Origin of the sequence: Neoactinobaculum massilliense (genome assembly GCF_900604955.1) — a bacterium.
Lineage (GTDB): Bacteria > Actinomycetota > Actinomycetes > Actinomycetales > Actinomycetaceae > Neoactinobaculum > Neoactinobaculum massilliense.
Map to the genome: position 1 here is coordinate 115,343 of NZ_UWPE01000001.1, position 57,671 is coordinate 173,013.

Below are 57,671 nucleotides of genomic sequence, written 5' to 3' on the forward strand. Positions count from 1 at the left end.
CCGTCCTCGTCGGTCCCCTCAAAACCGGAGTAGGCGGCCGCAAACTGGCCCTTCTTCACGTGCGCGTCCGCGTCCAGTGCCTCAATGGCCGGGTGTAGCTCGGCCTCGTCGGTGCCTGCCACCCCGTGCGGCGGCCAGGTGTTCACAAAATCCGGGTGGTCGGAAAAATGCGCACCCGGGTCAATATGCCAATCCTGCGTGGTGACGATGAAGCTGTATTCGTCTTCGTGGTCGGTGACGAAGTCCGCAATCTTCTCCGCGACGGCGTTGCCGCCTTTCACCGGCAGGGCGCCACCCTCACAAAAGGTGGGCTGCACGTCAACAATGATGAGTGCCCGCGGTTCCATGGTTGCTCCATTCTGTTACGGGGATGCGACCAGTATGCCCCGATCCGCGCCCGAAAGGCGAACAATGCGTCCAGGCCGCCGCGGCGGTGTGTGGCTTACGACGGCGGGGCGGCCGGCGCGGACTTTGTCGGAGTGGATGGGTAGGCTGAACCCATGACCCATGTTCTATCTGCTGTTGCCTGGCCGTACGCGAACGGCCCGCGCCATATCGGCCACGTGGCCGGATTCGGTGTGCCCTCTGACGTGTTTTCTCGCTACATGCGAATGGCTGGCAATGAGGTGCTGATGGTGTCCGGTACCGATGAACATGGCACCCCCATTCTGGTGGCCGCGGATGAATCCGGCGTCACGCCGCAGGAGCTGGCGGATAAAAATAACCGCATCATCGCCGAGGATCTCACTGCTCTCGGCCTCTCCTATGACCTCTTTACCCGTACCACCACGCAGAACCACATCGACGTCGTACAAAGAATGTTCGAAGTGTGCCGGGACAACGGGTACATGGTGACCAAGCGGATGCCCGTAGCCATTGATCCGGACACCGGCAATACGCTCCCGGACCGCTACATCGAAGGCACCTGCCCCATCTGCGGGGCCGCCGGTGCGCGCGGTGACCAGTGCGATAACTGCGGGAACCAGCTGGATCCGAAGGACCTCATTGACCCGGTGTCCAAGGTGTCCGGCAAGGCGCCGATTTTCCGCGATTCGGAACACTACTTCCTGGACCTGCCCGCGCTCGCGGAGCGTCTCGGACAGTGGCTGGACCAGGTGGATCACACCGGGGAGTGGCGTCCCAACGTCATTTCCTTCGCCAAGCATCTGCTCAAAGACGTCCAGCCGCGCGCCATGAGCCGTGACATTTCCTGGGGCATTCCCGTGCCGGGATGGGAGGACAAGCCGGATAAGCGCCTCTACGTGTGGTTCGACGCCGTGATCGGCTACCTCTCCGCATCCATTGAGTGGGCGCGGCGCCGCGAGGCCGAAGGAAAGGGCTCAAAGGACGATTGGCGCGCCTGGTGGAATGACCCGGATGCGCTCACCTATTACTTCATGGGCAAGGACAACATCGTGTTCCACGCCGAAATCTGGCCGGCGGAAATCCTTGCCTACAACGGCGAGGGTGCCCGCGGAGGAAAGGCGGGGGCATTTGGCACGCTCAATCTGCCCACGCAGGTGGTGGCCTCCGAATTCCTCACCATGGAGGGGAAGAAGTTCTCCTCCTCCCACCACGTGGTGATCTACGTGCGTGACGTACTCTCCCGCTACCAGCCGGATGCGTTGCGCTACTTCATCTCCATTGCGGGGCCGGAAACCTCGGATGCTGATTTCACGTGGAGTGAGTTCGTGCGTCGCAATAACTCGGAACTGGTGGCCGGCTGGGGCAACCTGGTCAATCGCACGGCCTCCATGATCGCCAAGCGATTCGGGGAGATCCCGGCGCCCGGTGAACTCGAGGACGTGGATAAGCGGCTCCTGGAGCAGGTGCGTGCCGGCTTCGAGACGGTGGGGGAGAACATCGCCCACCACCATCAGCGCGCCGCACTCACGGAGATCATGCGGCTGGTGGGCGAGGCCAACGGTTACATCTCTGAAACCGAACCGTTCAAGATGAAGGATCCCTCCCAGCGCGAACGCCTGGCAACCGTACTCCATACGGCGGCGCAGGCCGTGTATGACCTCAACACCATGATGTGCGTGTTCCTTCCGCACTCCTCCAACGCCGTGGATCGCGTAATGGGTGGGGATGGCACCATCGCGCCGCTCCCGGAGCTACGTGACGTAGAGGACCTGGATACCTGTAAGCCCTACCCGATCATCACCGGGGACTACTCGAACGTGCGGGCGTGGGCATCCGCGGAGATCCCCGTGGGGCGTCCCATCGCCAAGCCGAAGCCCGTATTCGTCAAGCTGGACCCCAGCGTGGTGGATGAGGAGCTGGAGCGGCTGGGGCTCGGGGATTAGCCGGGTGTCCAAGTCATTCAAGCAGCGCAATAAGCGCCACATTTTTCCGGATGTGCCGGAGGCTCTACCGGCTCCGGTGGTGGATGCCCATACCCATGTGTATGTGCCCGGTGACCCCGAGTTTGTGGAGGGCGGTGATAACGCGGGCACCGGACTGGATGGACAACCGCTCACGGCGGCCGAACAGGCACGACGGATGGATGCGGCCGGAGTGCGCCACGCGATCACCTGCGCGTGCGAGATTCCCACCATCGATCCCATGATTGCGGTGGCTCACGCGGATCCCACGCACTTCTCCGCCGCCATCGGCATACATCCGAATGACGCGGCGCTGCTGTGTGGGTTCGCGGACCCCTCCCCGGATGGACTGACACCCGGCCAGGATCCATGGCACCGGGAGTACACCCTGGACAGCGCGATCGCCTTTGTTGCGGACCGTGCCCGCGACGCCGAGGTGGTGGCGATTGGGGAAACCGGGTTGGATTACTACCGCACGGCGGAAAGCGGACGCGCCGCCCAGAAGGCGGCCTTCCGTGCTCAGATCGCACTGGCGAAGGATCTGGACCTGCCGCTCCAAATCCACGACCGCGAGGCGCATGCCGATTGTATTGAGATTCTCAAGCACGACGGTGCCCCCGAGCGCGTGCTCTTCCACGCGTTCTCCGGTGGCCCGGAACTGGCGGAAGTATGCGCCCGCGAGGGGTGGTATGCCAGTTTCGGTGGCGCGCTGACGTTCCCCGCCAATGAAGCTATTCGCGAAGCGCTCGCGATGATGCCCGCGGAGCTGGTGCTGGCGGAAACGGATGCGCCCTATCTCACGCCGGTGCCATGGCGCGGACACCCGAATGCCCCCTACGTGGTGGCTTATACAGTGCGGGCGCAGGCGGCGGTGCGCGGCGTGGATCTGGCGGATTGGTGCGGTCAGATTGATGCGAATTCACGAGTGTTTTACGGCGTGTAGGTTCACGGCTCGCCAGACGGAACGGCGGTGGGCGGGTGGCGCGCCCGCTACAGGACGGCCGTGAATCCGCCGGCCGGGCCCGCTGTCGGTAGGGCGTCCGCGGTAGCAAATTCGCGGCTGGTAGTCACGCTCCCTACCCGGTCTGTTAGCTACGCCATAGCTGAGTGGTGACGTAGGGTGGTTGCCAAATATAACGGAATGGTTACACTCGATATAGTTTCGTTACAAACCCGGTGTGTGGGGTAGCTGCGCCACCGGGCCAGTCGATCTTGGAGGAAATATGGGACGTCATTCGAGCGCGCAAGGGCAGGAGCTGCGCATTGAGGACCTCATGCGGCGTTCGCCTGATTTTGGTGCTCGCCGTTCCGCCCTCATGGCAGAGCGTGCCGCGTTTGAGGCACTCCCGGCCACGGCGGCACCGGAGACGGCCCGCCTGGCGCGCACGCTCGACAATGCGAATGAGCGTGTGGTGACCGAGGATGTGCGCTCTCGTGGCGTCTCTCTAGCTTCCCTGCGCTCTGCGGTTTCCGCTTTCGGCCCGGCCAGTGCTGCCGTGACGCCGCAGAAGGCAGTGGCGGCGGGCGCCGTCGTCCTCGCGGTGGCCGCAGGCGTTGTGGGTTTCTCCACCACCTATTCCACCACCACCGAGGCGCACGCGGATACGAACCCGGCCTACGCGCGCCCAGCCAGCGCACAGCTGCACTCCGTCACCATTAACTTCGATGGCACCTCCAAAACCGTGTCCACGAACGCGGAAACAGTGGGTGGCGCGCTCCGTGACGCCGGCATCACTATTGACGGTGATGACAAGGTGTCCGCCGCTCTTTCCGCCTCCGTGACGGACGGCGCCACCATTAGCATCACGCGCGTGAATACGGCGCAGGAAACCACTCAGTCCGTGGATTCGCACGGCACCAAGGAAGTGCAGGATCCCAACCTCGCTGAGGGACAGAAGGTAGTCACCACCAAGGGCGTGGACGGTGTCACCCAGCAGACCTACGCGGTCACCTATGAGGATGGCAAAGCGGTATCCCGCTCGCTTACATTCTCTGTGCAAAAGCAGCGGAAAGTGGATGAGGTGGTGCACGTGGGTACGAAGACGGCCACGGCAACCACCACGGATACGGCGAGCACGGACACCGCCAGCACCACGCCGGTTACCACGGCCGGCGGCGTCAAGGGCATCGCCCAGGGAATGCTCTCCTCCTACGGCTGGAGCCAGAGCCAGTTCGCCTGTCTGGACAAGCTGTGGACACGCGAGTCCGGCTGGAATGCCTCGGCTCGTAATGCCTCCTCCGGGGCCTACGGTATTCCGCAGGCGCTGCCCGGCACCAAGATGGCGTCGGCCGGTGCGGACTGGGCCACGAACCCGGCCACGCAGATTCGCTGGGGACTCAGCTACATCCAGGGCCGTTACGGTTCGCCGTGCAACGCCTGGGCGCACTCCCAGTCCACCGGCTGGTACTAAAGCGCGGCTACCGGCTAGGCGTGGGCGGGGCTTCGGCTCCGCCCTTTTTGCTGCCATGCGGTGGCCACCTGGCGCCGGTGAACTTCGACGGTGAAGTTCGGAGTACCGGTGCGGGCGGCTAGGCTTGCCCCATGCGTCTACTAACTCCCACCGATATCCGCGAGATCGCTGCGGCTCTGGGCCTGCGCCCCACCAAGCAACGCGGGCAGAACTTTGTGGGCGACGCCGGGACGGTACGGCGCATTGTGGCGGAAGCCGGCGTCACCGGTGCGGACCGGGTGGTGGAGGTGGGCCCCGGCCTCGGATCCCTCACGCTGGCCCTACTGGAAACGGGCGCGAGCGTATCCGCCATCGAACTTGATCCGCTGCTCGCGGCGGCACTCCCGGCCACGGTGGCGGCCCGGGCGGATGAACCGGGCCGGCTGGCTGTGCGTCAGGCGGACGCGATGAGCATCACCGGACCGGAGGATCTAGCCGTGCCGGTGGCGCTGGCCGGGGCCGTGTTTGAGCCAACCAAACTGGTATCCAACCTGCCCTACAATGTGGCGGTTCCGGTGCTGCTCACGCTGCTGGAAGCTCTACCCTCGCTCGAATTGGCCGTGGTCATGGTGCAGCTGGAGGTAGCGGACCGGCTGGCCGCAACGCCCGGCTCTAAGGTGTACGGCGCCCCCTCGGTAAAAGCACAGTGGTATGCGAACGTGCGCCGCGGGCCGAAGGTGGGGCGCACGGTGTTCTGGCCGGTCCCCAACGTCGATTCTGCGCTGGTCGTGCTTGAGCGCCGCCAGCCTCCCGCGGGCCCCTCCCGCGAGGAGGTGTTTTCCGTTATCGACGCCGCATTTGCCCAGCGGCGTAAAACGCTCCGCTCGGCACTGGGACGCTGGGCCGGCAGCCCCGCCCGCGCCGAACACCTCCTTGAGGCGGCAGGAATTTCTCCGCAGGCGCGCGGCGAAACCCTCGCCATTGACGATTTTGTGCGTATTGCGGCAGCTGCCAACTCAGCCGCCGATTTGAATTGAAACCGGGCTGTTCTCAGCCCATTCCAGCCGGATGAAAGAAAGGATTAGCGTGGCACATCTCCTCGGCACACAGAACGTGGGCGTCACCCTGGGTGCGCGAAGCATCCTGGGTGACATCAACGTGAGCCTGCAGGATGGTGACCGTATCGGCGTCGTCGGACCTAACGGGGGCGGAAAATCAACGCTTCTCCGCATCCTCGATGGCACGCTGGAGCCGGATACCGGTGAGGTAACGCGGAACCGGGCTGTGCGCATCGCGGCGCTCACCCAGGCGGACACGCTGGATCCGAACACGGACGTGGAGCACGCAATTCATGGTGATTCGGCCACGTTTGAATGGGCCAGCGATTCGGCCGTGCGCGCGCTACATGACGGTCTACTCCCTGACATACCGCTCACCGCGCGGGTGGGGGAGCTCTCCGGCGGGCAGCGGCGCCGCGTGTCCCTTGCGCGTGTGCTCACCCAGGATGCGAACGTGGTGCTCCTCGATGAGCCCACCAACCACCTGGATATGGAGGGCATCGCCTTCCTGGCCTCCTACCTCAATGAGCGTTTCGGTGGACGAGGTGGCAGCGGCGGCCGGAACGGCGCTGGCGCCCTGGTGGCCGTCACCCATGATCGCTGGTTCCTGGACGCCGTGGCCACGCACCTGCGGGAGGTGGTCCCCGCCGCGGACAAGCCGGGGCGCCGGCAGGTGCCGGGGCACGTGGAGAGCTATACGGGCGGGTACTCGGATTACACGTTCCAGCGCGTGGAGCGCGCGCGGCAGGCCGCCGTGGTGGAGCAGAAGCGGCAGAATCTCATGCGCAAGGAGCTGGCCTGGCTGCGGCGTGGCGCACCCGCCCGAACGTCAAAGCCGCGCTTCCACGTGGAAGAGGCGGAGGCGCTCATCGCGGACGTACCGCCCATGCGCGACACCATGGAGCTCACCCGGATGGCCACGGCCCGGCTCGGCAAACAGGTGGTGGACCTGGAGGACGTGAGTTTTGCCTACCCGGACGGCCAGCCGGTGCTCGAGCACGTGACGCTCCGCCTGGCTCCGGGCCAGCGGCTGGGGATTCTTGGGCCAAACGGCGCGGGAAAGTCCACTCTGCTCAGCCTCATCGCCGGCCACCTGGAACCCACCTCTGGGCGCGTGCGCCGCGGGAAGACGGTGAAACTGGCGGAACTTTCCCAGAATGTGTCCGAACTGGACGCCGTGGCCCAGCGCCGCGTGGTCGAGGCCGTGAGTGATGTGGCCCAGTACATCGACATGGGCCGCGATTCCCTCTCCGCCATGCAGCTCACCGAACGCATGGGCTTCACCCGCGAGCGCGCCTGGACCCCGGTGGCCGACATTTCTGGCGGGGAGCGGCGCCGGCTCCAGCTCATGCGCCTGCTCATGGCCGAACCGAACGTGCTGCTCCTCGATGAGCCCACCAATGACCTGGATACGGATACGCTCGCCGCCATGGAGGATCTGCTGGACGGTTGGCCGGGCACGCTCGTGGTGGTCTCCCATGATCGCTACCTGCTGGACCGGATGACGGATGGGCAGGTGGCGGTGGTGGGGACCACGGTCCGTGATCTGCCCGGCGGGGTGGAGGAGTATCTGCGTCTCCGTCACGACGCCGCTGCCCGCGCGCGCGAAGCCGGCCCCGGCAGTGAGGGGTTGCGCGGTGACGGCACGGGTGAGAACCGTGCGGGTGGGCTTACGGGTGCCGAGGCACATGCCGCTCACAAGGAGCTCGGCGCCATCGAACGGAAGATCGAGAAGGCGAAGGCCGAGGTGGAGCAGATTAAGGCGTCCATGGCGGATACGGATCCCACGGACTACCAGACGCTCACGGAGCTGGGCCGGGACATGAACGCAGCCCAGGACCGCGCCGGCGAGCTCGAGGAACGGTGGCTCGAGCTCGCCGAAAAACTGGAAGGGTAGGGGCGCCGGGCGGACCGGGTTCAAACCGAGCCGGTCCGCCCGGCGGCTACTTTGCGCGGCGGAAAATCTGGCCCAGCTTCACCCGCTGCCCCATGAGCAGGATGGTGCGCTGGTAAATAGTGCCCGCCAGCACCGTGAGCGCCCATGCCGCCACGGCCGTGATGGCCAGTGAAATAAGCATCTCCCACCAACTCACCTGGCCGAGTGTCATGCGGACCGGCATGAAGTAGGGCGAGAAGAAGGGTACGTAGCTGAGTACGGAGGTGGCCGCAGAGTCCGGTGAGGCCGGAATCATGTAGATCGCCATGTAGAACGGGATGAATTGGAACATGACAAATGGCAGGTTGATCGTGTTGAGATCCTCCTGCCGTGACACGGTGGCGGCGAAACCTCCGGCTAGCGCCGCCACCGTAAAGTAGCCGGCCAGCATCCAGAGGAGGGCGAGCAGAATCAGTGCGGGAAGGTTCAGGCCCGCGGCGGTGACGTCCGGGAGGAACCCGGCAATTGCTACGCCTCCGGTGATACCCAACAGGTAGAACAGTGTGGTGATTATGCTGGCCGCGCCGATGCCCAGTACCTTCCCGGCCAGCAGGGTGCGCGGTTTAACGGTGGTGAGGAGGATCTCGACCACCCGGGAGGCCTTCTCCTCCACCACGCCGGTGCCGATAGACATCATCCCGCTAAGAATCACCATGAAAACAAAGACGGCAATGACCAGTCCGGCCATGTATCCGGAGAAGCTGTTATCAAGCTCCGGATGATCGCTCACCGTGGTGGGCGAAAGATTCCGCAATTCGGTGAGGGTTGCCTGCGTTTCGGGTGCTACGCGGGCGCCATCTAGCACATACTGCGTGCCCGCCTGCACTACGGCGGCCACCGCGTTCGATTGGCTGTCCGTGACGAATACCTGCGGATGCTCCGGGGTGCCGGTCACGACGGCGTCGGGACCGTCCTCTTGACGCAGGGCTGCCGCGGGGTCACCGGAGAAACCGGTGGTGTGAACACCCTGTTTGGTGAGGTAGGGCGCCAGTTTCTGCGTGCTTTCGGCAATGGCAATGGTGGATGTGGATGCCTGTGCGGCGGGTTCGGCGGATTCGTCGTCGTTCTGGATAACAAGACGCACTATCAGTCCGGCCACAAGGAAGAGCACCACAAAAATGGCGGTGGTGATGATGTTCAGGCGCGAGAGGCCGGCGTGGCGGAATTCGCGGCGAATAATAAGGCGAAGCATGATCCTCCTAGGCCTGGGTGGCGGGCGTGGACGTGGGGGCGGGCGAATCGGCGGCGGGGGTGGCAGGGGAGCCGGCCGTGGCCGACGCAGTGGCTGGGCTGGCCGCGTCCGCATCACCCGGCTGGTTGGTATCCGTCACGGCCTCTCGGAACAGTTCGGCCAGGTGCGGCCGCCGCCGAGCAAATTCGAAAACCGGGCCATGCGCAAGCGCAATGCGCAGCGCCTCTTGAGAGCGGTCCGGGCTGGCGTCGCCCGGCCTCGTCGCGGTGCTGTCCCGAAGCAGCAACCGCGTGGCACCCGGGATAACGGGCGCATCCGGCGTGCCGGCCTGCGGATCCGGTATGACCGTGAACTTTGCGGCCGTAAGGGCCGCGGTAATAACGGCCGGGTCCGCCCCGGTGGCCAGTGCCAGGGCCGTACCGCCCTGCGTACGCAACTCGTCAATGGTGCCGACGGCCTCCATGCGGCCCGAGCTAAGAATTCCCACGCGGTCGCACAGCCGCTCCACCAGGTCCAACTGGTGCGAGGAGAAAATGACAGGCACCCCGGTACCGGCGGCTTCGCGCAGTACCTCGCTCATCACGTCGACGGCGACCGGATCTAGCCCGGAGAAGGGTTCATCAAGAATGAGTAGCTTGGGGTTGGAGACCAGCGCGGCGGCCAGCTGGACGCGCTGCTGGTTACCGAGTGAGAGTTTCTGTACGGCATCCCCGCGCCGATTTCCCACGCCCAGCCGATCCGTCCAAAACTTCACTCGCTGTGCGGCTAATACGCGTGACAGCCCGTGGAGCCCAGCAAAGTAGAGGAGCTGGGTTTCCACTTTGGCCTTCGGATACAGCCCGCGTTCTTCGGGCATGTAGCCCACTTGTTTGCGTGCCTCGAAATCAATGGGGGCGCCGTTCCACGTGACCGTGCCGGCATCCTTGGAAAGTAGCCCGAGGATGATGCGCATGGTGGTGGTTTTTCCGGCACCATTTGCGCCCACGAATCCAAAGATTTCCCCGGGTGCTACGGAAAAGGAAAGGGAGGAGAGCACGGTGTGATCCCCGAACGATTTGGCGATGTTCTGGAGCTCCAGCATGGTGATCCTTACGGTTCTGTAGTTACACCGTCACACTATCAGCCGCTTCCACCGCGTTTGCTGCCAAGTATCCGGGGCTCAGCCTTCCGTGGTCACGCCGAGTGGCTGGAGCCCCCGCAGTCCCGCCCAGAGGAAGTTCATCACGTGATCCACCATGACGCCGCGGGGCACTTCGCGATGGTCGGCCCACCATGTACCCACCTGCACCAGTGCGCCGGCCAGGAGCTGGGCATAGATCGGGGCACTGTGGGGGTCAAGGGCGGTGGATTCGTCGAAGCGCTGCCGCAGTAGGTCGGAGAGTTCCTCCGCCACGTCCGTGATGACGGTGGAAAAGGTGCCGCCCTCCACCGCATGAAGCGACTGGTGGGAGAGAAGGCGGAAACCGGCCGCGTTCGAATCAATGTAATCGAAGGTGGCCTCCACGATGGTGTGAAGCAACTGATGCGGGCGGGTGGCGGGATCCTTGAATCCCGCGCGTAGCAGGCCGGATAAATGGGCCATCTCATGTTCGACGACGGCCTGGTACAGCCCGTCCTTTCCTCCGAAGTGTTCGTACACCACGGGTTTGGACACGCCGGCGGCCCCCGCCACTTCCTCCACAGCCACGCCGTCATACCCGCGCTGGGCGAACAGGTCCAGTGCCACGGCCATGAGTTGCTTGCGGCGCTCGTCGCGCTTCATCCGCATGATTACCTCCACCGCGATTATGCCAGGGGGCAGACGTGAAAAGAGCGGACGGTTGCGGGGTGGTCATCACGTTCAGGCGGTGCGACGCCGCGGGCATGCGTATCCGCAACGCGAGTCCTGGCTGAGCGCGCGATGAGCGGGCTAATCGGCGGTTTCCTTGCCGTACTTCTCAATGGTCATGTCTAAGCATGGGGAGCGCGCCGGCCCATAACGTGAGTCCGCCCGCACCCGGTTCGCGTGAGACGGCCTGAGCCGGTAGGATACTGGCGTGCCATCCGCCATGGTGTAACGGCAACACAGCGGTCTTTGGAACCGTTATTCCAGGTTCGAATCCTGGTGGCGGAACAAACGGAAGGGACACCGGTGAGCGCAGTAATTATCCTTGCGGCGGGCCAGGGTACCCGCATGAAATCCTCCACACCCAAGGTTCTACATAGCATATGCGGACGCACCCTGCTGGGCCATGCCATTCACGCGGCTCGCGGCACCGGTGCGGACCAGGTGGTTGTGGTGGTACGCCACGAGCGTGACAAGGTGGCGAAGGCTGCGCTCGCGGCGGATCCGGATGTCATCGTCGCGGATCAGGATGAGATCAAGGGTACGGGCCGCGCGGTCCAGTGCGGACTGGCTGCAATTCCGGATGCGAGTGGCACCGTCGTCGTCATGGCGGGGGATACCCCGCTACTGGACGCCGCAATTCTGCGCGCCCTCATGGCCACCCACGTGGAATCTGCTCTCCCGGCGGCGGAGGCCGCTGATCCGGATGAGGTCGATGCCGATGAGGTCCCCGCACCCGCCCCGACGGCCGTCACCGTTCTGACAGCCACGCTGCCCAACCCCTTCGGGTACGGACGTATCCTGCGGGACCACGAGGGGATCTACGGCGTCGTCGAAGAAAAGGACGCCACACCCACGCAGCGCACCATCACGGAGGTCAACACCTCCACCTACGCGTTCGACGCGGATTTTCTGCGTGCGGCTACGGCAAAACTGGGCTCCGATAACGCCCAGGGTGAGGTCTACCTGACGGACGTGGTCGCCGAAGCGCGGGCCGCCGGCCGAAAGGTGGCCTCTTTCACGGTGGCGGATTATCACAGCGTGGAGGGCGCCAACGATCTGGTGCAACTGGCTGCGCTCCGCGCCACCATGCGGCGGCGCATCAACGAATCGTGGATGCGCGAGGGAGTGGAGATAATAGACCCGGCCAGTACATATATCGACTGTACCGTGAGGCTTTCCCCAGATGTCAGAATTCTTCCCGGGACCATGCTCCTGGGCGATACAGTAGTTGAAAACGGAGCCATGGTTGGCCCCGGTGAGTTGACAGATATGCATGTCGGTGCGAACGCCGAGGTTAGCCATGCCGTGCTGCGGGGCGGAGTGGTTGCAGCGGGCGAGATCGTCCCGCCATTCTCGGCGCGCTGATGTGGGAGGGGAACGCCACCTTGACCGGACTGGAAATCGAAAACGAGAAGCACCTTGTGCTGGCAACCGGGCGTGCGTACCCGGAACTAGCGCAGGCCGTCGCGAAGGAGCTGGGAATTAAGCTCCTCACCACCACCGCCTATGACTTCGCGAATTCGGAGATCTACGTGCGCTATGACGAATCGGTGCGCGGGGCGGACGTATTTATTCTGCAGTCCTTCACGGATCCCATTAATAAGTGGATCATGGAGGCGCTCATTATGGTGGATGCGGCGAAGCGCGCCTCCGCTAAGCGCATTACCGTGGTGGCGCCCTACTACCCGTATGCGCGCCAGGACAAGAAGCACAAGGGCCGCGAGCCCATTTCCGCGCGTCTTATGGCGGATCTGTTCCAGGCCGCCGGCGCGGACCGCATCATGAGCGTGGATATTCACGCCGCCCAGTCCCAGGGCTTCTTCGATGGCCCGGTAGACCACCTGTGGGCCATGCCTACGCTGGTGCGCTACGTGAAGAGCACCATGGGTGATGATACGAACGCGGTCATGGTGTCCCCGGATGCCGGCCGCATTAAGGTGGCCGAGCAGTGGGCCAGCCGCCTGGGCGATCTGCCCCTCGCGTTCGTCCACAAGACGCGCTCTATTGAGAAGGCAAACGTGGCCGTTGCCAACCGTGTGGTGGGTGACGTGGAAGGCAAGACGGCCATCATTGTTGACGACATGATCGATACCGGTGGCACGCTGGCCGGTGCCATCAATGTGGTGAAGGAGGCCGGCGCCAAGGATGTGGTGGTGGCTGCCACGCACGCGCTGCTGTCGGGCCCCGCCGTTGAGCGGCTCCGTAACGCGCCCGTCAAGGAGATCGTGGTGACGGATACGGTGCCGGTGCCCGAGGAGAAGCGGTTCCCGAGCCTTACTGTGCTCTCCATCGCCCCGGTGCTGGCGCGCGCGATTTCCGAGGTGTTCAAGGACGGTTCGGTGACCTCTCTGTTCAATGGTGCCTATTAAAAGCGGGCGCACGCTTTAGTGACACTGTTTCTCGTATTTCTCATCGGATTGGCGGGCGGCCTCCTCGGATATCTCGCGGGGGTCGCCTCCCTTATTACCTACCCTGGGCTGCTGCTCCTGGGATTTCCGCCCGTCATTGCGAACACCACGAACGCGGTATCCAATCTCGGTAATTCCATCGGCGCCACGGTGACCGGCTGGCGCGGTATTCGCACCGTCACCAGCTACCCGCTGTGGCCGCAGGTTGTGGTGGGTGCCGTGGGTGGTACCGCGGGGGCGGCGCTGCTGCTCGCCTTTGATCCGGCCGTATTCGAGGGCGTGGTGCCCTGGCTGGTGCTCCTGGCCGTGGTATCCGTGCTGATCGGGCCCGAGGTCCGCAAGCGCGGGGTGAAGGCACGCGTCGGTTATGCACTATTTCTGGCGCTGCTTGCGCTGGTGGGCGTGTATGGCGGCTATTTCGGGGCGGCCTCGGCGGTGCTCTATGTGGGGCTCGCCGCGGTGGCCACGTCAATGACCACGCACGAGGCCCTCCTCTTCAAGGCACCGGTGATCGGCACGGCAAACCTCGCCGCCACCGTGTACTTCCTGCTGAGTGGCGCCGTGGACATCGTGGCCGCCCTGGTCATGGCGGCGGGCGGCTTCCTGGGCGGGGCGCTCGGTCCCTATCTGCAGCGCTTCCTCTCCGAACGTGCCTCGCGGGCCATCGTGGCCGTGGGTGGCTTCGCGCTGTTCTGCTGGCTGCTCTACCAGGATCTGGTGGGGTAGCGGTTCGACGCCGAGTGTGTGAGCCACGCGCCTGGCACGCACGTGGCCGAGCCCGTATAATAACGGGGTTGCTTCGGCGAGGGGAGAGGATCTCCCGTTATCGGCGCGGCAGGGCACTCCCGTGGCCTGCTCACTGAGGCCAACACCAGGGGCCGTCCGGCCCACCCGAACAGAAGGAGTTACCCATGGCAACGCGTGCTACTGAGATTAATGCAGAACTGCGCACCGAATTTGGTAAGGGCGCTTCCCGCCGCCTGCGCCGCGAGGGCCGTGTGCCCGCCGTCGTGTACGGCCAGGAGCGCGCCCCGCAGCACATTTCCTTTGACGCTCACGAAATCTTCATGGCCACGAAGGGCAATGCGAACGCTCTCCTGGACGTGACCGCTGGCGATGTCAAGCAGCTGACGCTGGTGCGCGAGCGCCAGATCAACCCGCTCTCCCGCAAGATCGATCACGTGGATCTCATCCGCGTGGATCGCGATCAGAAGGTGGAGGTGCAGGTGCCGGTGGAGATCACTGGCGAACCGCAGACGGGCTTCATTGCCACCGCCGAGCTCCTGGAGCTCGCTGTGCTGGCGCCTGTGACGGACATTCCGGAACTCATCACCGTGAACGTAGAGGGCCTGGATGATTCCGCTCGCATCACCGTGGCGGATCTGGATCTGCCTGCCGATGTGCAGCCGGATGTTGAGGCGGATGAGCTGGTTGTCTCCGTTGCGCGTCCGCAGGTGGACCGCGCGCTGGAGGAGGCGGACGCCGCGATGGCCGAAGCCCAGTCCGCAGAATCTCAGGAAGAGGCCAAGGAAGCGGCTGCTCCCGAGGCGTAACGATATTCGGAACAATGCGCGGCTACCCGGCCGCGCATTTTCTATGCCCGCACGGCGCAGCAGGTTTCGAGGTCCGACTGGACCGTGCGGACCGGTCCAGGGGCTCATTCGGGTCAGGGTCGGCCCGAGTGAGCTCGGCGCGGCCGGCCCGCCGGAATAGTATTCGCTCGGGTGCGCAGTACGCGAGTGGGCAGGAAAGGAAGCCATGTACGTCGTCGTCGGCCTGGGAAATCCGGGCAGAAAATACGAGGGAACCCGTCACAACGCGGGCCACATGGTGGTGGAGGAGCTGGCGCGGCGTTCGGGCGGGCGCCTGGCGAACCACCAGCAGACCCAAACGCATCACCTCTCCGCGCGCGTGGGTGCGGCGCCGGGGCGGGAGGGCGAGCGGATTATTCTCGCCGAATGCAATACGGAAATGAACGTGTCCGGCGGTCCCATCTCCCTGCTTCTCAAGTACTACGGGTGCCCGCCCGAACGGCTCATTGTGGTCCACGATGACATGGATCTGCCGTTCGGCACCATCCGGCTCAAGCGTGGTGGGGGCGACGGCGGCCACAATGGCCTCAAGTCCACTGCCGCGGCGCTGGGAACCAAGAACTACATGCGGGTGCGCTTCGGCATTGGCCATCCGGGTACACCGGAGCACCGCGGCAACGTGGTGAACTGGGTGCTCGGCCGGCCCACCGGCAAGGATGCGAAGGCACTCCCGCTCCTTATTTCCGACGCCGCCGACGCCGTGGAAGCGGTGCTCACGGACGGTTTTGATCGCGCGCAGAACACGGTGAACGCGCGCGGGTAGACGGGCGGTGTACCGGGCGGTTCGAGATTTATGGCCGACGAATGCCAGCGCGGGGAACGGCCGGCTAGAATAAACGGGCCTATGACTGAAGCCAATTTGCCGCGCCTTGCCGCCATCCTGCCGCTCATCAATCAAGATCCGGCCGTTGCCGCCGCGCTCACCTCCACCGCCAAGCGCGAAGAACTCTCCATGCCCCGCGGGCTGGTGCCGCCCGTGCTGGCCGCGCTTGTCGGGGCGGCGGGGCGCGCGAGCGAAGAAACCGAGGATACGCGCCCCGCCGGCACCGCGCCCGGCCCGTCCCTTACCGTGGCGGTCACCACCTCGGGTCGCGAAGCGGAAACCCTCCAGGGCGCACTGGCCGCCTACCTGGATCCGCAGCGCATAGCCATTTTCCCGTCCTGGGAAACACTGCCGCATGAGCGCCTCTCACCGCGCAGCGACACCGTAGCCCAGCGACTGCGCGTGCTGCGCCGGCTCGCTCACCCGGACGAGTTCCCGCCACTCGACGTGCTCATCGTGCCCGTACGCGCACTCATCCAGCCCATCGCCGCCGGTCTGGGCGACCTGCAGCCCGTGCGGCTCACGCGGGGCGAGCGAGCGGATATGGAAACCGTGGAACACCAGCTGGTGGCCGCCGCCTACTCGCGTGTGGACATGGTGGAGCGGCGCGGCGAATTTGCCGTGCGCGGCGGCATTCTTGACATCTTTCCGCCCACCGAGGACCACCCCTTCCGTGTGGAGTTTTTCGGAGATGAGGTGGATGACATCCGCACGTTCGCCGTGGCGGACCAGCGCTCCATCGAATCCCACGATTCCCTCTACGCCCCGCCCTGCCGCGAAATTCTCATTACAGACACGGTTAAGCAGCGGGCGAAGGAGTTGGTGTCCGCACTGCCCGGCGCGGTGGACATGCTGGACAAGATTGCCCAGGGCGAATTCCCCGAGGGTATGGAGGCCCTCACGCCTCTGCTGGTCACCCGCATGGAGCCGCTGCTCGATGAATTCCCGCGAGATGCCCGCATTGTTCTTGTGGAGCCGGAGCGCGTGCGCCAGCGCGTGGACTCCCTCATCGCCACCACGGATGAATTCCTGGCCGCCGCGTGGACCAGCGCCGCCGCCGGCGGGGACGTCCCGCTCCAGGTGGACCGGGCCTCCTTCACCTCGCTTGAGGACACCCGCAACCAGGCCCTCGAACGCGGTCAGGCCTGGTGGACCATGGGCGGTTTCGCGCAGGATCCGGATACCGCTGCCTTTTCGGCGGAGGTGGGTGCCCGCGAACCGCATCGCTTCCTTGGGAAGGTCGACGCCGCACTCTCCGCCACGGGAGAGCAGGCCAAGAACGGCTGGCGCCTGGTGCTGGCAGTGGACGGCGCAGGTACCGGACGGCACTTTGCTGACGAACTCGGGGACCTTAACGTACCCGCGCGCTTCACCGAAACCCTCCCCGGGGAGCTGGAACCCGGCGTCGTACTGGTGACCCAGGCGCCCATCGCCGAAGGTTTCGTCATGGAGGCGGAGCACTTCGCGCTCTACGCCGGCTCGGACATTACCGGCCGGGGCGGCTCCTCCACGCGCGACATGCGTGCGCTCCCCAAGCGGAGGCGACGGGCGGCGGTGGACCCGCTCTCCCTCAAGCCCGGGGACTACATCGTCCACGAGCGGCACGGTGTTGGCCGTTTTGTGCGGATGGCGAAGCGCTCCATCGGCGGCGGGGCAGGAACGCAACGCGAATACCTCGTCGTCGAATATAAGCCGTCCAAACGCGGTGCGCCTGCGGATCAACTCTGGGTGCCCACCGACCAGCTGGACCAGGTATCCAAGTACGCCGGCGGCGAGGCGCCCACCCTCAACAAGATGGGCGGCGCGGACTGGCAGAAAACCAAAGCGAAGGCGCGCGCGGCTACTCGGCAGATCGCCTCGGAACTGATTCGCCTCTACGCGGAGCGCATGGCCACCCCCGGCCACGCGTTTGCGCCGGATACTCCCTGGCAGCGCGAGCTTGAGGACGCCTTCCCCTATCAGGAAACCCCCGACCAGCTGCGTACCATCGATGAGGTGAAGGCGGACATGGAGAAGCCTGTGCCCATGGACCGGCTCATCTCCGGCGACGTGGGCTACGGAAAAACGGAAATTGCCGTGCGGGCCGCGTTTAAGGCGGTGCAGGACGGCAAACAGGTGGCCATTCTGGTGCCCACCACGCTACTGGTGGATCAGCACCGACAAACCTTTGAGGAGCGCTACGCCGGATTCCCCGTGCGGGTGGCCTCGCTCTCGCGTTTCCAATCGGAGAAGGAATCCGCGGAGGTGATCAGCGGGCTCAAGGACGGCACCATCGACGTGGTGGTGGGTACCCACCGGCTCCTTACCGGCAACGTGCGGTTCAAGGATCTTGGGCTGGTGGTCATTGATGAGGAACAGCGCTTCGGCGTGGAGCACAAGGAAACCCTCAAACAGATGTACCCGAGCGTGGACGTGCTCTCCATGTCCGCCACCCCGATTCCGCGCACTCTAGAGATGGCCGTAACCGGTGTGCGCGAAATGTCCACCCTGGCCACCCCGCCCGAGGAGCGTCACCCGATTCTCACCTACGTGGGTGCGCGCGAGGACAAGCAGGTGGTGGCGGCCGTACGGCGCGAGCTGCTGCGCGACGGCCAGGTGTTCTATGTGCATAACCGCATCCATGACATGGGGCGGATCACCTCCCGGCTCCAGGAACTGGTGCCTGAGGCGCGCGTGGCCGTGGCGCACGGCAAAATGAACGAGCGCCAGCTTGAGGAGATCATCAACGCGTTCTGGAACAAGGACATTGACGTGCTGGTGACCACCACGATTATTGAAACCGGCCTGGATATCTCCAACGCCAACACGCTCATCGTGGACAACGCGGACAAGATGGGCCTCTCCCAGCTCCATCAGCTGCGCGGGCGCGTGGGGCGCGGACGCGAGCGCGCCTATGCCTATTTCCTCTACGATCCGGATCACGCCCTTACCGAAACGGCGCTCGAGCGTCTTCGCACCATCGCGGCCAATACGGACCTTGGTGCCGGAATGCAGGTGGCCATGAAGGACCTGGAGATCCGCGGCGCCGGCAATATGCTGGGCGGGGAGCAGTCCGGGCATATCGAGGGCGTGGGCTTTGACCTTTACGTGCGCATGGTCTCCGAGGCCGTGGCGAAGATCCGGGGCGAGGCACCCGAGGAGGACGAGGATACGGAAATCCGTATCGAGCTCCCCGTGGAGGCCTACCTGCCGGAGGACTATGTTCCCTCCGAGCGGCTGCGCCTGGAGATCTACACGAAGATCGCAGGCGCAAAGGACGCGGGCGAGCGTGCGGCTGTGCGCGAGGAGCTGGAGGATCGCTACGGCGCCGTCCCGGAGGAGGCCGCCCGGCTATTCCGCATTGCGGAGCTGCGCGAGGTGGCCCGGCAGGCCGGCATCCGCGAAATCAATCAGATGGGACGCTCCATCCGCTTCGCACCGGTGGAACTGCCTGATTCTCGCCAGGCTCGCCTCAAGCGCCTCTATCCCCAGGCCCGCATCAAGCCGGCCATTCGCGCCGTGCTGGTGCCCGCCCCGCAAAGCGGTGGCCGCAAGCTGGGACAGTCCGCGCCGCTTGAGGGCGACGCGCTGCTGGACTGGGCCGAGGAATTCATAACGTCGGTGTGCCTGGCCACCATCGGCAGCGCGAGATAAGAGCCGGTTGTGTCTCCGTCCACCTGGCCACCATTGGCAGTGTGCGGTAGCGGGGCCGGCTAGTACGTAGAGCCCCATTGGTGCATACCGGCACGTGTAGTGTGTGCCACGGATATTTCTCTGGTTTGTGCCTGGCAAAGATCAAGCTGGATGCGGGCTGGAAGAACTATCGGAGCGATAGCAGCAGTCGGCCCGTCTACCGCGGGCCGGGAAAGCGAAGAACACATGAAAAAGCTCATCAATGATCCCGATGCTGTGGTTATCGAGTCGCTGCGCGGTATGGCAGCGGCGCATCCGGAGTTGCGGCTCGATGAGGAGCATCGTGTGATGTTCCGAGCCGATGCGCCGGTGTCCGGAAAGGTGGCCCTGGTGTCCGGCGGCGGGTCGGGCCACGAACCCCTTCATGCTGGTTATGTGGGTACGGGCATGCTGGATGCAGCGGTGGCCGGTGAAGTTTTCACGTCCCCCACACCCGATGCGGTGCGGGCGGCTATCGATCACGTCGACGCGGGCGCCGGCGTACTACTGATTATCAAGAATTACACGGGCGATGTACTCAACTTCCAGATGGCTGCGGACATGGCGCGTGAGGACGGCATCGCCGTGGAATACGTGGTGGTGAACGACGACGTTGCGGTGGAGGATTCGCTCTACACGGCCGGGCGTCGCGGCGTGGGACTCACCGTCCTGGTGGAGAAGATCGCCGGTGCCGCGGCCGCTGCGGGGAAGTCCCTGGCCGAGGTTAAGGCGCTCGCGGAGAAAGTGATTGCCCAGGGCCGCTCGATGGGGGTGGCTCTCACGGCGGTGACGCTCCCTGCCGTGGGCCATCCGGCCTTCGACCTCCCCGAGGATCAAATCGAAATGGGTGTGGGCATTCACGGTGAACCCGGCCGCGCCCGTGTGCCGATGGCGCCGGCCGCGGATATTGCCACGACGATGGTGGACGCGATCCTTGCGGATTACGCCTTTGCCGGCAACGATGCGATCGTCATGGTGAACGGTATGGGCGCCACCCCGCTCGTCGAGCTCTACCTGTTCTACGGGGAAGTGGAAAAGCTACTGGCCACTCGCGGCGTGGAGGTGCGTCGTTGCCTGGTGGGTAACTACATCACCTCCCTCGATATGGCCGGTGCGTCAATCACCATTCTCAAGTCCGACGACGAACTGCTCAGCTACTGGGACGCTCCCGTGAATACGCCCGCGCTGAAGAATGGCGTGGCGCCGGCCGCGACGGCTGCACCGGTGCCCGCACCGAGGGCGGCGCACGCCGCGCCGGCACCCGCGGAGGCCCCGACCCCGGCTGAAAGTGACGCCGCGGAGACGACGGACGCGGAAACGGCGTCGGCGGATGTAACGCCCGCTGATGACCACACGGTGACGCTGGGTCAGCTTGAAGAATGGGTGCGGCGCGTGGCGGCGGCCATGGACAAGCACAAGGACGAGCTCACGGAACTGGACGCCGCGATTGGCGATTCGGACCACGGGGCGAACATGGCGCGCGGCACGGCTGCGGCGGCGAAGCGGCTGGGTCATCCGGCCCCCACGAGCATTTCCGGCCTGGGTAAGAGCGTGGGGATGGCGCTCGTGTCCAGTGTGGGCGGCGCCTCCGGTCCGCTCTACGGCACCTTCTTCCTGCGCTTCGGTAAGCAGGCGGGAACCGGTTCCGCTCTCGGGGTGAAGGAACTTGCGGCGGCGTTCCGCTCCGGGACCGACGGCGTCGCCTTCCGCGGCAAGGCGGCACCCGGCGATAAGACGATGGTGGATGTGCTGGACGCTGCCACGGCGGCTCTCGAGAAGAGCACCGGGACCATGGCGGACGCCACCCGTGCGGCGGCGGACGCGGCGGCCACCGCACGCCAGGCAACGAAGGACATGATCGCCAAGCGTGGCCGCGCCTCCTACCTTGGGGAGCGCTCGATCGGTCACGTGGATCCGGGCGCCGCATCGGCCACGCTGCTGTTCGAGGCGCTGGCCGACGTGGTGAGCGGCAAGTAGTCAGACCCATACCGGCTAGGTGGCGGCGTCGCGCATTTGCGTGGCGCCGCTGCTGCGTTCGTAGGTTTTAACCCACCGGTACAGGCCGGTGGAACTGCAGCGCCGCTGCGTCGTCTTCGGGTGGGTTTCTTGCGCGCTGCGGTGGCGTCGTGCCCGCCGCTACTGCAATCCAATCGCACGGCATATCCACTGCCGCGCAACCCGGCTGACCTCTCATATCTCCTCACCACACGCCTTTGTTTCACAAATGTTCAGGCTGGGCCCAAGGCTGGGAAATGTTTCGAAGGCCGCTGGTACCCTCATCTACGGACCGGCAACAGGTGATCGAAAAGAGGAAAACATGACCGTGGGGATCGTTGCTGTTTCACATTCCAGAGCGCTGGCCGACGCCGCCGTCGAGCTTGCTTCCCAGATGGTCCAGGAGAAGCCGCCCGCCATCGAGGTTGCGGCCGGTACCGAGGATGGTGGGCTCGGTACCGATGCCACCGCCGTACTGACGGCGATTGAAAGCGCTGACTCCGGTGACGGTGTGGTAGTCATCACTGATCTCGGATCCGCGATTCTCTCCACCGACATGGCCCTTGAGCTCCTTGATTCGCCGGAGAACATACGGGTGGTGCCGGCGCCCTTCGTGGAGGGCATGGTGGCCGCGGTATTGGCCGCCGCTACGGGCGCGAGCCTGGATGCGGTGGCGCAGCAGGCGTCCACCGCGTTGGATGCCAAGTCCAGTCAGCTTAATGACGACGACGCGGCGGGCGCCGCAGCGCCCGCCGCGGGCGCGGATGGCGCCGCGGTGACCGTGACGCTGCGAAACCCGCACGGCCTGCACGCGCGGCCGGCCGCAACCTTGGCCGCCGCCGTTGCCAAGCTCGGTGTGGAGGTGACCGTGACCGCGAATGGCCGCACAGTGAGCGCGACCAGCCCGCTGCTCGTCACCAGCCTGGGCACCCGCGGCGGTGACACGGTCACCGTGGCAGCAACCGGGGAGAACGCAGAAGAAGCGGCGCAGCAAATAGGCGATCTTATCGCCGGTGGTTTTGGCGAGGCCGATGATGCGGCGCCTGCGGGCGAAGCGACGGATGCGGCGCCTACATCGAAGCATGCGAAAGATGCAGCGGAACCGGTGGCTACGGCGTCGTCCCAGAAAAAGACACCGGCCGGGGGAGCGTCGCTGGGGCTCTCCGGTGGGCGGGCCGTGGCGCCTGCTATCCGGATGGCCGCCCCGGTGGAGCAGCCGGATTCACGCCACGCGACCGACGCGGAGGCTGAACTGCGCTCGATTAAGGATGCGCTAGCTGCCGTGGATGCGGACCTCAAGCAGCGTGCCGCACATGCTACCGATGATGCCGCGCATATTCTTGAGGCCACGCGGACGCTCGCTGCGGACCCCACCATTCAGGGTGCCGCGGATGAGCGCGTGCGTGGAGGCGAGTGGGCACCGCGGGCCGTGTGGGATGCGCTCGGCGAGATTGCCACTCAATTCGAGGCGGCCGGCGGGTTCACGGCGGAGCGCGCGGTGGATGTCCGCGATATTCGGGCCCGACTGGTGGCAGCGCTGACGGATCGACCTGCCCCCGGCGTGCCGGATAGCGCGGATCCGTTCATTCTTGTTGCGGACACTCTGGCCCCCGCGGATGCGGCAGCCCTGTCCGCCAATTGTCTCGGACTTCTCCTGGCACAGGGCGGCCCCACCTCCCACACCGCCATTTTGGCCCGCGGGCTGGGTATTCCGGCGGTGGTTGACGCGGCCGCGGTGGCGCGTGTGTCCGATGGTGATCGCCTCCTCGTGGATGGAGACGCTGGGCGTGCCATTATCAACCCGAATAAGAAGGACGCGGCGGGCGCTCGCACCACGCCGGCTAAGCGTGACACGCGGCCGTTCGCCGGCCCGGGCGCCACGGCCGATGGCCACACGGTGACCATTGCCGCAAACGTGGGTAAGGGGCCGGATATTGACACGGCACTGCGTCGTGGGGCCGAGGGTATCGGTCTGCTTCGCACCGAGTTTGCGTTCCTGGGGCGCACGGAAGCGCCCGGTCTCAAGGAACAGGCGGCCCTGTATCAGCGCGCATTCGCGGCGTTCCCGGGCCGGAAGGTTACCGTACGGACGCTGGATGCTGGCGCGGATAAGCCCCTGCCATTCCTCACTCCGGACGATGAGCCGAATCCGGCGCTGGGCGTGCGCGGGTACCGCACGTCGGTGCCTCATCCGCAGGTGCTGGAAACGCAGTTGGAGGCCATCGCGCGGGCGGCGGCCGCCGTACCGGGGTCACAACCGTGGGTCATGGCGCCCATGATTGCCACGGCCGCGGAAGCACGCGAGTTTGCGGAGAGGGCTCATTCCCACGGGCTGGATCAGGTGGGTGTCATGGTCGAGGTGCCCGCCGCCGCCATTGAGGCGAAGGGCATTCTCGAAGTCGTCGATTTCGTCAGTATTGGCACGAACGACCTCACCCAGTACACGATGGCTGCCGATCGGCTGAACACCGGCCTGGCTGCGCTCGGTACGCACTGGCAGCCGGCGGTGTTGCGCCTTATCGGCATGGTGGGGGATGCAGCAGCAGAGCTGCGGGCGGCCGGCCTGCGGAAGTCGGTGGGCGTGTGCGGCGAGGCCGCCGGTGATCCGGTGCTGGCCGGTGTGCTCGTTGGCCTGGGCGTGGATTCGCTTTCCATGGTGCCCGCGCTGGTTCCCACCGTCGGCCGTGCCGTGGCCGGTTACACGCTGGCCCAGTGCAAGGCGGCCGCCGAGGCCGCGCTTGCCTCCGGTTCCGCCGAGGAGGCCAAGGCGGCTGCCGCGGCCGTGCTGAAGTAGCGCGTGTTCGTGCGGCTGTGAGTGGCACGCGGTAGCGGTTGGATTCTGGCCGGCCGTTGCTGTGGCAATGAACGGGCTGCCTGCGGACGGCGGCTACTGCTGAAGGGGCTCGCTCGCGAGGGATCGCGGGCGAGCCCCTTTGTGTGGGGCGAGGCCTGTGTACGCTGCCGGTGGTTTCCCGGGTGCGGGGCTACGGGGCTGGCTGGCTCACTGGGGCTTGTCTGCGGGGCCAGCCCGCGGGGTAGCTCCGCATGGCAGGTATCGGACTAATAGGCCTTTGCGCGGGGCCCGGTTCACTGGGACTGGGCTACGGGGACTGGCCTACGGGGACCGGCTGGTCCACGGCGACTGGTTTATTGGTGCGGCTGGCTCATGGGCCCGGCCCACCTGGTCAGGGCGCGCTGAAACCCCAATAAACTCTTGAGTTGACAGAAAACTTCCGGTTTCAGCCCCGATTCTGGCCCCAAACCGGAAGTTTTGCGTCAACTGAACAAATATCCGTCAACTCAGCGGGGTTTTCCGTCGGCCGTCCAGCTCACCCCGCAATCGGCCCGTAGTGGGTGGGGCCGGAGGTCCCCGAAAGGCGGTGCGCGGATGCTGCCAAGAGTGAAACCAGGCGGCAGCCGCGGAGGCGGAGTGACGCTGGCCGTGGGAATGGGGGACAATAGAAGTGCGAAACCACGAAACCGTGGTTGGCGACTAAAGAAGGAGTACCTGTGTCTCTTATTGAAGCCGTGATTGGCCGCGAGATTCTTGATTCCCGTGGAAATCCCACCGTTGAGGTGGAGATCCTGCTTGACGACGGCAGTTTTGCACGCGCCTCGGTGCCGTCCGGCGCGTCCACTGGTGCTTTTGAAGCTGTCGAGAAGCGTGATGGCGATCAGTCCCGTTTCCAGGGCAAGGGTGTGCTGGATGCGGTTGAGGCTGTGAAGGAGATTATCGCTCCTGAGGTTGTGGGCATGGACGTGTTTGACCAGCGCGGTGTGGATCAGCTCCTCATCGACCTGGATGGCACGGACAACAAGGGCAAGCTGGGCGCCAATGCAATTCTCGGTGTCTCCCTCGCCGTGGCGCACGCGGCCGCGGATGTGGCCGGCCTGCCGCTCTACCAGTACCTGGGCGGCCCGAACGCGCACCTGCTCCCCGTGCCGATGATGAACATCCTGAACGGCGGCTCGCATGCGGATTCCAACGTGGACATTCAGGAGTTCATGATTGGCGCCATCGGGGCCCCTACGTTCCGCGAGGCCATTCGCTGGAGCGCCGAGGTGTACCACACGCTGAAGTCCGTGCTTAAGGACCGTGGCCTGTCCACCGGTCTGGGCGACGAAGGCGGTTTCGCCCCGAACCTGGATTCGAACGCCGAGGCCCTTGATCTCATCCTTGAGGCTATCGAGAAGGCCGGTTTCAAGCCGGGCGAGGACTTCGGTCTGGCCCTCGATGTGGCCTCCTCGGAGTTCTACAACGAGGATGGCACCTACCAGTTCGAGGGCGCTGCCAAGTCCAGCGACGAGATGGTGACCTACTACGAGGACCTCATCAAGAAGTACCCGCTGGTGTCCATTGAGGATCCGCTCAACGAGGAAGCCTGGGAGGACTGGGCCAAGCTCACCGCGGCCGTCGGTGACAAGGTGCAGCTGGTGGGCGACGATCTCTTCGTCACCAACCCCGCCCGCCTGCGCAAGGGGATTGACCTGGGCGTGGCCAACGCGCTCCTGGTTAAGGTCAACCAGATTGGCTCCCTCTCCGAGACGTTCGACGCCGTGGAGCTCGCGCACCGCAACAACTACCACACGATGACGTCCCACCGTTCCGGCGAGACCGAGGACACCACGATCGCTGATCTCGCGGTTGCCACGGCGTCCGGCCAGATCAAGTCCGGCGCTCCGGCTCGCGGCGAGCGCATCAATAAGTACAACCAGCTCATGCGCATCGAGGAGGAGTTGGGCGATTCGGCCGAATACGCTGGCCGCGCTGCCTTCCCTCGTTTCACGAAGTAACTCGATAACCAACTAATGAACAGGTAGTAGGCGCCGTGACGCGGCTACGTGCCTGGGGGTCCCGTGGATTTTCCGCGGGACCTTTTTCATGCCCGGCTGCGCCACGGTTTCGTACGACGCCGTCCGGTCCCGTACCAGACGCACCGGCCCGGTGTCGCGTCGCCCGGCGCCACGGTGGTACGCCACGGTCCAGGTGATGCCGACCGTGATGCCGACCGTGATGCCGACCGTGATGCCGACCGTGATGCCGCCGTGGATGAGCCGCGGGCTTTACACTGGGACGCATGAGTGCTCGCCGTCCCCATGTCCCTTTCCGTTCGGATCGCCCCGATAGCGGGCATACACCGAGCGACGAAGAAACCGACGGGCAGGGGAGCGAAGGCCAGGCCAGCGCGAGTGACAGCCATGCGATGCGGAGACCTCGCAAGGGCATACGGCGTGGAGCGGTTCGGCGTGATACGCGCGGTACAGCTCGCGCTACGTCCCGCCAACGTGCCCGCAACGACGTCGTCGGAACGCGCGAGCGTGAAAAAACGGTGACCACTCGCGGGAATGCGCCGGGTACCGGCCCTACCGCTCGCAGGCGTCACCCAACGGGGCCACTCGGTGACGGCTCTGGCGCTTCACGGCGTACCGCGGCACGCCCCGGGAGTCCTCGTTCCACCCGTGAACAGGCCCGGCCCGGCACAATGCGGCGCGCGGTCCAAAAACTGGACAGGGACGTGGTGCTGAGTGAAAAGCCACCCCGGCGCCTCTCCATGCGGCTGCTCTGGGTCACGGTGTTCGCGGCGCTCGCGATCATCATCATCGCGCCCACGCTCACCCGCTACGCCTCGCAGCAAGAGCAGTTGCGTAGCCTGCGCAGCGAGCTGGGTACCGTGCAGCAGAGCACGGAGGAACTGCAGCACGAATTGCACCTTTGGCAGGACACGGACTATGTGAAATCGCAGGCACGGGCGCGGCTCGGATACGTGATGCCGGGCGAGCGCCTCTACGTGGTGCAGGATCCGAATAAGGGGACCGCGGAGGAGCAGCTCCAGGAACGGGTGAATAGCGTCAATCGGGAGCGGCGCGAAAATACGCCCTGGTACGTGACGCTGTGGGATTCGATCTCGCTGGCCGGCAAGGCGAGTGACGGCACGGTGGATACGCCGAACAACACGCCCTACATTCAGCCCGGGCAGGAGGGAACCATGACGCCCTCTCCGACGACGTCGCCAGCTGCCACTCCTTCCAGTGGCGGCGCGACACCGGCTGATGGCGCCTCGGCGGGCGCCACCGCGGCGGTCAGCCAGTAGCGTGACGGCTACTCCGGATCTGCACAACCATTACCATCGAAATCGCCGAGCACGTGAAACTTGCCGCGGGCCGGCCCCAACGATCGGCCACCAGAGGACACCATGGACATCACGCCTGAACTACTAACGCGCATCGCCCCGAACGCCACGCCCGTGGCAGGTGACGATGAACAGATTATTGCCGCCCAGATCGGGCGCACCCCACGCGGCCTGGTGGGGGTGGGGGCGCGGTGCGCGTGCGGCCGTCCGGCGGTGACGGTGTCACTGCCGCGCCTGCCTGACGGATCGCCGTTCCCCACGCTCTTCTACCTCTCCCTGCCGTGGCTGGTGAAGGCGGTCTCCCGCGTGGAGGCCACCGGGATCATGGCGGAGATGACGGCGCAGATCGCCGAGGATGAAGCACTTCACGCCGGCCACCGCCGCGCACACAAGGATTACCTCGCGCGGAGGGCACTGCTGGGCGAGGTCCCCGAGATCGCTGGTGTATCCGCCGGCGGAATGCCGGACCGGGTGAAGTGCCTGCACGCACTCGCGGCCTTTGCCCTGAGCGTGGGCCCGGGCGTGACGGAATTTGGTGACCGGGCGCTCCAGCTTGCCGGGTGGGGGCCGGACGTGTGCCACTGCGAGGATGACGAACGCTAGGTGACCGCCAGTCGGCCTATTCCATCGAAAGAAAGAAGAATCATGCGGGTTGCAGGAATCGATTGCGGAACCAACTCCATCCGCCTGTTGATCGCGGACGTGGAGGCAACGGGTGCTGTCCGCCTGCGGGACGTGGTGCGCACCATGACCATCGTCCGGCTCGGCCAGGGGGTGGACCGCACGCATCGCTTCGCCCCGGACGCGCTGGAGCGCACCCTCACTGCGGTTGACGATTTTGCGGCCCAGTGCCGCGCGGCCCACGTCGATTCCATCCGGTTCGCGGCCACCTCCGCTACGCGCGACGCCGAAAACCGCGACGAGTTCCTCGACGGTGTGGAGGAGCGGTTGGGCGTGCGCCCGCAGGTGCTTAGCGGCGCGGAGGAGGCAGCCACCAGTTTCGCGGGGGCGCTCTCAGCGATGCCAGCGGGCGTGGAATCGCCGGTGATCGCCGTCGATCTGGGCGGTGGCTCCACGGAGCTGGTGCTCGGGGACACGGCCACGGGCGAGGTGCTCGCCTCCCATTCCATGAACGTGGGGAGCGTGCGCATGCGGGAGCGCCACCTGCGCCACGACCCGCCCACGGAGGCGGAGGTGGCAGCGGCGCGCGCGGATATTAATGCGGCGCTCGACGAAGCCGAACAGCACGTGCCCTTTGGTGCGGCGCGCGGTGTGGTGGGCCTAGCCGGTACGGTCACCTCGGTGACCGCGCGGTTCCTGGGGCTCAGACAGTATGACGCGGAACGGATCCATGGCACGGCTCTCACGCCCGGGGAGATCGCCGCGCAGACGGCCTGGTTCGTGGCCGCCTCACGTCCTGCGCGCGCGGCCCTCGGTTTCCTCGCCCCCGGCCGCATCGACGTGATTGGTTCCGGCGCCCTCGTGTGGCAGGAAGTGGTGGCACGGCTCGCTTCCCGGATGCACGACGCCGGACACTCACTCGAGCACGTGGTCACCTCCGAGCATGACATTCTGGACGGCCTGGCGCTCTGGGCTGCGCGGGAGCCGCAGTCCCCGGCATGGTAGTGCACACGGGGACGCGGGCGGCGTCGTATCTGGCGGGTTGGACGCCGCGCTCACCTCACTGCGCTCAGTGACAAAAACTGGCCGGGCGCTCACATTACTCGTCAGGTTCGAGGCCGCGCCGCTGGTAGTGGACGCGCAGGCGCAACGCGATGCCGCCCACAATCGTCGAGAGCAGGGTACCCATGAGTACGCCGAGGCGAGCGTCGGCTTCGAGTGCGGTGCCGGCTGGGAACGAGAGCTGGGTGAGCAGGAGTGACACCGTGAAGCCGATACCGCCCACAATGCCGATGACGAAGATGTCGGCGAGGTTGAGCGTCCGGTCCAGCTTGAGGTGGAACACCTTGGTGAACAGGGCCGTACCGCCCCAGATACCCAGGCACTTACCCACCGGCAGGCCCAGGTAGATGCCCATGGTAACGGGGCTGACCAGGATCTCGCCGATGCCGCCTGAATCCACCACGGACACACCGGCCGCGAAGAACGCGAACACGGGGAGCACCACGCCGGCGTTCCAGAAACCGGTAGCCTGCGTGAGACGGTGAGATACGGACGTGGTCTCGCCTTTGCGTGGGCGTGTCGGTGCCGTGAGACCCAGCGCCACGGCGGCGATGGTGGCGTGGATGCCGGAGCGGAACATGAAGTACCACGCCAGGATGCCGAGCGGCCAGAGCACCCACCAGCGGTCTGCACGATAGCGGCAGGCAAGGTAGAACACGACGATCGCCAGAATTGCGGCGGCCAGCCATCCCCACTCCAGTCCGTTCGTAAACATGACGGCGATGACGATAATGCCACCCAGGTCGTCGGCCACCGCCAGAGTCATAAGAAATACGCGGGCTGCCGGCGGTAGCCCCTTACCGAAGATGCCCAGCACGCCAAGAGCGAAGGCAATATCCGTGGCCACCGGTACCGCGGCGCCGCCCATGTTTCCTGCCGGGCCGGCGTACAGCTGGGTCACCACGTAGACGAGTACCGGACCCGCCATGCCAGTGGCCGCCGCGAGAATGGGGAGTGCGGCTTTCTTCGGATCACGCAGAGAACCGATGGTGAACTCTTCCTTGAGCTCCAGACCCACGGTGAAGAAGAAAATCGCGAGCAGTGCGTCCGAGGCCCATTCCGCAACCGTTAGATTAAGGGCCAGCGCCCGAATCGGAAGCTCTGCCTGGGTGATGGTGAAATAGGTACCTCGCCAGGGCGAATTTGCCCAGAGAAGTGCGACGAGGGCGGCCACCATGAGTACCAGGCCGCCAAACGCATCGTCGTGCAATGCGCGGCGGTAGCGGGACAACAGGGACGTACGCTTTGCCATGAATCTCCTTCGACACTGCGATCGTATAGGTGGTCAGACGAGTTTGTGGGGGACGGTCGATACGTGGACAGGGGCTATAGTGACCCACGCGCGTGGCGCGTCCCACGCTGATCCGGACCCCGGTTTTGGTGCGCCGGTTCGGACGCATCGGTTCGCGTGCAGGGCATCGCGCCGCAGCCGGACGGTGACGCAGACGATCCACATTACTATGTCCGGGCACCGCGTGCCCGCGAGGCGATGGGGCTGGGCGCTCGGCGCTGGGAGGCCGTACACTTGTATCCTGGCCCCCGTAGCCCAACCGGCAGAGGCAACCGACTTAAAATCGGTTCAGTGCGAGTTCGAATCTCGCCGGGGGCACCGCGTTCCTAATACAACGCCCGCACCAGGTGCTACCGGGCGCGGGCGGGAATACGAATTACCTCGCGCTACACGTCCGTATGGTGGTATCGCACCAGGCCTATGACAGCCAGGCCCACGGACCACGCAGCCCAGATCGCGAAGGATCCGATAGTGGGCACCTGCGTCATCGTGCTCGGCACATCAAGCAGCGCCGTGGCATTCGTGAGCGCAATAGGCGGCACGGCCGGCAGAATATGATCCTGGAACCACTGCTGTGGAATGAACATGAGGAAGGCTCCAAGCGCCAGCACCAGTGCTTCGGTGACAATGGCACCCGCAGAGGACCGCATGAGGTATCCGAGTCCCAGGCCCGCCACTGCACCCAGTACCTGGCACAGCACGACGGACACGAAAATCCACCAGCGCCCGTCGGTGAAGCTGACCGGGAATCCGCCCAGCCACGCACCAATGCCGATCTGGCCGGCGAGGCAAACCACCGCCGCCAGCAGCGCAAAACAGGCCGTGGCCGTGAGTTTGACGCTAAACGTCAGCGGCCGAGAGGGCAGAGACATCGTGGTGACCCGCATTGTATGCGAGGAGTATTCAGAGGTGACGGCCAGCACGCCAACAGCGATGAGAATAATGATGATGTTGGCATTGAGACCGGCGCAAATGGTGGTGAGCGCAGATTTGGGATCCATGCCGGCCTTCTCGAGCCCCACCTGCCTCATCGCCCACGCGGAGAGTCCCATGAGCACCCAGGCGGCACAGAGGAAACCTACGGTGGTGCCGCGTACGGCCCGGTTCGTGACCAGTTTCAGCCATTCGGAGGAAAAACCTCGGACAAAGTTCACGTTTCTCATGCCTGTGCTCCATTCTCCGGGGTGGCGTGGCGCGGAGCGCTCGCGGCGTTGTTTTCCGGCTGCGGGGTACCGACCTGCAGTCCTGATTGGGCTGGCGCGCTGCCCTGTGCTGGATACTCAACGGACGCGTTCGTCAGCCCGATGAATACGTCCTCAAGCGAGCGGTGCGCCTCTGTGAGCTCGTGGATCTCCACACCTGCTACAAAGAGGGCGTGGCCAATTTCTGCCCGTGTTTTTCCGACGACGACGGCCACTCCCTGCGGGGCCGCTTCCGAGGGCGCCTCCCAGGTGAGCGTGGAAGCCAGTGGGCGGAGGGCGGCGTCGATCGCATGGGGATCGGGGCCCGTGACGCGAACGGTGGTGTTTTCAACCGTATTGATGAAGTTTTCCAGCGGACCCTCGGCGATGAGCTTGCCGCGGCCGATGACCACCAAGTTGTCAGCTGTTTGAGCCATTTCGCTCATCAGGTGGGAGGACACCAGAACCGTGCGGCCCTGTGCAGCGAGTGCGCGCATGAGCTCGCGCACCCAGCGCACTCCATCCGGATCCAGGCCATTGACCGGTTCATCAAAAATGAGTACTTCAGGATCGCCCAGCAGAGCCCGGGCAATGCCCACGCGCTGTCCCATACCGAGCGAGAAGCCCTTGGTGCGCTTGTCCGCCACGCTTTCTAGGCCGGTGAGTGCCAGCACCTCATCCACGCGCCTATTAGAAATGCCGTGGGTGCGAGCAATGGCGCGCAGCTCAGTGCGTGCTGTACGTCCGCCGTAGAACGCGTTGCCGTCAAGAAGTGCGCCCACCTTCGTGAGCGGGGAGCGCAACTTTCGGTATTCCACACCACCAATAGTGGTGCGACCGGATGTAGGCCGATCTAAGCCCATAATGCACCGCATGGTGGTGGATTTTCCGGAGCCGTTAGGGCCGAGGAAACCCGTTACCTTTCCCGGTGCAATAGAGAATGAGAGGTCTGATACGGCCGTGACGTGGCCGTACCTCTTGGTCAGGTGTTCAACAGTGATCATGGCGCCTCCTGGATATTGGTTCAGGGCCGTAGCCATTGAATCATGTCGAGGCACGCCGTGGTTGATATTTTTGTGCCGGTGGACCCGAAGAGCATCGGGTTATCTGTGGATAACCGGCCCATGTGTGGGTTCCACCGGCACCGGTGAGCGAGTTCCGTGCTCGGTGGCAGGTGGATATTCAGCCGATTCTCAGGCGTCTGTGGAATACTGCGAAGTAACTCTGGGGTGTTATGCCTCAGTTCATCGTTGTGAAGGAGTTACGGTGTCGAATCCTGTATTGGACCGCAATCCCTACTTTCGTGAGCGGGTAGCGGCCCCGAATAACCCTGGCGTATACCAGGCCAATGGTCAGCCCTACCAGCAGCCCACCGCGCAGGGCTACGCATACCCGAACTACATGCCGCAGGGACAGCCATACGCTTATGCACAGCCGGGACAGGCTCCCTACGGTAATCAGTACGTTCAGCAGCCCGGCTACGCTCAGCCGTTCGCCGTCGCCGCGCCGATGACGTGGAATGATGCGCTCTCCGCTACGGCCATTCTGCTGGCCGTGACCGTGGTGTCCGGCGCACTCACCATGGCATTTGTGCCGTTCACCGGACTCACCATGATGCTCATGATGGCGGCCGTTGTGGCCGTCATCGGTGTGGCAATCTGGGCGGGCACGCGCCCGATGGTGTCCCCGGGTACGGCTATTGCCTACACGGTGCTTGAGGGATTCCTACTCGGATTGGCCACCAAGGCTGTGGATGCCTACTATCCGGGTGCCGCATTCCAGGCCATCCTGGGGACACTCATCGTGGTAGCGGTGGCCGTGGGGCTCTATCGTTCCGGGAAGGTGCGTACCAGCCGGAAGGGCATGAAGGTGGCACTCACGCTGATGCTCGCGGCGATCGGGTACGGCATCGTCAACATGGTGCTGATGGCCCTGGGTGTGGGTGGTACGTTCGGTCTGGATTCCATGAACGTGGGCGTCACGAAGCTGGGCATTCTCCTCGGTATCATCATGATCGCCGTGGCCGGCTATACGCTCATCAATAACCTTGAGACCGTCCAGATCGCCGTAAATAACCGGGCGCCGCGTAAGTTCGCCTGGACGGTGGGCTTCGGCATCGCAGTAACCGTTATCTGGGTGTACTCCGAAGTGCTGCGCATTATCCGTCTCTTCGGGGATAACTAAAGTTTTAAACGGCGCGGAGAAGTAAATAGTGGTGGCCGGCAGGTTTTCCTGCCGGCCACCACTCTGTGTGAGAACGTACCGGGCTGACGATTCCTACGCCCGCTGAAGCGACACGAACCACGCCCACTACGGCGTCGTACTTAATTCATCGAAAGAATATCCACCACGAACACCAGCGTGTCCGTCCCGGAAATGCCAGCTTGCGGCACGCCGCGAGAACCGTAACCGAACTTCGGAGGCACGGAGATGAGGAGCCGGGAGCCCACATTCTTGCCGACAACCCCGCGATCCCACCCGGCGATCACAGAGCCCACTCCGATGGGGAACACGGAGGGTTCCCCGCGGTTGAAGGAGGAATCAAACTGCTTTCCGCCCCATAGCTGACCTTCGTAATGCACGGTGATCTGGCGGCCGGCCTGAACGGTGGGGCCGGTGCCCTCAATGATGGTTTCCACCACGAGTCCGGCCGAGGGCTCCACCTCCGGCCAAGAAATCGAGGGCCGCTGGCCAAATTCTCCGGTCACGGTGGGCATGTTCATCTTGCTCATTTACTGTTCCTTCCGCAAAATCTCCGCGAGCGGTCCGCTCTCGGGCATAGGGCACGCCACGCCGGTGCGTGAATGGCATTCGTACCCGTTAACCACCTTGGTGAGGTACTGCTGGTGGTAATCCTCGGCCGGATAGAACGGGCCCGCCTGGGCGGCGCTTCGAACCTCAGTGACAATTTTGCCACGGCCCGCCGCCGAGAGAGCCTCCTGGTAGAGGCGAATCATTTCCGTGGCAAGGGCCGTCTGCTCCGGCGTAGTGGTGAAAATGGCGGAGCGGTACTGCGTGCCCACGTCATTGCCCTGCTGATTAAGGGACGTGGGATCGTGAGACTCGAAAAAGGCTCGCAGCAGAGAAGCTGCGGATACCTTCGTGGGCGTGAACACCACGCGCACCGTTTCCGCATGCCCGGTCAGGTTTGTGCAGACTTCCTCGTAGGTGGGGTTGGGCGTAAACCCGCCCATGTCCCCCACCGCCGTAGTGTCTGCCCCGCTATTCCACATCAGTTTCTCAGCGCCCCAGAAGCACCCGGAGGCCAGATAGATGACCTCCTGGGTGGGCGTGGGTTCCGCCAAAATATCCGTGCCCAGCACCGTGTGCGGGGCGGGATTCTTAAGCACCGGGGTGGCGCGGCCGGGCAGTGCGTCCGCCGGCGCCACCATGGTGGGTGTGAGGAAATTGAACTGGAACACTTAGCCCTCGTACGGCTGGATGTTGAGGATCTCCACGTGGACCGGGCGGCCCATACGGTTCTTGAACGTCACCTTGTCGCCCTTCTTGTGCCCCATAATGGCCTGGCCCAGCGGCGCGTTCTCCGGGTACACCTCAACGTCCACATGGTCCGCGGCCTCACGCGAGCCCAGCAGGAAGGTCTCTTCCTCGCCGGCAATCGTGGCCGTGACCAGTGTGCCAGCCGCCACCGTTTTCCCCGATGGCGGCTCGGAGACATGTGCGGTATCCAGGAGGTGACGTAGGTCCAGAATGCGGCCCTCCAGCTTGGCCTGCTCCTCACGTGCCGCCTGGTAGCCGCCGTTCTCGGAGAGGTCACCTTCGGAGCGGGCCTCCTCGATCTTCTTGGTGATGATGGGGCGCTGCACCGTGATCATCTCGTCCAGCTCGTCCTGGAGATGCTGGTATGAGGTAGGGGAGAGCCAGGTGCCCTCTTGTTCCTTATCTGCCATAGCTCACTCAACTTTCTGGGCGCACGCTTCCTGGAAGGCCGCGGAGCGGCCGGCCAAAGAAATACGCACCAATAAAAAATCATGTCCGGGTGGGCATGTGTTCGCGCTATTCTACCTCAGCGCGGCGGAAATGGGCCGGGCGTTGAACCTAGGTCGGTTCGGGCGTCCAGCGCGCTTCCGAAACATGATAGCTACCGGTACGCGACCACGTACGCGGATGGGACGTGACCGCGCGACGGCGTCGTACCCCGGGAAGGCGACCATTACGGCTCCAGGTGTGCGCACTGTCCCTCCGCCGTACCGTGGACGGGCGACGTCGGTCCCGCCTTGTCCGAGCGCCATATCCCCCACGCCGCGGGCCCGACACTTACAGGGCGAGTGCCCCGATGGTGGCCAGGCCCACCCAGATCGCGGCGCTGTGGGACCAGTAGCCGACGATGGTGCCGAGATGGAAGAACTCGTGGAAGCCCCAGACGGCCGGCCACGGGTTGGGCCAGCGGAAGGCGTAGCAGAGTGCGCCAATGGTGTATCCCAGGCCGCCAACAAGCAGCAGCCAGACGCAGGCGGGGCCACCGTCGCGCCAGAATTCGGGGAGGAACCAGAGTGCTACCCAGCCAAGCAGGATGTACAGCGGCACATAGAGCCACCGTGGGGCGGTGTTCCACGCAACGGACAGGATGATGCCCGCGGCGGCGCCCAGCCACACGATCGCGAGTACCAGGTTGCGGTGAGTAGGACTCAGGACGCCCACGGATAGCGGCGTGTAGGTGCCGGCGATCAGTAGGAAAATATTCGAGTGATCAATGCGGCGCAGCACGTTGTGGGTGCGCTGACTCCAGTGGCCCAGATGATAGGTGGCCGAGTTTCCGAACAGGATGAGCGCGCACAGACCAAAGGCCGCGCAGGCCCACTTAAGGCCTGCCGACCCCGCAAACATGATGAGCAAGATCGAGTTGATGAGAGAAAGCGGGGTGTTGATGCAGTGCAGCCAGCCTCGCGCGGCGGGTTTGGGGAGCGCGCTCAGCCAGGCCTTGCGTTCGGAAATGCCGCGCGGGCGCTGGGCATACAGGGTGGCGAGATCCACGGGACTGGTGGAACCGTCTGCGGGATCCGTGGAATTTTCCTGGGTGGCGTATGCATGTGGCGTGCGCTCAGTAGAATTCTTGGTCACGGCTTGCATAGTACGCCCGGTAGAATGCTGGGGTGCTGAGGAAAAAAGGAGTGGGTGTTCACGCACCCCGGTTTGTGTATACGCTCTATGAACGGCGGCTCCTGAAATCGCTCCGAGGAGCGGAAGTTCCGCGGCATGTGGCCGTTATGCTGGACGGAAATCGACGCTGGGCGCGAAATCAGGGCCGGTCGGCCACCTTCGGCCACCAGGCGGGGGCCTCGAAAATTGTTGATTTCCTTAGGTGGTGCGAAGAAGCACACATTGAAGTGGTGACACTCTGGCTGCTCTCCACCGATAACCTCAAGCGTGATCCCTCTGAGGTGGAACCGCTCCTGGACATTATTGCGGGTGTGGTTGAGGACCTGGCCCGGCGGCACCGCTATCCTGTGCGGATCGTGGGGAACACGGATTTGCTACCGGCGGATGTAGCCGCCCGTCTTCACGCGGCGGTGGCCACCACGGCGGATCTCCACTCGATGGCGGTGAACATTGCGGTGGGGTACGGCGGTCGGCAAGAAATTGCGGATGCCGTGCGTGCCTATCTCGCGGAGCAGGCCGAAGCAGGCCGCACCCTTGCTGAGGTGGCGGATGCCGTCACTATGGATGACATCACCGAGCACCTTTACACGCGTGGGCAGCCCGATCCTGACCTAGTTATTCGTACTTCTGGCGAGCAGCGAATGAGCGGATTCCTGCTCTGGCAATCTGTGCATACGGAGCTGTACTTCACCGAGGCGTACTGGCCGGACTTTCGGCGTACTGATTTTCTGCGCGCACTACGTGACTATTCCCAGCGGGAGCGCCGCCGCGGACTGTAGTGGTAGCCGGGCTGCCGCCTAATGGGGCAGCTGGGCGCGGCTGCGGACTGTAGTGGTAGCCGGGCGGCGGAATACGGGCGCGGGGTGCGCCGGTGTAGTGGTAGGTGGGGTTCCCCTTAGATGGTTCGCAGGGTGGGCCTGGGCCCGCGCTAGCGGATACCGGACGGTCAGATCAGCGTGAGCAACCCGGGCGCATGCCTGAGGTAGCTTTCGGCCACCTGATCCTGGGACGGTGCGATGGCATCGCGATGACTGGCCGTGAAGGCGCCGGCCGCCTGGGCGAACGCTCCCAGCGTGTACAGGTTGGACAGGCTGATGTTGCCGAGCTGTTCACGGTGGTGGGCGCCGGAAAGCGATACGCGCCCCAGTCCGTCGGCCAGTGCCGCCGTGATAACGCCCTCCTCATGGCCCGGCTGGTTGGCAAGGCTGCTCTGCGCCGGAATCTTCACGCTGGTCCCTTCGCGCGAATACATAATGAGGCTGGAATCCGGCGTGGACATGGCGATGATCTGGGGGCCGAAGGTAAACATATGCCGTGCGACGTCGTTATACACGTTGTCCCCGCCGCGCAGGCCCCAGAGTGCGGTGACGTCAGCCGCGCTGGCGCGCACAACGTCCGCCAACGGTAGGAATGCTTCTACGCGGTCACGGGCGTGCGCCAAATTGCCCACCAGTGCGGGCCGTACGGAGAGCGTGAAGAGTGATACGCCGCTACGGCGTCCGGCTTCTACCCAGGCGCGGAGGCGTTCCCGTCCCGGGCGAATATGCACGGCGCTGCCGCCGAATACCACGGTTTTGGGAGAGAAAAGTTCAAGATCGAGGAGCCGCGCGCCGTTCTCCGGGGCGGGCAAAATATCCCATGCGCCATTGAGCTCATGCTCGGTTGAGTCGGGAACGGTGACTTCGGGGCGCTGCGCTGCCGGACGGAGCAGTAGCTCAACCCCAGAATTCTGAAGCGTCCGTGTCGCGCGTTGGGCGGCGCTATTGGTGCCGAGGTCTGTCACGAAACGTACCTGACGCCCGAGCGCCGCAAGGGCGATTGCGGCAGACTCCAGCGTTCCCCCGGGGAGTGCCGTGGGGGAGAATGTAGTTTCGGGGCTCAGTGAGGAGCCGATGACCAGGGCTGTCACTCAAAGTCCTCAGGATGATGGACCAGCGGGGAGGTATCCAGTTCCTCCGTGTTCATGGCCTGGGCTGGCGCCTCATGAAATTCGGTGGCTGGATCCGCCTCCACCTGGGAGATCTGCTCCCGAAGAGCAAAAATCTTCTGTGCCGCCGGGGTACCGGCTGGGAATTGCGGGGTGATGGGCTCGGGTGCCTGTGCCACTCCAGTGGCCGCCTGTGTACGATTGGCGGTGGGCGTTTCCGTGGGTACGACGCCGATGGCCGGGCTAGTAGCGGCAGTGCCGGCAGTGGGTGCCTGGGTGGTAGAACTCTGCTGGGCGGCTGCCTGGCCCGCTTCGACGGCATGGAGCCGGGCGGCGACACCGTCCAGGTATGCCTGGCAGTGACGCGCCAGGGCCTCGCCTAATTCCCAGAGATGAAGGGATTCTTCGAGAGGGATGGAGCCCTGCTCGAGGCGCGAGACGATGTCCACGAGCTTGGCGCGGGCGTCCTCGTAGGAGAGTGACTCAACCTGTTTGGCGACGTCAATAGTTGAACCTACAACTTTCTCAGTCATGAATCCCCTCCACCGCGAGTGTTAGCTGTCCTTCAGAAAGTATCGCACGCAACGCCTGACCGCGTGTGGTCTGTTCGGCCCGAGAAATCACATGTCCGCTATCTGTGGTAAGAACGGTGAAACCGCGATCCAGCGTAGCCTGCGGCGAAAGCGCTCGGAGCTGGGAGAGTTTCGCCGCCAGTCCGGCGTTTTCTCGCTCAACAGCCTGGTGAGTGTAGGAGCGGAGCCAGCTGCGTAGTGAGGATAGATCCTGCTGGCGGGCATCCACCATGGTGTGCGGATGGCGCAAAACGGGGCGATTGCGGAGCGCGTCCAAATCCATACGGGCCCGCGAGAGCCGAGCTGTCAGAGCAGCGCGACCTCGACTGACCATCTGCCCAAGGTGCGCCGCTTCCTCAGCGCGGTCCGGCACCAGGAGCTTTGCGGCGTCTGTGGGGGTGGAAGCGCGCACATCCGCCGCGAAATCTGAAATGGGATTATCGCCCTCATGGCCGATAGCGGACACAACCGGCGTTCGAGTAGCGGCAATGGCCCGCACCAGCTGTTCATCGGAGAAAGGCAGCAGGTCTTCAACGCTGCCTCCACCGCGCGCTAGCACGATAACGTCCACCGCGGGCTCCGCGTCAAGGGCGCGGAGGGCCGGAATTATCTGAGCCACGGCCTGCGCACCCTGCACCTGGACTTCGCGCACGTCAAAATGAACGGCCGGCCAGCGTTTGGAGGCGTTAACCATGACGTCCTCTTTGGCCTTGGTGTTGCGCCCAACGATTAATCCGATGGTGCGGGGAAGTACGGGCAGGGGTTTCTTACGCGAGGAGGCGAATAGTCCTTCTGCCGCAAGCCGCTTCTTGAGGGCCTCCAGGCGCGCGAGGATATCGCCCACGCCTACCGGCCGGATCTCCCCGGCCCAGAGTGAGAGGCTGCCCTTGGCCTCGTAATAATCGGGCTTGGCCCAGAGCACCACCCGGGTCCCCTCCTGAACGGAATCCGGTACCAGGTGGCTGAGAATTTTGGCTGTCATGCGCACATTGGCCTGCAAATCCTGCACGGTGAGGAACTGAACTTTGGCTCCCGGGCGGCGCTGAAACTGGATGATCTCTCCCTCCACCCAGGTGCGGGACATGGCGGAGATGTATTCCTTCATCTTCGCGGAGAGGAGGCGCAGCGGCCACGGGTGCTCGGCCGTGGTCTGTGCTGCCCGCTGGGGAAGGTTCGCCGGGACGGGAATTTGGGACACCATGCTTCCAATGGTGCCACTACCGGCGGGTATCGCTGGTAGTGGCACGGGTATTACCGATAGTGACGAGGACGCTGAGCGGTAATGCGGCACGGCGTCTCTTTTCGCCGTTTCCCATTTATTCGCGGGTATTCCGCTCCGATTCCGTGAACTCCGGTGCGGAGAATTGCCGTACCTGTGCCGAATCCGCGGAGATGACCTGCGGCGGCGTCATAGTCACATCCAGCGATTGCAGCTTCCGGGCGGTGACGAGTACGCGGGATTCGAGGCTGCCCACCGTTCGGTTGTAGGCGTCCACCGCGCGGCGAAGGCTTCCTCCCAATGTGTCCAGGTGAGCTACGGCGGTGGAGAGCCGGTCCGCCAGTTCGTGCCCGAGTGCCAGAATCTGCTGCGCTTCCTCTGTGACCGCCGCTGATGACCACACCGCGGCTACCGCACGCAGCAGTGCAAGGAGAGATGATGGCCCCACCGGCACAATTTGGGAGGCATAGGAATAGTCAAGAAGCGTGCCATCGGCCCGCAGGGCTTCAGCCAACAGCGAATCTGAGGGCAGGTACATGACCGTGAACTGCGGCGAACCCGGGAAAAGCGCCGGATAGTTGCGTGATGCGAGCGCTTTGACGTGCGCACGAACAGTTTTGGCATGCTCCTGGATGTAGGCGGTATGGCGCTTGAGAGATGCCGCATCCGTGCCGTCCTCCTGCTGGGCACGAAGGAGCGCATCCAGCGGTACCTTGGCGTCCACCGCCAGGTGGGCGTTGCCAGGAAGGTGCACCACAAGGTCCGGGCGTGCACCCGAGGTGCGATCCACCTCCTGAGTATCAAAGTCCACGTGTTCCAGCATGCCTGCGGCTTCTACGATACGACGCAATTCCGCTTCGCCCCATAGGCCGCGGGCAGAACGGGATGTCAGAGCGCCGCGGAGAGAGGTGGTTTCCCGCGCCAGAGCATCCTGCACCTCTGTAGCCCGCTGCAGCCGCGTACCCAGGGAGCTGGACTGTGCGGCCTGCTGGCGCCCCAGGTCCGCGACACGGGCATCCATCTTTTCCAGGCTGTCCGCAATGGGCGCAAGCTGACGAAGCACGGAATTGTTTTCCCGGGCGCGCTCCAGATGCTCATTATTTTCTTTTTCGAGTAGTTCAGCGCGAGCGGACGCAGCGGCGAGATCGGCTTGAAGCGCGGCCACCTGGTCCCGGAGTGAGGCATTCCGCGCTGCGGCGGCACGATCATCCGTTCCACCGCGCGCGGCCCGCCACGCGTATCCCAGCGTGACGCCTATGGCCAGCGCCACCAGGCATGCAATCAGTGTTTCAATCATGACTCTATGGAAGCATGCACCTCCGACATACTTTCCCAGCCCTACATTCCTGCACGTTTCTCAGCCTTACAATCCCGCGCGGTCCAATTCTTTTGCGGTGGCTTCGCGGCCCATGTCAATGAGGCGTGAAGCCTCATAAAACTCAAGGGTATCCGCGGCGTCGGCGGGAATCGTCACCCGCGCAGTCACGGGATTTGCGGCCTCGCGGTACCGGCGGATCATCTGTTGCATGACGGAGAGCGACATGTCCACCACCTCCATGGCTCCCAGCGACGAGGGTAGTTTCGAGGCATAGAGCGGGTTTTTTGTGGATTCGATGGAGGCTTGCCCCAGTCCGGTATGCCGGCGTGGCTCCGTGGTGTCATGTTCCACCAACTGCTGCGGGGTGGGCACCTCGGAATCGGGATCGGTGTTCTGCCCCGGGCGCTCGCCGGCGTCCGTACTCTGTTCGCGTGGCGCGTTGGCTTCGGCGTCGTCGTACCCAAAACTGGAGCGCACCGAATTTGTGAACGAGGTGAGCGAATCTCCCACGCTCTGGATGCCGGATTCCACGCTCTGAATGCCGCTGTGCAGCGAATTGCGCGTGCGCGCTAGGAGGGAGGCGTTGGATGCCTCGATGTGCTTACGAATGGTTTCGCGGCGGTCGTGGATGCGCGGCCCACCAAGGTCGACGGCGATGGTGGCGTCCGCGGTAACGGGCAGGGTTGGTTCAATGGGGACGGGGTTGAGCATGCCGCCGTCGGCGAGGAGATGATCGCCTACCAGAATGGGCGTGAACACGGTGGGAATGGCGAACGAGGCGCGCATGGCCAGCAGTAGCGGTCCCGATTGAAACCACACTTCGCGTCCCGTGGTGAGATCCGAGGCCACGGCGGTGAAGGGGATTGGCAGATCCTCGATGTTGGGTTCGCCGGTAAACCTGGCGATTTCGGCCATGGTGCGGTTGCCCTTAATGAATCCGCTACGAGTGAACGTGAAATCGTAGAGTCGGCGCACGTCTAACTTTGTGAGGCTCCGGATCCACGTGGAGAATTCCGGGAGTGCGCCCGTGGCATAGACGCCACCTACGAGTGCTCCGACCGATGCGCCAGAAACGGCCACAATTTCATGCCCGCGCGCCTCGATCTCCTCGATAGCGCCAACGTGGGCCCAACCGCGCGCGCCGCCGGACCCAAGTACCAGTGAAACTCGCATGCGTGCTCCCTTCGCTCCGTTCAGCGTAGCGGGTCAGAGTCGCAGAAAAGAGGTACGTCGTCGCGGGGTGGTGATGGGCGGGCTGCGCCCAGTGGGCGGTGCTTAGGACGCTAGGGAAAGCGGTGCGGGCGGAAACGGGCTGGCCACGCAGGATGAAAATCAACGGGCTGCGCGGGCGGCGTCGTGCTGAAGCGTGTGGGAGCAAGCGGGTAGGATAACGCCTGTGGCTTTGACGATTGGAATTGCGGGCTTGCCGAACGTGGGCAAGTCGACCCTGTTTAATGCGCTCACGCGCGCTGGCGTACTGGCGGCGAATTACCCGTTCGCCACGATTGAGCCGAATACCGGCGTGGTGCCGCTGCCGGACGCGCGGCTGGACGTGCTGGCGAAAATGTTTGATTCCAAGAAGATCGTGCCGGCCACGGTGAGTTTTGTGGACATCGCGGGGATTGTGCGCGGTGCCAGCAAGGGGGAGGGACTCGGCAACCAGTTCCTCGCTAACATTCGTGAGGCGGACGCGATTTGCCTGGTGACGCGCGCGTTTGAAGATTCCGAGGTCACCCACGTGGAGGGGCGCGTGGACCCCAAGGATGACATCGAGATCATTTCGACCGAGTTGATCCTTGCGGACCTGCAGACCATGGAGAAGACGGTGCCGCGCCTCGAGAAGGAGGTGCGTGGTAATAAGACGGAGAAGGACGTACTCACCGCCGCGCAGCATGCCCTCGAGCTGCTGGAGAAGGGCGAGCTGCTCTCCCGCCACACGGATGAATTCGATCCGGCCATTCTCAAGAGCTTCCAGCTGATGACCTCCAAGCCTTTTATCTACGTATTTAACATGGACGACGACGAACTGGCGAACGCGAGCGTCAAGGCGGACTTGGAGGAGTTCGTGGCGCCCTCGCAGGCGATTTTCCTCAACGCGCAGTTTGAGGCGGACCTGACCGAGCTGGAGCCCGATGAGGCGCGGGAGATGCTTGAGGAAACCGGGCAGAGCGAGAGCGGCCTGGATCAGCTGGCCCGGGTTGGCTTTGACACGCTAGGCCTGCAGACGTTCCTCACCGCGGGGGAGAAGGAAACGCGCGCCTGGACCATTCATAAGGGCTGGACGGCGCCGCAGGCAGCCGGCGTGATCCACTCCGATTTCGAGCGCGGCTTCATCAAGGCGGACGTGATTTCCTACGAGGACCTGGTGGCGCTCGGCGGCGTGCAGGAGGCCCGCGAGGCCGGCAAGCTGCGTCAGGAGGGCAAGGACTACGTGATGCAGGATGGCGACGTGGTCGAGTTCAAGTTCAATTTATAGAACCTCCGTGGTTTATCTCCAGCCGGATTGACTCCGGTGGACTACTCTTCTGGTAATTGTTAGTCGCCCGGGTCTGGAGAAAAGATGTGGATGACCGCCGACGTCGAGATACCTGATGAGGTTCTTCACGCCCACGAACAGGGAAATCTCGTTTTCTTTGTGGGAGCGGGAGCATCTGTTGACGACCCATCCAATCTTCCAAGCTTTAGGAAGTTGGCGGAGATGCTCGCCCACCAGGCAGGCGTCCAGTTTCCCGATGAGTCCGCGGAAAAAGGCGGCTTGCAACTCGATCACTTCATCGGTCAGCTCGAGGCTCGTCCGCAGCGGTTTGATGCTCACGAACAGACTTACAAACTGCTCACAAGAGCTGACTCAAGACCCAATAGTCTTCATTCTGACATCGTGCGGCTGGCGGGGAAGAGTGGCGCCTTCCGAGTTGTGACCACGAACTACGACAATCACCTTGCCACGGCGGCTCTTGAGTTGGATGTCAAGATCCCCGACAGATGGGATGCGCCGGCTCTACCCATGGGGGATGACTTTGAAGGGCTCGTTCACCTCCACGGTTCGGTGCTACAGCCTCCTCATCACATGATTCTGACGGATAGAGATTTCGGGCGCGCCTACCTTACTGACTCATGGGCGACGCGATTCTTGTTGCGGATGTTTGAGAGGTTCACGGTCGTGTTCATCGGATACAGCCACGATGACACGATCATGAAGTACCTTGCATCGGGCTTGCCCTCTGGTACTTCTGCGAGGCGGTATGCGTTCACGGATCAGGATTCGGACGAGAAGTGGGGCTATCTCGGGATCACGCCGATCCATTATCCCGTTGTGGACACGGAGGACGGAAGAGACTATTCAGCGTTGCCGCTTGCACTCAAGGAATGGGTGCGGCGCATGGATATGGGGCGAACTGATCACCGAGCACGTGTTGCAGACATCGTTGGTGGAGGTCGGCAACTTGCGCCAGAGGACAACGACTATCTTCGCGCACGCGTACTGACGGAAGAAGGATTTCGAGACTTCTCAGAGTTCACTGCAGAGCTTTCAGTCGATTCGAAACTTGGCTGGCTCCAGTGGATGCAGGGAATCCCCGAGTTCGAAGGATCTTTCGACCCCGAAAATGCGTCTTTGGAATCCTCCCGGCTGGGTAGTTGGTTTGCGATGAATTTCGTCGCTTCGCCTGGTCTCAATGACGCGGCGTTGGGAGTTGTGCAACGTTATGGACAATCGATGTCTCGTAATCTCTATCGAGACGCATGTGACGCATCCTCACGCCTGGGAAGTGAAGATGCCGAGGCGGGCCGAAGGTGGCAGACGATCCTCGCAACATCGATAAACGGTAGATCGATGATGTCTGGCATTGGGGACTTGGCTATGTATCAAAGTCGCGGCGGAGCATGCCCGCTTCCTGTTTTGCGCAGGATGGTGAGGCCACACATTGAATTGAGTGCATCGTGGCCTGGTCTTGACGGTTCTTCGCTTGCTACGCGCCCACGGGGAACGATATCTTTGGCCGTCAATGAATATCTTGCGACCCAGCAGGTTGCGTCCAATGTGAGCGACGCCGTTCCGGACGACTTGTCGCTCCTGACGGTTTTCGAAGACGCATTGCTCGAGGCATACGACTTGCTTGACGGCTACATGGGGCCAATCAACTTTGACCCGCTCGCATTTAACCGATCGGCGATCGAACCACACGGCCAGGATGACATTCGAGAACCGATTGACGCGATACTTGATGGACTTCGAGATTGCGGGCAAAAGGCCATGCAGGTGCGACCGGGACTACCCGAGCGATGGTGGGGTCTTGGGAGGCCGTTGTTCCGCCGCCTTGCACTCCATCTGATTGCGCAAGATCAAAATCGTGGCTCCGACGAAAAACTGCGGTGGGTGCTAGACCATGGCGGGTTGTATGCCATGGCGCTACAACACGAGACGTTCAGGGTGCTCAAGATCGCGATTCCGGGCGCGTCTCCAGCTACGAAACGACAGGTGCTTGGTATCGCTATCGCGGGACCTGCCAGTACTGGCGATGATGGGGAGCACGACCAGAGTCGGGCGTACGAGACATACAACTTGCTTGGCTGGCTCACAGACTGTGATCCTGGTTGGACTCAAGCATTGGATGCGTTCTACGAACAACAGGAGGCTCACCTGAATTTCCGAAGGAGAGAGCATCCAGATTTTAGTCATTGGATGGAGTCGGGCATTGTCGGTAGCCATCCTCCGATGTCCGTCGAAGATTTCATTGAGATGCTCGAGAAGGGCGCTACAGAGGCGCTTGCGGCGCTCGTTGATCGCGAGTACTCAGAGCTAAGCTCCACGGAACCGAGATGGACGGACGCTCTCGACCTGGTTCGATCTGCGTCAGAGGCTCGCCCCGATCTTGCTCTCGAACTCTGGGATGCGAGCCTCGATCGAAACGACACGGGCACCAAGGGGGAGCACCTACTCAACGCGATAGCGGATGGATGGGGCCAAGCAGAACTTGGAGTGAACGGTCTACCGGTTATGAATCGGCTCTCTTCGCTACTCGACGATGCCGGTTCGGCCAATCATCTGGGCTATTTTCTGCTTCAACAAATGCGTGTACATGTCGAGTCGCTCGAATCCGAAATGCTTGCGGCTATGCGAAAACTCGCGAACGATCTGTGGAAGGCGCAGGGCGACGCTTTCGCATACGCCCCTGAGATCGAACCTTTATCCTCGGCGCCCCTCTGGATGAACTCCTGGCCGGGCTACCTTGCTCAGTACTGGACTATCGAGATTGATCGCCGATGGAGACAAGCCGGCGACGATTGGACCGGGCTTGATGACGAGGAAAAACATGCTCTCCATGACCTGCTTAGCGGCAATGATGCTGCTCTTGACGCGACACAGCCCGCGCTTACAGGGCAACTGTATTTCTACTTCGCTGCCGACGAGGAGTTTGCGTCAGAGTATCTGCTTCCCCTATTCGATGACGAGAAGCGGCACTCGTTCGCGTGGGAACCATTCCTGCTACACGCAAGATACAGCGATCGGCTGCTAGAGGCCGGACTATTTGATGACTCAATAACGGAGTTCGGCAGGCTCAAGGATATCAGCGATGGCCGCTTGCGCGAAGCCTTCTACAGATTCGTGATCTCCGTCCTTACGTATTCGGATACCACCGACGCCCGCCGTGAACAGCTTCTGAACGCAGCGGTGCTCTCAGACGACGGAGCGTACGCAGCTTCATTTGCTCAAGCAGCGGTCTGGGTTCTTAGAAACCGGGGCATCGACGGAGAACTTATCTGGTCTTCCTGGCTTCGGAGATATGTTCAACGAAGGCTCGACGGAGTGCCGGGAACACCCTCATCCGAGGAGGTCTCCAATCTTGCGGATCTCATCCCGTATCTCGGGAAATATGTTCCTGAGGCCGTTGATGCCTTCCGAGGTCACGATGCGCCCCTCACACGATCGGTGATACATGATGTTCCGGATAATGTACTAGAGTCACATCCCTCGGAAGTGGTTGATTACTTGGCGGAGAGAATTCGCAAGACTCCGCTGTCTGATCCTCTTGTAATTCACGGCATCAAGCGACTGATTAAACAGATCAGCGACAAGATCGGTCCGGGGGAGGCGCAACCTCTCACCCACGCCGCAACTGAGATCGGATTAAGCGATTATGAATTGTAGTTGCGGTTCGGGCTCCGTTCGTTTGGTTCTCGAGGCTTACCGTGGATATCGGCCGACAGGTGCCGCGTAGATGGCGAAATCCGGGAAGAGTCTCGTAGACCTTAGACGTTTGCGAATGGCGGAATGTGGTCGAATTTAAGTTCAATGTGTGATCACCCGCCGGTACGCCCGATCGCGCTGCGGCACGAGATGTCATCACAGAGCTGGCCGTGGCTGTACTACCAGCGGCGCGGGTGTTGTCGGCGATAGCGGTGTCGACGCGCTGCCAGCTCCGTCTTAGATCGGATTCGCCGTACTCGTCAACGGGAGCATCAAGCCAATTGACCGGGGAGTGGCGGGTTCCCTTAATTACGTAGCCGTCGACCTTTGTGTTCCGCAACCCGTGATCTACGGCCGTTTGTTGAGCGTTATCGAGAAACTGCCCTCCAATTTCTTGTCTGTTCGCCACCGAGTTGTTCCCGGTGTGGCATAGAAGACCGGGGCCGCGCGGCGGTGCCGTATCCTCTGTATCGGATAATTGCTGAAACAATGTAGCTGTCGTTGATGTGCCACCGCGCGCCGCTGCAGGTGAGTCGCGGGGCAGCACTTCAGAGTTGTGCCAGGTGTCGGTTGTGCGAGAAGAGATGGGGTGTTTGCGTTGGATAAATTCTTGCCCGACGAGCCTATTACTAGTGCCAGAGAAGACCTTCTTGACCGAGCTGATTCGGCGCACAAATTTGCTCAATACATTCTGAGGATCAATGCTTCAAAGGGGTTGGTGGTTGGAATCCAAGGCCCCTGGGGCCATGGAAAGACCTCGTACATGAATCTAATGAAGGAGCAGTTTCAACAGGAGAGTGTGCATGGAGTCATCGAGTTTAATCCGTGGATGTTTTCGGGTTCTGAAGACCTCGTTGGTCAATTTTTCGCTCAAATCTCCGCTTCATTTACGAGCAACAACGCAGCACATGACAGGAGAAAGCTGTTCCTTGCTCAGAACCTGCTGCGATACGCGCGAATTCTTTCGCCACTTACTAAAGTAATCTCGATTCCACTTGTCTCAGCGGGTATTGAGGTGGCTACCAACGCACTCGACGAGTCTGTCCTGAATGCAGGCAAATCGCCGAGCCTTGCTGAAGTGCGTGGGTTGATAACGGAGGACCTTGCACGGCTGGAAAAGCCCGTGGTGATTCTTGTGGACGACATTGATCGCCTCTCAACCAGCGAAATACGCGAGATATTCAAATTTGTTAGGCTGACCGGGAATTTTCCGAATTTGATATATGTCTTAGCCTTCGACCGGGAACGGGTCGAGGAGGCGCTTTCCGACGGGAACCCCGGAGGGCGAGCATACCTGGATAAGATTCTCCAGCTGAGTTATACAGTTCCCAGGGTGCCCCGCGAGCACCTCCAGAAGCAACTTCTGCAATCGCTCGAGGAAGTTACCGATGAGCGCTCTTGGAACAAAATTTTGCAGGACCCGCGGATCTTTGACGTGTTCTGGGAGATTCTCAATCCGTTGTTCTCGAGTCTTCGAGATGTATCCAGGTTTGAACTTGCAGCCCGTCCGGTCTTCCAAACCCTCACGCGTCAGATGAATCCCCTCGATCTAGTCGTGCTCGAATCCCTCAAAATATTGCGCCCGGACCTTATGTCGCAACTAGGTCGTCTTCGCGGGGAACTCGGAGGCATGACTAACGAGCAATTTTTTTCTCGGTCTGAGACGGAAGTATGGCCGATCGGAATACGGAATATTCTCGAGAGATTCCCTGATGACCAACAATTACTCACCGCCGTCCTGGACCGCATATTTGCCGCAGCGAGAGGTCAGGGACTTTCTGGGGAGGATTCTTCGCAGCTCCTTAGAGATCGTCGTGTGGGAGCGTCCCGGTTCTTCTCCCTCTATCTCGAGGGAGTTCCGGATTCTGATTTGCGTGCATTCAGCTGTTCAAAGCAACTTTTTGTGGCGATGAACGACGCGAGTTCATTTTCGTCCGAACTTGGCATGGTTGCGGACGATGATTTGCAGGATGTGGTGGGCGAACTACGCAATTTCAGGGCTGAGTTCTCCGTCGATACGGCGGTACCGGCATCGATTGCGATCTTGAATTCCGTTCACCGTATGCCATGGAACGGGCCGGACCGCGGGCTGCTGGGTGCGACGCGAGAGCAAACTGTTCGCGGGGTAGTGCGAGATCTTCTTGCCGCCGAATCGGAACCGTCATGCCGTCAACACATGGTCGATTCTATATGGAGGAGTCTCACGAGCTACTCCTCCAAGTTTGTCCTATGGCGCGCCATGAGCTCCTTCTATAGCTTTCAAGAGTTCTCGGAGGTCGAGGTTCTGCGTGAGCTAGCGGAGAGGCTCTGTAACGAGTTCTTGACGGAGCCTCCCGCTGACCGGGAAAGCGAGTGGGACGCTGCAAGAGTTCTTGCGTTCATCGCCACAGTGCGAGAGCCTTCGTTGCTAAGTCCGATATTGGCGAATCCTGAAGTTTCCGCTCAAGTTCTTAATTCTGCCAGATTCATCCAGCGTCCTTGCCAGTCGGTTACACGTGAAACGGATGAGCGCACGCACCTGCAGTGGAATTCGCTAGTAGCAGTGTTTGGGACATCCCAAGGAGTCCTAGATGCTGTGGACACGGCTGGTGATCTAATCGATGAAGAGGTTGCTCAATTAGCTCAACGAATCGCGGAATCGGAACAACTGGCCTAGTGGCTTGAGAGTTCGTGGTCATGTCAGCATGTCGACAACCGGGAACAAGATTTGTTTTCCCCACGCTGTTGACTACTTTGATGGCGCCAGTTCACGGGACGGAATGTCTGACACTTTGAGGGCAGCGCTCTGGAAGTCAATAGAATTCGCGACGGCTTGGTCGCTTGCCTCCCGCGTATGCTCCTGAACAGCTTCGGATACGGGCTGCGCGGGCTGCCCTTTCGTGACCCTCATGCCGTCAAGAGCATGCTTCACGCCGGCTTGCAAATTTTTTTTGGCTTGCGGGGTTGTACTGGTGGCACTTCTTCCTCGTGTTCGATGTAATGAACTACTTGTATCCTTGCAATGACTTCGCTGGATATCTTAGGCGCCCAAAGGCGCGGTAGCTTATCTCCCTATCTCCGAGTTAGATGGAAGCGAACGACTAAATGTGATCAAGTTCGGGTTTGATGTGTAGCCGGGGACGTTAAATATGAGTGCAGAAGATCAACATAATAGCGGGCCCGAAGTTGTGTGCATCTGCGGGTCCATGCGCCGATGGGACCGTATGATGCAGGTTGCCGGTGAACTCACGCGCACTGGTGCGATTGTGCTGCTTCCGATTCCGATGGATGGCATTACTGCCGACGACGAACCGAAAGCGCAACTCGGCGAGCTTCATCTTCGGCGCATTGATCTCGCCGATCGTATTGTTGTGATCGGGAATCGAACAGTACTTGGTCAATCGACGATGCATGAGGTTGTATATGCTCGAGCCCACGGAAAATCGGTCGACTTTGCTGCCGCCTAGTCCACCAAGGATACGGTTCTTTGCCGTGCGGGCGTCTATCAGACTACGAATGTCGCCGCATTTAGTTGGTGCTAGTCAGAAACATTGGAAGCCGGTTTTGGTCAGGACACTGCCGTTGCAGTTCCAGTCGGGTGGCACTCGTCATGTGCGGCGTCTCTCCAGTTATCGGAGTTGGGCGTGGGCCAGGAATATGGAGGAGTGTCGCCCTGGTAATAGAACCTGCTTGCGCGCTCTCGGGCACCGTCGGTAGCTCCGTCACAGCAAGCTAGCGCCGGTGCCGGCACAGCGAGCCGCAGCCATACACCCTCAGCCTTATAGCCGCAGCCGTACACCCATAGCCCTATACCCCACAGAGCCCTATACCTGTAGGTCGCGGCGCTCGAACACGGCCACGGCCGCAGTTGTGAGGACGATTGTGAGTCCCACTGTGGTCACAATGATCCAGGCTGCCGAGGCGCCGGGCCAATTCCCGCTTCCCACCGCGCCCACAAGGTTCCCGATCCCCAGCGGGCTATACTTGGCCCCCGCCGTCCAGTTACCCCCGAGAGTGACCGCGAGATAGGTGGCGAATGCACCGAGTGCGATGGTGGCAACCCGTGGCCGGAATACCCCGAACAGCAGACCGACGGCCAGGGCAAGCGCCATCTCGAGTGCCCACAGAAGCGTCGCGCCGAACGTGCTCGCCAGCGTGCCGGCGTCGAACTCAATACGGGTGACGCCCCACGCAACGATTCCACCGGCGCTCGCGCACACCACGAGGATTACTAGTGCCGCGCTCGCCTTGCTCGCTAGGAACCCACGGCGCGAAATTCCGCGTGTAAGCACGAACGGGATATCGCCGCCCGAGAGTGCATTCGACATGTCTGCCGCGCCTACACCTATCGTGATGAGCGTGATGATCTGAGATAGGTTCTTCACCCACTGCCCGTTCGCATCCTGCCACGACGGTTCGCCGATCTGCTGCGTGAGAGCTGCCGCCACGTCAGAGCTGGTCAGCGAAGCCATGAGCTCGGGCATGTATACGGCGGTAAGTGGGGAGGCGATGGCGAAAACGATGACCGCCGCGGCCAGCACCCATGTGCCGGGGGAGCGGAACGCTCGCTTGAGGTCATAGCGGTAGAGGGTGCGATACGCCTCCCGGGAGCTAGTGAGCATTGCGCTCTCCTCTTGACATGTGTTCGTACACGGATTGGAGGGATGAGGGTTCGACGTCGATGCGTCCCTCGATTCCGTGGGAACGGAGTAGCGCGGCGGCGTCGTCGCGTACCATGGCGACATTCGCGGGCGCGGTGCGGATGCGCACGGTCGCTTCGGCGCCATGATACGAATCAAGAACAGACTCGAGCGAACCCTCGACGAGAAGCCGGCCCTCGTGGATCATGCCGATGGTGTCGCACACCGCCTGGACATCCCCGAGTAGGTGCGAGGTGAACATGATGGTCGTGTGGCCGTGAAGATCGCGAATGAGGCTGAGGACGTCGGCGCGGCCGAGCGGATCGAGGGCACTGGTGGGTTCATCAAGAATCAGGAGCGACGGTGCCCCCACGAGGGCGGCGGCGATCCCGAGCCGTTGCTTCATGCCGCGCGAGAAGCTCCCAACTGGGCCGGGTGCGTGCGCAAGGCCAACGACGGAGAGCAGCTTGCCGGCGCGCTCGCGGGCCACCTCCACGGGAGTACCCGCCAGTTCCGCAAGAAACACGAGCGCCTCCGCCGGGCGCAACCGCGGGTTGAGATCCGGAACGTCGGGTAGGTAGGCCACACCGGGAATTGGTGTGGGTGGCAGTTTTCCACGTTCGACGCCGAGGACGGTGGCGCTACCTGAGGTGGCCGCGGCCAAGCCAAGCAGAATCCTGATCGTTGTGGTCTTGCCGGCGCCGTTTGAGCCAATGAAGCCGTAGGTTGAGCCGGTCGGGACGTGGAGATTGAGGTTCGAGACGACCGTGTGCGCCCCGTATTTTTTGGACAGTTCTTTGGTGTGGACCGCTAAATTAGCCATAGAGATCCTCCACGATCGAGTCTGAGCCCTCGGGCGGACGCCCGTGAGCGGACCGCTCGGCCTGCTTCTCCCGCGATGCGTCCCATTCGGCGCGCCTCGCTGTGTCGCGGCGATCGCGAGCAAGGAAAAAGAAGAACACGAGCGACCCGAAGATCTCGCCTAGCACGATGATGAGGGTCCACACGAATTTGTTTGCACCCGCGACGCGTCCGTGGGGCCAGCGGTACAGGAGCACTAGCGCCCAGACGGCGAGCGCCACCTGCACGACGACGAGCGCGCCAACGATGATTGTGACGGGCGTGGGTAGCGCGAGGAACTGGTCAATTGAGGTATCCATGGGAGTCTCCTTCAGCTATGGGGACTGGCTGGTTTTGCGAAGTCTGTTAGGTCCGTGGGGCCCATTGGGTTCTGGACGGACGCTTTGCGAAGTTGGTGGTCAAGATTCGTGAGTGCGCTCTTCACCGTGCCCACGAGCGTGCCGGTGAGAATAACTGGAACGATGGCGGGGGTAATGAACGCGAGGAGGCGTGCACTCCGCGTGGATCCGTGTGCGGCGAGGCACCGCGCCACGAGGTCGCTGGCCATCGCGGCGTCGGTGGCGACGGCGAGTGCGGAACCGGGTGCATCGACGCGCTGGGAGGAGGAGCGCCGCCAGCCGTTCCAGGCCGCGAGTCCGGCAGATCCAAGGACTGCGGGGAGAAGAGAGCTCCAAGAACTCGCCGCCGCCTTCGGACGAATCGTGGGCGTCCAGCCCTTCGGGAGCTGCTTCGAGGAGGATCCAACCATGCACGCCACCACGGCAACTACCGCAGCACCCGCCCACGGGGCTACTGCAAGTACCCGTCCTGTCCGCGCCGGAATGTACTCCTCGAGGTCTTCAAGCGAGTCGTCGGGCCGGATGAGCCCAAGCTTCACGGCGAGCGCACCAACGTTCAGGTCCCACCCCGCGCCAAGGGTACGTGGAACCAAAAGACTCGGGTTCTCAGGTTGGAATAGACCGAGGTCGACGGTGGGGTCCACGACGGCGTCGACCCCAACGGGAATGCCGAAGAAAGTAAGGGGATCGCGACTAAAGAGTTTCACTGGTCTGGTCCTTTCAGGAGTGAATCGATGACGGCTTCGAGATCCCGCCATTCGGCGGCGAGACTGACGCTCCGCTCGCGTCCAGCGGGAGTGACGCTGTACACCTTTCGCGGTGGTCCGACCGGGGATTCCTCCCAATGGGTGGCGAGGAAACCGGATTTTTTCAACCGCGTGAGGAGTGGGTAGAGGGTTCCGGGGGAGAGTTCGAGTCCGAGCTCGGCGAGGGCTTCGAGGAGCCCGCCACCGTAGGTCGGCTTGGCGTCGAGCTGCGCGAGTACCGCCAACTCGAGTACGCCTTTTCTCAACTGTGAATCCGCCATGCCACCTCCTATGCTTCACCTAGATACCTTGTAATACATAGTAGTGCGCCGAGCGGGGAAGCGCACCCACGTTTGTCCCAGGCTTCGCCTTTGTCGTTGAATTTGCGGGCGCTATTTAGGGCGTTTCGTGTTGGCGCGCGTGGAGATCGCGGTATAAGCGGCGCAAAAAGCTAGCCCTAGAACCACCACCGCCAGGCGCGTCCAGTCGGTATTGCTGGCCACAAGGATGAGGGCGGTTACGACGAAAAATACGGTGGCGGAAACGTAGAGTGCCAGGCTTACGCGGCGCTTCACATAGAAGAGAATTGTTCCCGCAATGATGAATGGAAGTAGCCATATCGTTGGGGTGGCGCTGAATAAATGGCCGGCGTGGTCCGCGATATCAGCCGCGACGATACTTAGTAGGGTGGCCCACAGGAGTTCAGGTGCCGTGTGGAGCAATGCTGCGGTGGCGGGCTTCATCAAGGCTCCTCATCCATTCGATATTTCATGCGGCTACTAGGCATTAGCGTACTATCTGCCGTTGGCGCCCCGCTCACGTTATTCCACCGCGGTAACCGTCAGTAGGTCTCCCGCATTGCAATGGAGCGCGGCGCAGATGGCTGTGAGCGTAGAGAAGCGGATGGCTTTCGCCCGATTATTCTTAAGCACGGATAGGTTAACCACGCTAATGCCCACCGCCTTGGATAGCTGGGTAAGCGTCATGTTTCGCTTCTCCAGTAACCGGTCGAGGTGACACGTGACCTGCACTTCCATCAGACGAGTCCTTCGGTGTCGCGTTGGAAGGATTCCGCCCGGCGCAGTCCCAGGGCAAGAATCATGAGCGCCGCCCATGCCATAATGGGCCAAAACGGGAGCGTTACGTTAAATGCCAGTGCAGGCGGATTGGTACTTCCCGTCCACTCGGTAATCGTATTTGCAACGCAATAGGAACCAGCGGAGACGCCCCAAATAATGGCGACGCCAATGGCCAACCAGCGGCTATCGCGGAGAATGGAATGGGCGCCGCGTTGGGGTCGGGGGTGGCGGCTCTGCCATGCCGCGATGGCCACCAGGAGAAAGGTAAGAACTGCAAATACTAGGAAGATACGCATGGTCGGCTTCCTTCCGTAGGCGTATCGACTATCGATAATAACGATAAACGATATGTTCAGTCCTGGCAACGTTCGACGACGCCGCGGCGCTCGGTTCTGTGGTTGCGGTGTAGCGGCGTAGCGGCAGAAACGGGCATGAATTCTTCGACCAGATCAAATAGGCGCCGGCGGATGGTGGCGGCATCGGCGGTGAGGTCGATCGTGGCTGCTCCTATCCGATGCGCGCCAATCTGCTTGCTAGTGAGCACATCGGGTGCCGAGTCGGTGGACGGGTAGAGAAGTAGCCCGTTGGTGGCTGGGCCGCGGCTGATTGCATCATTAGCCGATACGTACGTATAGATCTGGTACAGATGGCCCGATTTGAGGCGCGGGGGATGCCATGCCATTTGTTGCGTGAGTGCGGCGGTGAATTTCGTATCGATAATTAAACGCCCATCGCTTCCCGTGATCGTGATGTCGGTGCGCATGATTGGCCATAGCCCTTCTGTCCCGGTATCCGTGCGTCCACTCCAGGTGAGTTGCTCGGCGCGCACAGTTCGCTGCGGCGCCAAGTTTGTTGCGTAGAAGCCACGGATCCCGCGCTCATACAGGTGCCTGAGGTGCGCATCATCCGTGATGTCTGGTTGCTGCACGGAAAGATTGCCTGTGGCAAAAGATGGCAGTGCATTATCGCAGAGCATCTGCGCGGCTGAAACCATACGACGATCAGCACGGTCAAAGTGCCCGTACACCTCATGAGGTGGTTCGGTGCCGGTGGGGCGAGTGATACCGCGCCGTTCGAATTCTGATGCCAGCACGCGGCACTCCCGGGCGAGCGCAGAGTCTTCTCGCCGCCGCGCCAGGCGTCGACTGGCGGTCAACAGACCGGCCAACACGAATTGATTGCGCGGGGTGTTAACGCCCATATCGGAGAATGAACAGACCGCCTTGCCCTGTTCTAGGTAGGAACCGCGCCAGGTGGACAAGAAGTCGATACGGTCGCGGACGGCGCTCAATGCCGCGTGCCGTGGCAGATAACCGACCGTGAGTCCGGCTCGGAGACGTGCCCGGACTTCGCGGCAGAGTATGCGTGCTACAAGCACATCCGCATCCTCCGGGCTTTCTTCGGCGCGTATACGTTCCGCGGGGCCGAGTGCTCGATACAGGTCGGTGGCATACAGGTAAAGGAGCCAGATATTACGAACCGCGATACGCTGTCCTTCACTCCCAACGCGGATCGCAAGCGTATCCGCGCTAGGCATTGGCAAGGAGGTTCGCGATTTCATGATCCGCCGTTGCGGGGGAGTCGTACCAGTATTCGTGGAGAAGCGGAGCCACTGAATCCTCTACCTGAGCTTGGTACCACGCTTCACCGTTCTCAATGGTTTCCTTGCTGGACGGAGTGAAGAAGCTATGACCAATAACGAAGTCGGGCCCTAGCGAAGGATCATGGCGTATCACCTCATTGAGGCGGGTCACTCGATCGGCGATCGCTGCGATTAACGACGCATCCGCGATTGCATGGCCGGCCCACGTACGCCACGCATCATTAAATTGAGGGGTGAGCGTGAAGAACGCGAAACGCCGGCGCAGTGCCATATCGAGGTGTGCCAGGGTTCGGTCCGCCGTGTTCATCGTGCCGATAATAAATAGATTTTCGGGCAGATAGACGCCAGGCTCCTCACCGTCGCGAGTGTAGGTCAGGTGAAGAGCATCTTCTTCGTGACGTTTGCTTGCCTCAATGAGCGTGAGCATCTCCCCGAATGTACGTGCCGGATTGCCGCGATTAATTTCCTCAATGACCATCGTGCAGTTGCTCTGCTGACTGTTCCTTGCGCGGGTGGCAAGCTGAAGGAATGGACCATCAACGAGTCGGAGATGGCCGGCGCCGTCGGGCCCCAAGCCCGGCCGGTATCCACGCAC

At 62.9% G+C, this 57,671-nt stretch carries 49 protein-coding genes, 2 tRNA genes and 1 pseudogene (2 of these 52 running past the window's edge); 25 read left to right on the plus strand and 27 right to left on the minus strand.

The features are described 5' to 3' along the window. Window positions 1-347: pseudogene (locus EIH27_RS08075) on the minus strand (isochorismatase family protein); its annotated part reaches 229 nt to the left of the window's first position; the annotation flags it as partial. A gap of 153 nt (window positions 348-500) precedes the next feature. Between EIH27_RS08075 and metG the strand changes: the two are divergent. The 5 genes from metG (at window position 501) to EIH27_RS00515 (ending at window position 7,672) form a co-directional block, all read left to right on the plus strand. Next, window positions 501-2,309: a methionine--tRNA ligase gene (metG, locus tag EIH27_RS00495; protein ID WP_124038996.1), complete on the plus strand. Its 1,809-nt coding sequence runs from the start codon at window positions 501-503 to the stop codon at window positions 2,307-2,309. 4 nt (window positions 2,310-2,313) lie between these two features. Beyond that, window positions 2,314-3,270: a TatD family hydrolase gene (locus EIH27_RS00500; protein ID WP_241152914.1), complete on the plus strand. Its 957-nt coding sequence runs from the start codon at window positions 2,314-2,316 to the stop codon at window positions 3,268-3,270. A gap of 280 nt (window positions 3,271-3,550) precedes the next feature. Then, on the plus strand, window positions 3,551-4,738 hold the full coding sequence (locus tag EIH27_RS00505) for an aggregation-promoting factor C-terminal-like domain-containing protein (RefSeq protein WP_124038998.1): 1,188 nt from the start codon (window positions 3,551-3,553) through the stop codon (window positions 4,736-4,738). A gap of 131 nt (window positions 4,739-4,869) precedes the next feature. After that, a complete protein-coding gene (gene rsmA, locus EIH27_RS00510) occupies window positions 4,870-5,754 on the plus strand; it encodes a 16S rRNA (adenine(1518)-N(6)/adenine(1519)-N(6))-dimethyltransferase RsmA (protein ID WP_124038999.1) in 885 nt (294 codons plus the stop codon). A 49-nt stretch (window positions 5,755-5,803) separates the two neighbouring features. Then, a complete protein-coding gene (locus tag EIH27_RS00515) occupies window positions 5,804-7,672 on the plus strand; it encodes an ABC-F family ATP-binding cassette domain-containing protein (protein ID WP_124039000.1) in 1,869 nt (622 codons plus the stop codon). 46 nt (window positions 7,673-7,718) lie between these two features. Here the strand turns inward: EIH27_RS00515 and EIH27_RS00520 are convergent, their stop codons facing one another. The 3 genes from EIH27_RS00520 to EIH27_RS00530 form a co-directional block, all read right to left on the minus strand. Continuing rightward, a complete protein-coding gene (locus EIH27_RS00520; RefSeq protein WP_164461560.1) occupies window positions 7,719-8,903 on the minus strand; it encodes an ABC transporter permease in 1,185 nt (394 codons plus the stop codon). Window positions 8,904-8,910: 7 nt separating this feature from the next. Next, the gene (locus EIH27_RS00525) at window positions 8,911-9,984 is read right to left on the minus strand and encodes an ABC transporter ATP-binding protein (protein WP_124039002.1); all 1,074 of its coding nucleotides are present in this window, start codon (window positions 9,982-9,984) and stop codon (window positions 8,911-8,913) included. Window positions 9,985-10,062: 78 nt separating this feature from the next. Beyond that, window positions 10,063-10,671, minus strand: a complete 609-nt coding sequence (locus EIH27_RS00530) for a TetR/AcrR family transcriptional regulator (protein ID WP_124039003.1) — start codon at window positions 10,669-10,671, stop codon at window positions 10,063-10,065. Between the two features lie 274 nt (window positions 10,672-10,945). Between EIH27_RS00530 and EIH27_RS00535 the strand changes: the two genes are divergently transcribed. The 13 genes from EIH27_RS00535 to EIH27_RS00595 all read left to right on the plus strand — a co-directional run bounded on the left by EIH27_RS00535 (window position 10,946) and on the right by EIH27_RS00595 (window position 28,957). After that, window positions 10,946-11,016, plus strand: a tRNA-Gln gene (locus EIH27_RS00535). An 18-nt stretch (window positions 11,017-11,034) separates the two neighbouring features. Beyond that, entirely contained in the window at window positions 11,035-12,096 is a 1,062-nt protein-coding gene (locus tag EIH27_RS00540; protein ID WP_277424086.1) for a bifunctional UDP-N-acetylglucosamine diphosphorylase/glucosamine-1-phosphate N-acetyltransferase GlmU, read from the plus strand. Between the two features lie 20 nt (window positions 12,097-12,116). Next, window positions 12,117-13,100 carry a ribose-phosphate diphosphokinase gene (locus EIH27_RS00545; protein WP_124039004.1) on the plus strand — a complete coding sequence of 328 codons (984 nt, stop codon included), beginning with the start codon at window positions 12,117-12,119 and terminating at the stop codon, window positions 13,098-13,100. Window positions 13,101-13,118: 18 nt separating this feature from the next. Then, entirely contained in the window at window positions 13,119-13,865 is a 747-nt protein-coding gene (locus EIH27_RS00550) for a sulfite exporter TauE/SafE family protein (protein WP_124039005.1), read from the plus strand. 185 nt (window positions 13,866-14,050) lie between these two features. Further along, on the plus strand, window positions 14,051-14,692 hold the full coding sequence (locus EIH27_RS00555) for a 50S ribosomal protein L25/general stress protein Ctc (protein WP_124039006.1): 642 nt from the start codon (window positions 14,051-14,053) through the stop codon (window positions 14,690-14,692). Window positions 14,693-14,897: 205 nt separating this feature from the next. Beyond that, window positions 14,898-15,494 carry an aminoacyl-tRNA hydrolase gene (pth, locus tag EIH27_RS00560; protein ID WP_124039007.1) on the plus strand — a complete coding sequence of 199 codons (597 nt, stop codon included), beginning with the start codon at window positions 14,898-14,900 and terminating at the stop codon, window positions 15,492-15,494. Window positions 15,495-15,575: 81 nt separating this feature from the next. Continuing rightward, the gene (gene mfd / locus EIH27_RS00565; protein ID WP_124039008.1) at window positions 15,576-19,187 is read left to right on the plus strand and encodes a transcription-repair coupling factor; all 3,612 of its coding nucleotides are present in this window, start codon (window positions 15,576-15,578) and stop codon (window positions 19,185-19,187) included. A 225-nt stretch (window positions 19,188-19,412) separates the two neighbouring features. Next, window positions 19,413-21,182: a dihydroxyacetone kinase subunit DhaK gene (gene dhaK / locus EIH27_RS00570; RefSeq protein ID WP_124039009.1), complete on the plus strand. Its 1,770-nt coding sequence runs from the start codon at window positions 19,413-19,415 to the stop codon at window positions 21,180-21,182. A 340-nt stretch (window positions 21,183-21,522) separates the two neighbouring features. Continuing rightward, window positions 21,523-23,994 (plus strand): dihydroxyacetone kinase phosphoryl donor subunit DhaM, encoded by a 2,472-nt coding sequence (gene dhaM / locus EIH27_RS00575; RefSeq protein ID WP_164461561.1) that lies wholly within the window; start codon window positions 21,523-21,525, stop codon window positions 23,992-23,994. A 716-nt stretch (window positions 23,995-24,710) separates the two neighbouring features. Further along, the gene (gene eno / locus EIH27_RS00580; protein ID WP_124039011.1) at window positions 24,711-25,994 is read left to right on the plus strand and encodes a phosphopyruvate hydratase; all 1,284 of its coding nucleotides are present in this window, start codon (window positions 24,711-24,713) and stop codon (window positions 25,992-25,994) included. Window positions 25,995-26,278: 284 nt separating this feature from the next. Beyond that, window positions 26,279-27,292: an FtsB family cell division protein gene (locus EIH27_RS07925; protein ID WP_241152916.1), complete on the plus strand. Its 1,014-nt coding sequence runs from the start codon at window positions 26,279-26,281 to the stop codon at window positions 27,290-27,292. 102 nt (window positions 27,293-27,394) lie between these two features. Then, on the plus strand, window positions 27,395-27,934 hold the full coding sequence (locus tag EIH27_RS00590) for a DUF501 domain-containing protein (protein WP_124039012.1): 540 nt from the start codon (window positions 27,395-27,397) through the stop codon (window positions 27,932-27,934). Between the two features lie 42 nt (window positions 27,935-27,976). Continuing rightward, on the plus strand, window positions 27,977-28,957 hold the full coding sequence (locus EIH27_RS00595) for a Ppx/GppA phosphatase family protein (RefSeq protein WP_124039013.1): 981 nt from the start codon (window positions 27,977-27,979) through the stop codon (window positions 28,955-28,957). 94 nt (window positions 28,958-29,051) lie between these two features. On the opposite strand, the gene nhaA is transcribed toward EIH27_RS00595, so the two are convergent. Further along, window positions 29,052-30,266 carry a Na+/H+ antiporter NhaA gene (gene nhaA, locus EIH27_RS00600; RefSeq protein WP_124039014.1) on the minus strand — a complete coding sequence of 405 codons (1,215 nt, stop codon included), beginning with the start codon at window positions 30,264-30,266 and terminating at the stop codon, window positions 29,052-29,054. 283 nt (window positions 30,267-30,549) lie between these two features. Here nhaA and EIH27_RS00605 point away from each other — a divergent pair. Next, a tRNA-Leu gene (locus EIH27_RS00605) sits at window positions 30,550-30,623 on the plus strand. 68 nt (window positions 30,624-30,691) lie between these two features. Here the strand turns inward: EIH27_RS00605 and EIH27_RS00610 are convergent. Both EIH27_RS00610 and EIH27_RS00615 read right to left on the minus strand, forming a co-directional pair. Next, complete coding sequence (locus tag EIH27_RS00610) at window positions 30,692-31,468, minus strand: hypothetical protein (RefSeq protein WP_124039015.1); 777 nt, start codon at window positions 31,466-31,468, stop codon at window positions 30,692-30,694. Continuing rightward, a complete protein-coding gene (locus tag EIH27_RS00615) occupies window positions 31,465-32,490 on the minus strand; it encodes an ABC transporter ATP-binding protein (protein WP_124039016.1) in 1,026 nt (341 codons plus the stop codon). The genes EIH27_RS00610 and EIH27_RS00615 overlap by 4 nt, the downstream gene beginning before the upstream one ends. 262 nt (window positions 32,491-32,752) lie before the next feature. Here EIH27_RS00615 and EIH27_RS00620 point away from each other — a divergent pair, with 262 nt between their 5' ends. Next, the gene (locus tag EIH27_RS00620; protein ID WP_124039017.1) at window positions 32,753-33,670 is read left to right on the plus strand and encodes a Bax inhibitor-1/YccA family protein; all 918 of its coding nucleotides are present in this window, start codon (window positions 32,753-32,755) and stop codon (window positions 33,668-33,670) included. 140 nt (window positions 33,671-33,810) lie between these two features. Here EIH27_RS00620 and EIH27_RS07865 read toward each other — a convergent pair whose 3' ends face one another. From EIH27_RS07865 to trhA, 4 genes are all read right to left on the minus strand, one after another. Beyond that, entirely contained in the window at window positions 33,811-34,218 is a 408-nt protein-coding gene (locus EIH27_RS07865; protein ID WP_124039018.1) for an FKBP-type peptidyl-prolyl cis-trans isomerase, read from the minus strand. Continuing rightward, window positions 34,219-34,878, minus strand: coding sequence for a peptide-methionine (S)-S-oxide reductase MsrA (gene msrA / locus EIH27_RS07870; protein WP_124040076.1), 660 nt, complete (start codon window positions 34,876-34,878; stop codon window positions 34,219-34,221). A 30-nt stretch (window positions 34,879-34,908) separates the two neighbouring features. Further along, window positions 34,909-35,397 carry a GreA/GreB family elongation factor gene (locus EIH27_RS00635; protein ID WP_124039019.1) on the minus strand — a complete coding sequence of 163 codons (489 nt, stop codon included), beginning with the start codon at window positions 35,395-35,397 and terminating at the stop codon, window positions 34,909-34,911. A gap of 367 nt (window positions 35,398-35,764) precedes the next feature. Continuing rightward, window positions 35,765-36,568 (minus strand): PAQR family membrane homeostasis protein TrhA, encoded by an 804-nt coding sequence (gene trhA / locus EIH27_RS00640; RefSeq protein WP_241152917.1) that lies wholly within the window; start codon window positions 36,566-36,568, stop codon window positions 35,765-35,767. Window positions 36,569-36,642: 74 nt separating this feature from the next. Between trhA and EIH27_RS00645 the strand changes: the two genes are divergently transcribed. Continuing rightward, entirely contained in the window at window positions 36,643-37,386 is a 744-nt protein-coding gene (locus EIH27_RS00645; RefSeq protein ID WP_338133969.1) for an isoprenyl transferase, read from the plus strand. 167 nt (window positions 37,387-37,553) lie between these two features. Here the strand turns inward: EIH27_RS00645 and EIH27_RS00650 are convergent, their stop codons facing one another. The 5 genes from EIH27_RS00650 to EIH27_RS00670 all read right to left on the minus strand — a co-directional run bounded on the left by EIH27_RS00650 (window position 37,554) and on the right by EIH27_RS00670 (window position 42,816). Continuing rightward, window positions 37,554-38,516, minus strand: a complete 963-nt coding sequence (locus tag EIH27_RS00650) for a carbohydrate kinase family protein (protein WP_124039021.1) — start codon at window positions 38,514-38,516, stop codon at window positions 37,554-37,556. Next, window positions 38,513-39,067: an exodeoxyribonuclease VII small subunit gene (locus EIH27_RS08035; protein WP_124039023.1), complete on the minus strand. Its 555-nt coding sequence runs from the start codon at window positions 39,065-39,067 to the stop codon at window positions 38,513-38,515. Before EIH27_RS08035 ends, EIH27_RS00650 begins: the two co-directional genes overlap by 4 nt. Further along, a complete protein-coding gene (gene xseA, locus EIH27_RS00660) occupies window positions 39,060-40,307 on the minus strand; it encodes an exodeoxyribonuclease VII large subunit (RefSeq protein ID WP_124039024.1) in 1,248 nt (415 codons plus the stop codon). The genes EIH27_RS08035 and xseA overlap by 8 nt, the downstream gene beginning before the upstream one ends. A 115-nt stretch (window positions 40,308-40,422) precedes the next feature. Further along, the gene (locus EIH27_RS00665) at window positions 40,423-41,622 is read right to left on the minus strand and encodes a DNA recombination protein RmuC (protein WP_124039025.1); all 1,200 of its coding nucleotides are present in this window, start codon (window positions 41,620-41,622) and stop codon (window positions 40,423-40,425) included. A 66-nt stretch (window positions 41,623-41,688) separates the two neighbouring features. Then, window positions 41,689-42,816 carry a patatin-like phospholipase family protein gene (locus tag EIH27_RS00670; RefSeq protein ID WP_124039026.1) on the minus strand — a complete coding sequence of 376 codons (1,128 nt, stop codon included), beginning with the start codon at window positions 42,814-42,816 and terminating at the stop codon, window positions 41,689-41,691. 223 nt (window positions 42,817-43,039) lie between these two features. Here EIH27_RS00670 and ychF point away from each other — a divergent pair, with 223 nt between their 5' ends. From ychF to EIH27_RS00685, 3 genes are all read left to right on the plus strand, one after another. Beyond that, window positions 43,040-44,119 carry a redox-regulated ATPase YchF gene (ychF, locus tag EIH27_RS00675; protein ID WP_124039028.1) on the plus strand — a complete coding sequence of 360 codons (1,080 nt, stop codon included), beginning with the start codon at window positions 43,040-43,042 and terminating at the stop codon, window positions 44,117-44,119. Between the two features lie 90 nt (window positions 44,120-44,209). After that, a complete protein-coding gene (locus tag EIH27_RS00680; RefSeq protein ID WP_164461562.1) occupies window positions 44,210-47,791 on the plus strand; it encodes an SIR2 family protein in 3,582 nt (1,193 codons plus the stop codon). A 628-nt stretch (window positions 47,792-48,419) separates the two neighbouring features. After that, window positions 48,420-50,486 (plus strand): KAP family P-loop NTPase fold protein, encoded by a 2,067-nt coding sequence (locus tag EIH27_RS00685; protein ID WP_164461563.1) that lies wholly within the window; start codon window positions 48,420-48,422, stop codon window positions 50,484-50,486. Window positions 50,487-50,558: 72 nt separating this feature from the next. Here EIH27_RS00685 and EIH27_RS07815 read toward each other — a convergent pair whose 3' ends face one another. Further along, window positions 50,559-50,720 (minus strand): hypothetical protein, encoded by a 162-nt coding sequence (locus EIH27_RS07815; protein ID WP_164461564.1) that lies wholly within the window; start codon window positions 50,718-50,720, stop codon window positions 50,559-50,561. A 313-nt stretch (window positions 50,721-51,033) separates the two neighbouring features. On the opposite strand from EIH27_RS07815, the gene EIH27_RS00690 reads away from it, so the two are divergent. After that, on the plus strand, window positions 51,034-51,276 hold the full coding sequence (locus EIH27_RS00690) for a hypothetical protein (protein WP_206424843.1): 243 nt from the start codon (window positions 51,034-51,036) through the stop codon (window positions 51,274-51,276). Window positions 51,277-51,633: 357 nt separating this feature from the next. On the opposite strand, the gene EIH27_RS00695 is transcribed toward EIH27_RS00690, so the two are convergent. From EIH27_RS00695 to EIH27_RS00740, 10 genes are all read right to left on the minus strand, one after another. Beyond that, window positions 51,634-52,431: a hypothetical protein gene (locus EIH27_RS00695; protein WP_124039035.1), complete on the minus strand. Its 798-nt coding sequence runs from the start codon at window positions 52,429-52,431 to the stop codon at window positions 51,634-51,636. Continuing rightward, the gene (locus tag EIH27_RS00700; protein ID WP_124039037.1) at window positions 52,421-53,272 is read right to left on the minus strand and encodes an ABC transporter ATP-binding protein; all 852 of its coding nucleotides are present in this window, start codon (window positions 53,270-53,272) and stop codon (window positions 52,421-52,423) included. Before EIH27_RS00700 ends, EIH27_RS00695 begins: the two co-directional genes overlap by 11 nt. Beyond that, window positions 53,265-53,609, minus strand: a complete 345-nt coding sequence (locus EIH27_RS00705) for a hypothetical protein (protein WP_124039039.1) — start codon at window positions 53,607-53,609, stop codon at window positions 53,265-53,267. The genes EIH27_RS00700 and EIH27_RS00705 overlap by 8 nt, the downstream gene beginning before the upstream one ends. Window positions 53,610-53,620: 11 nt before the next feature. Continuing rightward, window positions 53,621-54,355 (minus strand): hypothetical protein, encoded by a 735-nt coding sequence (locus EIH27_RS00710; RefSeq protein WP_124039041.1) that lies wholly within the window; start codon window positions 54,353-54,355, stop codon window positions 53,621-53,623. Then, the gene (locus EIH27_RS00715; RefSeq protein WP_124039043.1) at window positions 54,352-54,675 is read right to left on the minus strand and encodes a PadR family transcriptional regulator; all 324 of its coding nucleotides are present in this window, start codon (window positions 54,673-54,675) and stop codon (window positions 54,352-54,354) included. Before EIH27_RS00715 ends, EIH27_RS00710 begins: the two co-directional genes overlap by 4 nt. 111 nt (window positions 54,676-54,786) lie before the next feature. Then, window positions 54,787-55,137, minus strand: coding sequence for a hypothetical protein (locus EIH27_RS00720; RefSeq protein WP_124039045.1), 351 nt, complete (start codon window positions 55,135-55,137; stop codon window positions 54,787-54,789). A 78-nt stretch (window positions 55,138-55,215) separates the two neighbouring features. Then, window positions 55,216-55,431 (minus strand): helix-turn-helix domain-containing protein, encoded by a 216-nt coding sequence (locus EIH27_RS00725; RefSeq protein WP_124039047.1) that lies wholly within the window; start codon window positions 55,429-55,431, stop codon window positions 55,216-55,218. Next, window positions 55,431-55,769 carry a hypothetical protein gene (locus EIH27_RS00730; RefSeq protein WP_124039049.1) on the minus strand — a complete coding sequence of 113 codons (339 nt, stop codon included), beginning with the start codon at window positions 55,767-55,769 and terminating at the stop codon, window positions 55,431-55,433. Before EIH27_RS00730 ends, EIH27_RS00725 begins: the two co-directional genes overlap by 1 nt. Before the next feature lie 56 nt (window positions 55,770-55,825). Further along, window positions 55,826-57,010: a 5-methylcytosine restriction system specificity protein McrC gene (locus EIH27_RS00735; protein WP_164461565.1), complete on the minus strand. Its 1,185-nt coding sequence runs from the start codon at window positions 57,008-57,010 to the stop codon at window positions 55,826-55,828. Then, window positions 57,003-57,671, minus strand: the 3' portion of a protein-coding gene (locus EIH27_RS00740) for an McrB family protein (protein WP_124039052.1). The gene runs 756 nt beyond the window's last position; the window shows 669 of its 1,425 coding nt (coding positions 757-1,425); its start codon lies beyond the right edge, outside the window — the gene reads right to left on this strand; the stop codon is at window positions 57,003-57,005. Before EIH27_RS00740 ends, EIH27_RS00735 begins: the two co-directional genes overlap by 8 nt.

Bases quoted from the DNA above. Each gene is read 5' to 3' on its own strand.
- EIH27_RS07865 (WP_124039018.1), bottom strand. From the start codon at position 34,218: ATGAGCAAGATGAACATGCCCACCGTGACCGGAGAATTTGGCCAGCGG.
- EIH27_RS00690 (WP_206424843.1), top strand. From the start codon at position 51,034: ATGATGCAGGTTGCCGGTGAACTCACGCGCACTGGTGCGATTGTGCTG.
- mfd (WP_124039008.1), top strand. From the start codon at position 15,576: ATGACTGAAGCCAATTTGCCGCGCCTTGCCGCCATCCTGCCGCTCATC.
- EIH27_RS00505 (WP_124038998.1), top strand. From the start codon at position 3,551: ATGGGACGTCATTCGAGCGCGCAAGGGCAGGAGCTGCGCATTGAGGAC.
- EIH27_RS00695 (WP_124039035.1), bottom strand. From the start codon at position 52,431: ATGCTCACTAGCTCCCGGGAGGCGTATCGCACCCTCTACCGCTATGAC.
- xseA (WP_124039024.1), bottom strand. From the start codon at position 40,307: ATGGTGTCCCAAATTCCCGTCCCGGCGAACCTTCCCCAGCGGGCAGCA.
- dhaM (WP_164461561.1), top strand. From the start codon at position 21,523: ATGACCGTGGGGATCGTTGCTGTTTCACATTCCAGAGCGCTGGCCGAC.
- rsmA (WP_124038999.1), top strand. From the start codon at position 4,870: ATGCGTCTACTAACTCCCACCGATATCCGCGAGATCGCTGCGGCTCTG.
- EIH27_RS00705 (WP_124039039.1), bottom strand. From the start codon at position 53,609: ATGGATACCTCAATTGACCAGTTCCTCGCGCTACCCACGCCCGTCACA.
- pth (WP_124039007.1), top strand. From the start codon at position 14,898: ATGTACGTCGTCGTCGGCCTGGGAAATCCGGGCAGAAAATACGAGGGA.
- EIH27_RS07925 (WP_241152916.1), top strand. From the start codon at position 26,279: ATGAGTGCTCGCCGTCCCCATGTCCCTTTCCGTTCGGATCGCCCCGAT.
- EIH27_RS00700 (WP_124039037.1), bottom strand. From the start codon at position 53,272: ATGGCTAATTTAGCGGTCCACACCAAAGAACTGTCCAAAAAATACGGG.
- EIH27_RS08035 (WP_124039023.1), bottom strand. From the start codon at position 39,067: ATGACTGAGAAAGTTGTAGGTTCAACTATTGACGTCGCCAAACAGGTT.
- EIH27_RS00590 (WP_124039012.1), top strand. From the start codon at position 27,395: ATGGACATCACGCCTGAACTACTAACGCGCATCGCCCCGAACGCCACG.
- EIH27_RS00530 (WP_124039003.1), bottom strand. From the start codon at position 10,671: ATGCGGATGAAGCGCGACGAGCGCCGCAAGCAACTCATGGCCGTGGCA.
- metG (WP_124038996.1), top strand. From the start codon at position 501: ATGACCCATGTTCTATCTGCTGTTGCCTGGCCGTACGCGAACGGCCCG.
- EIH27_RS00670 (WP_124039026.1), bottom strand. From the start codon at position 42,816: ATGCGAGTTTCACTGGTACTTGGGTCCGGCGGCGCGCGCGGTTGGGCC.
- EIH27_RS00525 (WP_124039002.1), bottom strand. From the start codon at position 9,984: ATGCTGGAGCTCCAGAACATCGCCAAATCGTTCGGGGATCACACCGTG.
- EIH27_RS00615 (WP_124039016.1), bottom strand. From the start codon at position 32,490: ATGATCACTGTTGAACACCTGACCAAGAGGTACGGCCACGTCACGGCC.
- EIH27_RS00595 (WP_124039013.1), top strand. From the start codon at position 27,977: ATGCGGGTTGCAGGAATCGATTGCGGAACCAACTCCATCCGCCTGTTG.
- EIH27_RS00665 (WP_124039025.1), bottom strand. From the start codon at position 41,622: ATGATTGAAACACTGATTGCATGCCTGGTGGCGCTGGCCATAGGCGTC.
- EIH27_RS07815 (WP_164461564.1), bottom strand. From the start codon at position 50,720: ATGAGGGTCACGAAAGGGCAGCCCGCGCAGCCCGTATCCGAAGCTGTT.
- EIH27_RS00730 (WP_124039049.1), bottom strand. From the start codon at position 55,769: ATGCGTATCTTCCTAGTATTTGCAGTTCTTACCTTTCTCCTGGTGGCC.
- EIH27_RS00720 (WP_124039045.1), bottom strand. From the start codon at position 55,137: ATGAAGCCCGCCACCGCAGCATTGCTCCACACGGCACCTGAACTCCTG.
- EIH27_RS00635 (WP_124039019.1), bottom strand. From the start codon at position 35,397: ATGGCAGATAAGGAACAAGAGGGCACCTGGCTCTCCCCTACCTCATAC.
- msrA (WP_124040076.1), bottom strand. From the start codon at position 34,878: ATGGTGGCGCCGGCGGACGCACTGCCCGGCCGCGCCACCCCGGTGCTT.
- EIH27_RS00715 (WP_124039043.1), bottom strand. From the start codon at position 54,675: ATGGCGGATTCACAGTTGAGAAAAGGCGTACTCGAGTTGGCGGTACTC.
- EIH27_RS00520 (WP_164461560.1), bottom strand. From the start codon at position 8,903: ATGCTTCGCCTTATTATTCGCCGCGAATTCCGCCACGCCGGCCTCTCG.
- EIH27_RS00610 (WP_124039015.1), bottom strand. From the start codon at position 31,468: ATGAGAAACGTGAACTTTGTCCGAGGTTTTTCCTCCGAATGGCTGAAA.
- EIH27_RS00725 (WP_124039047.1), bottom strand. From the start codon at position 55,431: ATGGAAGTGCAGGTCACGTGTCACCTCGACCGGTTACTGGAGAAGCGA.
- dhaK (WP_124039009.1), top strand. From the start codon at position 19,413: ATGAAAAAGCTCATCAATGATCCCGATGCTGTGGTTATCGAGTCGCTG.
- EIH27_RS00735 (WP_164461565.1), bottom strand. From the start codon at position 57,010: ATGCCTAGCGCGGATACGCTTGCGATCCGCGTTGGGAGTGAAGGACAG.
- EIH27_RS00680 (WP_164461562.1), top strand. From the start codon at position 44,210: ATGACCGCCGACGTCGAGATACCTGATGAGGTTCTTCACGCCCACGAA.
- nhaA (WP_124039014.1), bottom strand. From the start codon at position 30,266: ATGGCAAAGCGTACGTCCCTGTTGTCCCGCTACCGCCGCGCATTGCAC.
- EIH27_RS00555 (WP_124039006.1), top strand. From the start codon at position 14,051: ATGGCAACGCGTGCTACTGAGATTAATGCAGAACTGCGCACCGAATTT.